This is a genomic window from Gordonia sp. 34D (assembly GCF_056682775.1).
This window is the reverse complement of the sequence record NZ_CM155293.1, coordinates 2,872,346-2,930,016: the sequence shown is the minus strand read 5'-3', so window position 1 is coordinate 2,930,016 and position 57,671 is coordinate 2,872,346. Positions and strand designations below refer to the sequence as shown.

Here is a 57,671-nt window from a genome sequence, read left to right as displayed (position 1 = left end):
ATCGGCTCTTTCCCGGATTTTAGTTCGATGACCAGGCGAATCCCTGCGCTAACTACCGGGTCGTCGACCAGGAGGCGACCCATTTCGCGACACAGCATCCCGATTTGGCGCATCGCATAGTCGCCCGTCTCCGCTACGGCGGCGACGGCCTCCAGGGAGCTTGCCGCAAGCTCGTCGACCACGACGTCGGCAATCTCGTCTTTCGACTTGAAGTGAAAGTAGATGGCGCCGCGGGTGAGGCCGGATTCCTCGACGATGTCGTTGAGCCGCGTGCGGTCGAAGCCGACGCGCCGGAAGACGTGTGCTGCGGTGATGAGGATCTGGCGCCGTGTTTCGAGCGCTCTTGCCTGCTGTGCCATTCGGGTCACCTCCTCACGGGACGTTACGGGCTAATCGCCAAAAAAGCTTGCAGGCGGTTAACTGACAGGATAGCGTTACATACCGGTGAACCGGTTTATCCGGATAGATCGCCGAAGGCCTTCAGTATTGGTTGGAATCACTGGGAGGGAGTTCCAACCGACGGGCCGAGGGTGTGTCAGGGTAGCGTTCTCATCCCGGCACCAACGCCAGTGCGCGACCCCCGCGCCATAACTATTCGCGAGGGTGGCGCACTGGCGTTTTCCTTTTCCCGATCCCCGACTCCTGTCCCGAAACAGCATGTTTCGTGTCCCGTAGCGGTAAGAATCGTTCTGCTCGGCTTCATAGCATGAGAGGCATCACATCGAGCGGTTGGGTGTGGCACACACCTCCCTTGATCTCGATTCCCCTCGGCAAGGAGTTCCACAATGCATTTCCACGACGACGCCCTGTTCCCTGAGCTTCAGGACAAGTTGGTCATCACCGCTGCCCCGTATGGTCCGGAGTGGGAGCTTGATGACTTCCGCGAAGATCTTCCGTTGACGATGGAAGAGCACATCCAGAAGGCTGTGGACTGCTACGAGGCCGGCGCTACCGTCCTGCACATTCACGTGCGTGAGGAAGATGGTCACGGTTCCAAGCGGATCTCGAAGTTCAACGAGCTTCTGGCCGGTCTGCGTGAGGCTGTGCCGGATATGATTTTGCAGGTCGGCGGCTCGATCTCCTTCGCTCCGGAGGGTGAGGGTGCAGACGCGAAGTGGCTCTCTGACGATGTGCGCCACATGCTGGCCGAGCTCGATCCGAAGCCGGACCAGGTGACGATCGCGATCAACACCTCGCAGATGAACATCATGGAGTTGATGACCGCTGACGATATCGCCGGTACCTCGCTGGAGCGTCCGGAGTTGTCGGAGACCTACCGTGAGATGACTGTTCCGGCTGGTCCGGAGTGGGTGGAGGAGCACCTGCGTCGTCTGCAGGCTGCGGGTATTCAGCCGCACTTCCAGCTTTCGTCGATCCCGCAGTTGGAGACCGTGGAGCGGTTGATCCGTCGCGGTAAGTACACCGGTCCGTTGAACCTGACCTGGGTTGGTATCGGTGGTGGCTTTGATGGCCCGAACCCGTACAACATCATGAACTTCATCCAGCGGGTTCCCGATGGTGCGTGCTTGACGTTGGAGACGCTGATGCGTTCGGTCGCTCCGGTCAATGCGCTGGCGATCGCGTTGGGTCTGCACAGCCGTTGCGGCAACGAGGACACCATTTGGGGTGCCAAGGGCGAGAAGATGGGCTCGGTCGATCAGATCAAGCAGCTCGTGCGTCTGGCTAACGAGTTGGGCCGTGAGGTTGCCACCGGCAAGGAAGCTCGCGATATCTACCGCATCGGTGAGTGGTACGCCGACGCTGATGAGACGCTGGCCAAGCTCGGTTACGCACCGAACCGTCAGCCCGGCCAGGTCGGCTTCACCGGCCACGCCTAAGCGGAACTCTTTCTAAGACGTTCTTCGACCGCCGCCTTCACCGATTCCATCGGTGGAGGCGGCGGTTTGCTGTTCGGGTGCTGCCTGTTCCGGGCTGCGCTGCTGGGATGCCCACTGCCGCGGACTCACGCCGAACCGCTGGCGGAACCACCGCGAGAAGGCGCTCAGCTCGGAGAACCCCATCTCGGTTGCGATCTCGGTCAGCGTGCTGCGCTCCTTCAGGATGGCCGCCGTCGCCTGCTCGCTTCGGACCTGATCGAGGATCGACGAGTACGAGTCGCCCGTAGCCGATAGGCGGCGATGCATTGTGCGCCGATCCAAGTTGAGGGTGTGGGCGACGCGGTCGACCGAGCAGTGAGCCTCCGGGAGGAGGGTCGCGATCAGTTCGTGGACTTGCTGCGCGAGCGTGAGGCCGGCGGCGGGGGCTAGGAGGCCCAAATATTCCTGGGCAAAGGGGCGGAGTAGCGGGTCGGCAAGAAGGTTTGGCTGGTCTAGGTCGCTGGTCGGGGTAACGATGCCATTGAAATCATGATCGAAGATCACGCGGTCGCCGAGCAGTCGGCGATGGGTCGACACGTCGGCGGGTGCGCTGTGGGAAAAGTAGATTGCCGACGGCGCCCAGTCCGCGGGCATCAGATCGGACAAAATTCGGTACATGGAACCGACTGCAAACTCGACGGACTGCCGATGAAATGTGTCCGGCGAAGGGACAGACTCAAAAATTGTCAATCCCTGCGCCTCCGACAAGCGGAGTTCGACCGCCTCATTGTGCAGGTTCAGGTGTCGCAAGATGATGTTGACGGCACTGCGGAGATCGGGTTCCTCGCGGGCGACGAGGCCGATCGCACCCAGATGGGAGACTCCGCGGTCGGCTGACATGCGAATGCCAAAGTCGGCGTGACCCGACTGTTCCGCTGAGATCTCGAGCAGATGGTCCACGGCTCGGGCGGGGATCCATCCGGTCGGGGAAGCGTACCGGCTGGGGTCAATCCCTGACACGCGCAGGAGGGGGTGGGGGTTGAGTCCCACGGATTCCGCGAGCTCGATGTATCCGCTGAGGGCCGTGCTGCGAATCATCAACATGAGCCAATATTGACCCAGAATGTCAACTCTCGTGACCGAATTGGTCAAACTCTGGGGTGTGCTGGCTCATACGATGAGGTACATCACAGCAATCGCGGACGTGGCGATGCACGGAACTCAGAGGAGATCGTCGATGACCATTACCGAAGTACGCCAGGCTGCAGGCCATCCCGCCACCGAGCAACCCACCCAGCAACCCGCCACCGAGCATCCCGTAGTAGACGCGATGAAATCGGGAGGCGGCTGGAACCACCTCTGGGATGGTCTGTACGAGATGGATCCGGACTGGACCGAGCAGTACATGGCGATGGCGATGGCGACCTTCCAAAGCGGCATCATCGATCCCAAGGTGGTTCAGATGCTTTGTATCGCCGTCGACGCCTCAGCCACGCACATGTATGCGCCAGGAACTCGGCGGCATATCCAAGCCGCACTCGATATGGGCGTCACGCCCGAGGAAGTCCTCGAAGTGCTCAAACTGGCAACCACGGTCGGCATCCACTCCTGCAATATCGGGGTCCCAATCCTCACCGAAGAAATGGCCGCACGCGGGCTGTTGCCGCAGGCAGCAGCAGCGCAATCAGCGCCGCGAGCAGCGAGCTGACCCACAGCGCGAACGCGATGATCGCCGCCGTCCACGCTGGCATCCCCGGCGTGGGCGGCGGTTCGGCGCTGTCGATCCGGTACAGGGTCAGGTGTTGGCCCCGATAGACGGGCTCGACCGCAGCAAGGTCGGCGGGTGGGGTGGACTCTTCGACGACGACCCAACCGATGCCGAGGTGGGCGAGTTCCCGGGTGTCGCCCCCATCGCGAAGAGTTTCAACCACCTCGAACGTTCTGCCGGTCGGGGAGTCCACCGGTTCGCCATCGACGAACAACTCACCGGAGACGACGACGGGGGCGTCGAGCATCCGCGGCAGCGGCGACAGCGACTGGCCCCCCACCCACGACAGTCGTCGCACATTGTCGGCGGGCCACAGTGCGACGGCCCCGCTACGACCGTCCGCGTTTGCCCCGATGAGGCCGGTGACGCGGCCGTAGTCGGCGGGGTAGGCGACGGGCTTGATGTTGCCGCCGACGCCCCACGCGAGGTCGGGTAGCGGTGCCACAACCAGCGCCAACATCGCGGCGACCGCAAAGCCAGCGGGAATCAGTCGGCGGAGGGCGGCCACCGCTGCCGCGGCGGCAAGAGACACGAACGGGACCGCGAGGGCCAGATACTTGTGGGTGTCGCGCACGAGTCCGGCGCCGGGCACGTGGGCAAGCAGCATGTCCATGAGCGCAATCCCCGGCGACGTCGCGGCCAGCACCACCACCAGCACGACCACCGCGGCTAACATCCCGAGGGCCCCGACCGTGCGCGCAGAATCCAGTCGTAGGCGAACCATGGACCACGTACCCAGGGCGACGACGCTTACCAGCATGACTGTCGCGACCAGCGCCCATGGCCCGGTCCGACTGGCCGGTACGGCATCGGCATTCCAGATTCCGCCGAGTCCAAGCGCCGTACCGAAGGTCCCCAACCACGGCTCGGCGCGCAGGGCAAAGGCAGTGGCACCACCCGACCAGCCCACATTCGACGAGACGACCGCGCCAACCAGCCACGGGGAAGCGGTGACAACCCAACAGCCGACCAACCCCGTCAGCATTCGGCCGGGCAGTCGGGCCGCGACCGCGGTCACGACCGCCACCAGCAGCACCAGAATTGAGCCCGTCGGGGTCAACCCGCCAGCGGCGAATGCTCCGGCGAGCATCGCCCATCGTCGCCACGATGGCTCGCGATGCAGTGACAGCACCGCGAGCACGGTCCATCCCAGGGCGGCGTAGCCAGCGAGCAAACTCCAATGGCCCTGCAGCAGTCGTTCGGCGACGAAGGGATTCCAGATGGCCACGGCCGCGGCAGCGACGGTTCCGGCCCGCCCGGTTACCGGAATCAGCTGCGCGGCGAGTTTCCCGTACCCGACACCGGCGGCGAACAGTGCGAGCGCCGTGAACCCGGCAACCAGCCAGCCGCCGTCGACCAGGCGTGAAGCCAACGCCAGTGCGGTGTCTTGCGGGACCGCCCTCGGTGCGCTCCCGTCGATCCCCAAGGCACTGGCCGTCATCGGGAATTGCGGCGTCGCCACCGCGTCGCGGTACAGCAGGTACTTCCCAAAAATGGGGCCGCAGATCAGGGCGGTGAGCAGCGCACTGAACGCGTACAGCACCGCGACAACCGAGCTAGTAGTGGTAGGTGTCGGTGGGAGCAGGCATGTGGTCGTTGATCCCGTAGTCGCTCGGGACGATCTTGTAGGCGCGAGCCAGTTCCAAGATCTTGGTGCCACGGGCAATACGAGGCAGGTCAGAGCCATTGCGGATCTCGCCGCCATCGGCCTCGAATTCGGCGAAAAATTCCCGCGCCCACTTGATCTCGTCCTGCGACGGCGACAAGCCCTCGTTCACGGCGGCGCACTGGTCGGGGGTCAGGCAGATCTTGCCGGTCATCCCGTACTCGGCGCTAACAGCGGTCGCCTCCGACAGCTTCAACGCGCTGGAACCGACGGTCGGACCGTCGATCGCCGACGGTAGGTTCGCGGCTTTCGCGGCGATGGTGAAGCGGGCGCGGGCGTAGGCGAGGGTGGCTGGCTGATCACCGAAGCCGGTGTCGCGTCGGAAGTCACCGATACCGAATGCCAATCGGAAGCAGCCCTTTGCGGAGGCGATCTCGGCGATGCGCTCGAGGCCGCGGGCGGTTTCGACGAGAGCGACGATCGGCACGCCCGGGACCCGCTGCGCGGTCTCGGTCACGTGGTCAACGGATTCGACCATCGCCAGCATGATGCCACCGATGGACGTGCCCGCCAGAGCGGCGAGGTCGGCGGCCCACCACGGCGTGCCAAAGCCATTGATGCGGACCCAGTCCGAGTGGCCGTCGGCCAGCCAGCGGACCACATTGTCGCGGGCGGCGTCTTTGTCCTTGGGGGCGACGGCATCCTCGATATCAAGAATGACGATGTCGGCCCGCGACCGCGAAGCGGTCTCGAAACGCTCATATTGAGCGCCGTTGACCAACAGCCAGCTGCGGGCCAGAACGGGGTCGATGCGGGAACCGACGACAGATGGGTCGGTCTCAGTGAAGGAATCTGTGTCGTACATCGACTGTTAGCGCTCGTCTCAAATCCGGTGGGGATGCTGCCGATGCAGTCTATCGCGAGTGCGGCAGGCACACTGGTCAGCATGGTCGAGCCTGTTGCCGCACCCCCCGCATCCGCGGGTCGAATGGGTGGCCTTGTGCGCTCCCTCGGCTGGGTCACCGTTGGCACACTTCTCGCGAACCTGCTCGCCTATGCCGTGCAAGTCCCGGCGAGTCGGGTCCTCGGGCCCGACGGGTTCGGCGAATTCTCAGTGCTCAACGCGGCCATGCTGATTGCGTCAGTACCCGCGTTGGCCTTGCAGTCAGTGGTGGCGCGCGAAGTGGTTCGCGGCACCGATCGTCGACGACTCTGGCGGCTTATCGGGATGGTCTTCCTGGCGGTTGCCGGGCTATCGGTGCTCGGCGTGGCCGCGATGCGCGAGATCGCGCACACCGGAACCGCGTCGACGGTCGCGGCGCTCGCGAGTGCGGCACCGCTCGCGGTGATCGCTGGAGGGCAAGGATTTCTGCAGGGTTTCGGCCGCTTCGGCCTGCTCGGCGGAGTCCTTGCCGGGGTCGGCGTCTTGCGGTCGATGCCGGTGGTTGCGGCCGTGTACGCCGGAGCCGATGCGACGGGCGCGCTCGTCGCCGGGACGGCAGGCACGATGGTCGCCGCGGTTGTCGTCGCCGCGGTGGTCGGGGGCGTCACTGCGGCAGAGCAACGCAGCGGAGCGGGCTTCGGACATGGGCGACCCGCCGTGTCATTGCTCGACGTCCTCGCCGCTTCGGGTGTGCAGTTCGTGATGATCGTCGCGGTGTCGGTAGACCTGCTGCTGTCGCGGTCGGTGCTGTCGCACGAGGAAGCGGGGGTTTACGCGCTCGGTGCGGTCGCGACGAAGGCGGCGTTCTGGCTGCCGCAAGCCGTGGGGGTGGTGGTGTATCCGCGACTGGCCGATCCGACAGCGTCGTCGAATGCCTTGCGGAAGGCGATTGGCGTGCTGGCGGCGATCGGTGCGGCCACCACGCTGGTTGCCGGGATCGCCGGTCCGCTGGTTCCCATCGTGATCTCGAACGACTACCGACCGGTCGCCGGGCTAATGTGGCTCTTCGCGCTGGCCGGGGCGCTGCTGGCAGTTCTACAGGTGATGCTCTTGGCGGCAATCGCACAGAATCGGGCACGCGGTGCGTTGCCCGCCCTTGTCATTCTCATCGGCGAGGTCATCATCATCGTGACCGTCGTCAACACGGTGGTCGAGTTGGCAGCGGTTGCTGCCGTGTCGGCGGCGTGCGCCGTCGTCGCTACGGGGCTGTTCGGTGTGCGGATTTTCGGCTGGACCGGACAACGAGCACCAGACCGCAAAGCAGCAGAAGCACCCCAAGCGTCCCGCTAGCGACAGGCAGGACGCGCGTCGCGAGCAAAACCGGGCGGGCCCGATCGCGGGCCTCGTTGGCACCGTCGATCCGACTTTGTCGATCCCCGGTCAATACCGTCCGCAGATTAGTCAGCGCGAAGTCGCGCAGCGCCGGATACTTGGCGACCTCGTCAGCGGTGAACCGGTAGCTCTCGGTGATGTCGACGCGCTGATCGATAACGACGCCGGTCCGCTCGTCGACGTAGAGGTCCCTGGTGGACTGATAATGCAGGACTGCCGTCAACTCGGTGTTCGGGGCGACACCGGGAAACTGCCCGAACCACGACGCCGGGCGCCGAATCACCCCGCGCGGATCGGTACCCGCCGACCCGAGATCGGTCTCGGGGACCTGCGCCTGCAGTCGTCGAACGTCCCGGCCGTCGATCGACATACCACCCAGGTCGTGGAGGGGGACGGTGGTCCGAGTCGGCACATCGAAGTAGTCGCCGGGTGCGGCCCATCCGTACGGCAACACGTACGTGCGGCCCGTCCGGTTAGGGACGTCGACGGCCGCGCGCTTGTCGTCGTACTGGATGCTCGATTGACCGGTCGGCGAGGCGGACTGGCGGCCAAGCGTGACGCGGTCGATGGTTGCCACCAGGGTCGGCTCGGCACAAACGTCTTTAGCGTCCACGGACTTCCCGCCCAGCACATAGGTGTCGACGCCGAGGGCTGTGCCCGCCTGCACCGTCACCACGTTCGAGTCGGCCGGTCGCACGGCCACGCTGCGTTGCCGCTGCTGCACGTCGGCTTCCAGGACCTGCGCCGTGGGTCGCTCAAGGGAACAGCGGTCTAAGACCAGCGTGCCGTCGGAACCGTCGGCCACCCACGTGCGATCGATCGTCAACGGCAGCTTCTTGAGACCCGACCCGACGATCGGCCCCATCGCGAATGCTGCCGCCAAGAGCAGCGCACCGAGGAAGAACAAAGTGGGCACGATTAGGTCCCGCGTCGAGAATCGGGGACTTTCACCGGGCGCATCGGTCATGGAAGCAACACTAGTAGCCCATTACCCTGGGGCAGGACATGACTGACTCGCAGCGCTCTCCCGTGCCGCCGCCTCCGGCTAGACGGTTCTATCCGCAGCTCGAAGGGCTGCGCGCGGTCGCCTCGCTCGGGGTTCTGACCACCCATGTCGCGTTCCAGACCGCAGCCACCACCTGGCCGGTAGTCGGCGAAGTACTCGGCCGCCTCGACTTGGCCGTCGCACTATTCTTCGCGTTGAGCGGTTTCCTTCTCTGGCGGCCATACGCGTCCGCGGCTCGCGGTGACCGTACTCGCGCCGATGCCCAGCCGCCGAATGTGCGCCGCTACCTGCGGCACCGTTTCGTCCGCATTTGGCCGGCCTATGCGCTGGTCGTGGTGGTGGTCCTGCTGTTGCTGCCGCAAGCGCGGGGAGCGTCGGCGACCGTGTGGCTGGCAAACCTGACGTTGACCCAAGTTTTTGTCCCGCTCACCCTGGCCCCCGGGCTCACCCAAATGTGGAGCCTGTCGGTGGAGGTGGCGTTCTATCTGTTGCTGCCGCTTATTGGGCTTGCACTCCGGAAAGTCTGCGGGGCGCGAGCGCATCGTCGGATCCCGATCATCATCGCCGTTGCCGTCGTGAGCCTCGGATGGACGTGGGTCACTCGCCTGATGGTGTTGCCTGCGGGCGTCGAGGCGCGCAACTGGGTGCCCGGCTACCTGTCGTGGTTCGCGGTGGGGCTCGTGTTGGCGGAGGTAATGGCTGCGTTGTCGGCCGGTGCGATCAGCACCGGATCGCAGGCGGTCCGAATCGCGGCAAACCGACCATTGATGTTCGCGGTGTTCGTAGCCGCCTACGCCCTCGCATGCACCCCGATTGCCGGGCCTGTCGGACTCGGTGACATGACGCATATGACCTACCTCGTGAAGATGCTGCTCGGGGCAATCGCATCCGCTGCGGTGCTGGCACCGCTGGTGTTGGCACCGGTCACCGATGAGCGCGCGCGTTTCCGTTTTCTCGACTCCCGGCCGATGAACGCGTTGGGGCGGTGGTCGTACGGGATTTTCATTTGGCATCTCGCCGTCCTGTCGGTCGTGTTCGGACTGTTCGGGATCCCGATGTTCAGCGGACACTTTTGGCAGGTCTGGCTGCTGACGGTGGTCTTGACGGTTGCAGTGTCGGCCGCGAGCTATGCCTTCGTTGAAGAGCCACTGCGCGCGGCACTCAAGCGGTCGGAGGGCAAGATCCCCGACCAGACCGCCACCGCCACCGCGACGAGCGCGAACGCCTGAGCCCACCCGCTGTAACCGGCATACGGTGCACCGGAATGCCACGGACCGGTCGCCAGCACGACCGCCGCGGTGAGCAGCGACGCAAACACCAGCGGCGGTCGTGCGTGAGGGGGGATTCGCCAGGCCACGACACCGGCGATGCCCGCGATCAGTAGACCGGGCCACCCGGTCAGGAGCGATGCGGCCGCGAGGAAGGCGAGCGCTGGCAGATAGGGCGAGCCGGGCCGCGCGGCCACCAGTTCAGCCGGCCCGGCGACGCCGCGGCGAGGCCAGAACGCGACGACGAACAGCAGGGCCATCAGTGCCAGACCCACCCCCATCGCCCACCGATACGGGGAATCGAAATCGAAGGTCAGGGCCACGGTGCCCGCGACGCCCGCGGGTACCAGCCACCCCTGCTGCCATCCGTCGACCACGATCGGCGTCAACTCCCGGTCCCCAACGCGTGCATGCCAGCCCGGGTTGGTGCTTTCGGGGACAAACAGCACCCGCTCAGTTGTTGCGGGGTCGATGCGGACGGCTCGATCGGTGGCGTCCCACCGTTCCACTTGCGGCCGAGTCACCGAGGTCGGGGTCGGCTCGTTGGGAGTGTGCAAGCTGTCGGGAGTGCGCAAGCTGTCGGGGGTACGCAGGGTGACGGCGTCGACCGAAAACGCCTTTCCCGGATTCACCGACAACTCCTGCTCGCCAGCGGCCAACACCAGGGCTGGCCCGGGACACGGGGTTGCCGACACTGGTTCGCCACGGCGGAGGGCACCGGCGGTGGTGCTGACCTGCAGGCGAACGACCTGCCCGGAGACGGTGGCTCCCAGCCCGTACGGGCCGAAAGGGTCCGCATCGCACCGGATCTCGATCGGCCGATTGTCGTCGAATACCGGTTCCGGCCCTAGCGGCAGTACCTGTACCTCGCTGATTCCGGCGGGTGCGTCGGTCGCGAAACCCAGGTCGTTGACGTTGATCAGATCGCTGCGATTGTTGACCGTGATGACGATGGAGTCGGCGCGGGCGGTAGCGACCCTAACGGTGCCGTCGGCACTGACCTTTGCCTGCTGCTTGCTGACCGTCCGATCGCCGTCGCGCAGTTCGACGGTCACCGTGGTCGGCTTTGCCGGGTAGTCGGGTGCGGTGTGCAGGCGCACCCCGGAGACCTCGCGGACCGCCGGGAGGTGCAAGGTCAGTTGAGGTTTAGGGGACTTTTTGCCGGTGCTTTCCGGTGCTGTCCACGAGGTGTTCTGGTCACCGTCGACGGCGGCCGAAGCATTGCCGAGCGGATCGGCCACGGCCGAGGGGCCCTCGGCGGTGATAGTGCCCGGTTGGCGCAGCAAATCCGACAGTTCGCCGCCCGGGCGGGGCCTCAGGGTCACTTCCGGTGTCGCTTCGGTACCTGTCGGAACCGACAGGACTCGGCCGAAGATGCCGGGGGTTTCCGAACTCAAGCCGAGCGCGGGGGAGCAGCGGACTCGGCCGCCCGACGGTGACCGGTCCGCGGCGGTCACACAGTCGCTGCGCGCGCCGAACTCGGGCCCCAACACCCATTCGCTCACGCGGTCGGAGGCATCGCGGGTCGGCAATACCGTGCGATGCCGAATGGTTAGTGGCACATCAGTATTCGCGTCCGCGAGAGCCAGCGAAGAGATGGCGAATTGGTTGCCCGCCGAACCGTTCTCGGTGTCGATGGCGCGGATCTCGAGGTGCGATGTCTGGCCGGGCGGTGCCAGGATGCGCACCGGTTCGCCCGGTGTAATTCCTTGTGCCACGGTGCTGCCGTTGTTGGTCGTCAGGAGCAAGCTGGTGACGTCGGGACCAAGAGCTTTTGCTGTGGTGACGGTGACTGCGAGGTTGCTGCGGGGTTGCGTGAGGTCGATCGACATCCACTGCCCCACCGCAGACTCCAAACCGCGGGAAATCCACGCGGTAGCGGGGTCGCCGTCGAAGGCGGCGGCGGTGGAATTCGCCGGCGACGTCCGGCCCGGCTGTGTCGCGTCGGCCGCCGATCCGGAACTGCCCACTCGTACTTGGTCGCTGTGGCCATCCAGGAGCCACTGGCCCTGCACCAGTTGCTGGTTGCCGACCGCATAGTCGGGTGCGGCATTTTTCGTCAGCCGCGGATCGGCGGGCGACCGGATCGCCGACGAATGGTCGTCGACCCGACCAAAGTCGGTCTCGCGGTCGACGGGGGTATCAGTCACGACGATGTTGTTGGTGCTGAGACCGGCGCGTTTGGCGTCGCCGGTGAGAAGAGCCGGACCCAATGCGGGCAGACCCGCCCGACTTCGCGAATCCTGCACCGCCAGTACGCTTTCGGGACCGCCACTGATGCGCGGCATGGTCGTCGCGTCGACCAAGCCGGGACCGCCGACCGCAGATCCTTGGTCGCTGGTGGCGTTGACGCGATAGACGGTGACCGCTGGCATGCGGGGCCGCAGGCCGTCGTCGACGACGATCCCATCAATCGTTGCCGGTGCCACGAGCGGGCCAAACGTGACGGCCTGCGACAGTCCCGGTGAGTTTTCGATTGCCTGCGCGACGGTCAACGGTCGTGCCGAGCGGGACGTATTCGGATCCAAGTCGGCACGCAGCACGAGGTACCCGATGCCTTGCCCGGCGAGGGTCGCGGCCAATCCCGGCGACCCGCGACCGGAGTTCACGGCCCGCTGCACGGCATCCATGGCCCGAATCGCGCCCGGGGGGACCAGTGGAATCGCATCGCGCACGGCCCAGGGTGTCTGAGCCAGAGGCTGTAGCGGTTCGTCGCGTGTGAGGCCCCACAGTTGATCGGCGAAGGGGGCACCCGGCACCACCAGCGCTCGGCGCGGCGTCGGCGAGTCTTGCTCCTGAGCCTTCAGCCAGTCGGCGGTCTGCTGCCAGTAGCCGGGGATGCCAGCGAAACTCTTTGCCGGTGCCAGGCCTCCCGTCCACAGCAGGGAACCGGCGCCAAACGCCGCGATCACTACGACCATCGCCGCTGCTAACCCGCGTTCGCGGCCGGGAAGCGAACTCGGGGCCCGCACGCGAACTTTCCCGAGAAGATGCGCGACACCCAGAGCCAGCGGCAGTCGTAGGAGGGGATCGAACTTGTGAATATTGCGCAGGGCCGCGCCGGGGCCGTCGAGAAATGCAATGACGGTCTCGCGGATCGGGGACCCCAGCGCACCGGGATAGCCCAGGCACAATGCCAGCAAGCCAACGGTCAGGATGGCCAGCAGTCGTCGCCGAAAAGGCATGGCCCGCATGGTCAGGCCGGCGAGTCCGGCCGCGGCGACGATGGCGGTCGCGATCACCGCGGCCGGTTCGGACACCAGGACCGCGCCCACGGCGCGCTCCGGCGAGACGAACGGTGTCCACGAGTCAGTTCCGCGCAGCACTTCGGTCAGCGAGGTCCACTCGGTGGTGACACTCGCGGACTCGATGTAGTCCAGGAACGGTGGCGACACCCGCGACAGGATGAGGAGCGCGGCAATCCACCACAGGCAGGCCGCAGCGAGGGCGAGAGCCCACCAACAACCGAAGGTGAGTCCTCGACGGAGGCGGTCACGGTCGCGTCCGAGGGTCGCGAGCAACCACCAAATCACCGCCACCAGCACGGCGGCCCCGGTGGCGACGGCATTTACCGCACCCATGAGTGCGACAGCGCAGGCAGAGCGGGCGGCGTCGCGCCACAGCGGTCCGCGATCGGCATCGGGCGTCGTGTCGAGGGCGCGGATCACCGGGATCAGGACCCAGGGGGCCAGCATCATCGGCAGCGTCTCCGACGAGATGGTGCCCAGCGTCGTCATCACGCGCGGGGCCAACACAAACACCCATCCGGCGATGAGGCGAGACGTGAACGACCCAATGCGGAGGGTTTCGGCCAGGCGGACGATGCCGACAAAACCGATGGTCAGCAGTAGTGCCCACCAGAAACGCTGGACAATCCACGGCGGGAGGTGCAGCAGATCTCCGACGGCAAAGAATGCCCCGTGTGGAAAGAAGTAGCCGTACGCCTGATTCTGCACCTGGCCCATGGGCGCATCCGGAGACCACAGGTGCGCCGCCCGCGCTAGAAAGCCGCGGGGGTCGGTGGTCAGGTCGAGTTTGGTGTCGGGCGAAATCTGGCCCGGACGCTGCAGAAAGGAAATCAGCAGGGCGACGGCGGCAACCACAGCCACGCCGCGTTTAGTCACAGCGGGCGTCAGTTGTTGGAGTCGGTGCCGCCGCGGGAGCCGTAGTCGACCGATCCTTGAACGAAGCCATTCTCAGCGTTAAAGCTGTTGACGTCCGTTGACGGCTTGGTCTCGGAGGCAAGTTGCCCACCGAGGAACACCGCGCCGACCCCGACGACCACGCCAGCAATCGCGGCGACGGCTCCATATATCAGGCGTTGACGCATGGACCCCAAACTACCATCCTCGCCGTCTCCGGCCACTCGATGCGCTTTTGACGAATACGGCGGGACGAGGGGCATGAAACACTGGGGGAATGCGTCTGCGTTCACCAGAGTTCTATCGCCGCCCTTCCCGCCGTCGTGGAACGAACCTCCCGCGCCTTGGCCGCACGGTTGCGGTGCTGGTCGCCACCGTCGGACTGTTTGCGACCGCGGCGTGCTCGGATGCGCCGGTTGATAACGCCGCCTCCTCGAGTCTTTCCGCCTCTGCCAGCACTCCTGCGCCAAACTCGGCAGCGTCGTCGAGCAGCGTTGCGCCCGTGCCCCCCGCGTGCGGGGCCAAGCAGTTGAAGGAGCTGACTCTCCGCCAGAAGTTGGCGCAACTGCTGGTGGTCGGCGTGCAAAATACGGCCGACGCGCAGCAGGTGGTGAAACGCGAACACATCGGTGGCGTGTTCGTCGGCAGTTGGACGGACCTGGCTTTCCTCAAGGACGGTTCGGCAAAGAAGCTGTCGCAGAGCCAAAAGATTCCGCTGATGGTGACCGTCGACCAAGAGGGCGGTCGGGTGAGCCGCCTCAAGTCTCTTGGAATCGACCTGCCGTCGGCCCGCCAAATGGCGAAGGACAACACGCCCGAGCAAGTTCGGGCACTCGCTAAGGAAGCCGGAAAAAAGATGGCGGACCTGGGCATCACCGTCGACTTTGCGCCGTCGGCCGACGTGAGTGACCAACCCGACGACACCGTGATCGGCGACCGTTCCTTCTCAAGTGATCCCGACACGGTGACCGCCTATGCGGGTGCCTTCGCTCAAGGCTTGGCCGACGCGGGGATCATGCCGGTCTACAAGCATTTCCCCGGACACGGTCACGGCTCGGGCGATTCGCACACCGGCGCCGTGACGACGCCGCCGCTGGCGCAGATGCAGAACACCGACCTGGTTCCGTTCCGGAACCTGCTGAAAGATCCCGGCACGGCGGGGGTGATGGTTGGGCATTTGATTGTTCCGGGCCTCACCGGTCCGTCGACGCCAGCCAGCATTAGCCCGGCAGCGATCGGCATGCTGCGCAGCGGCAAGAAGTACAACGCTCCCGCGTTCAACGGTGTCGTGTTCACCGACGACCTGTCGGGAATGCAGGCGATCACCGACAAGTACACGATCGAGCAGGCCGTGCTGAAAGCCATCATCGCGGGCAGTGACATCGGTTTGTGGTTGACGACCGACCGCGTGACGTCGGTTCTCGATTCGCTGGAGAAGGCAGTTTCGACGGGTCGACTGTCCGAGAAGCGGGTAGATCGTTCGGTGGTGCGGATTTTGAAGGCGAAGGGCGTCGTCGACTGCGCCTGAGCTTCTTACTCGATGGTAAGTTGGTCTCATGGCGAGCGGAACAAAGCGACTGCCGCGTGCAGTTCGCGAACAGCAAATGCTGGACGCCGCAGTGACTGCATTTTCGGCGAACGGCTTCGCTGACACCTCGATGGATGCGATTGCCGCCGAGGCGAAGATCTCGAAGCCGATGTTGTACCTGTACTACGGGTCGAAGGACGAGTTGTTCAGTGCCTGCGTGGCGCGTGAGTCGGGCCGTTTCATGGAGGCCGTGTCTTCCGGATTCGACCTGTCGATGCGTCAGCGCGACCAAGCACGAACGCTGGTCCGTGAGTTCCTCCGCTACGTCTACGAGAACTCAGACTCGTGGCGCGTCCTGTACCGGGTGGCGGTCGGTAGTGCCTCATTCGCACACATCGTCACCGAGAGCCGCAACGGTGTAACCGCGATGATCACCGACTTGATTCGCCGCGGCACCACCACCGAGGGAGCCAGCGACGTCGACTTCGAACTGACCGCTGTGGCGCTGGTTGGTGCGGGCGAAGCTGTGGCCGATCGCGTCTCCGACGGCGGCATCGATCTTGAACGCGCCACCGACCTCCTACTGTCGATCACGTGGCGCGGTCTCCGCGGTGTCAACGTCCACGACGACGATCACTGACATCCAGGCGTATCGCTACTGCCACTCGTCAGTCGTCAGGATACTGCGCCGGTACCGGTGCTGAGGAGATCGTCGGGGACCGTCTGGCCGCGGGCGATGGCACCAAAGAAGGCGGAAGTCTTGTCGTCCGGGATCAACGAGTCGCCGTCATCGGTGTACTGGTCGCCGCCGCTCGGTGCGGTCGTCGTGACCGTGTTGCCGCTGATTTTGAACGCCAGCCAGGCGAGATCCCACAGATGATCGCCATTGTCGACGGTGACCGCGTCGGCACCTGCGTTCACGAACGGAATCAGCTTGAACGGATTCAGCAGGACCGAGGGGCTGGTTGCCTTCGCCATCAGGGCGGCGAGGAACTTGCGCTGATTCACCACGCGTTCCAAGTCGGCATTGGGGAAGGCACGGGTGCGGACCAGGCCGAGAGCTTGCTGACCATTCAGCGTTTGGCATCCGGCGGGCAGTCGGAGCCCGGCTTTCGGGTCGCGGAGGGGTTGATCCAAGCACATTTCGACGCCGCCGACAGAGTCGACGAGCTGGTCGAAACCGCCGAAGCCAATCTCGACGTAGTGATCAATGTGGACGCCGGTGAACTCCTCGACGGTCCGGACGAGCAATTGGGGCCCACCGTTATTGAAGGCGGCGTTGATCTTGTGGCTCCCCATGCCGGGAATCGGTACGTAGAGGTCGCGGGGAATGCTGATCAGCATCGGCTTCCCGGACAGCGGCAGGTGCGCCATCATGATCGTGTCAGTGCGGGCACCGTCGGCGTCGCCCGTCGCCAGGTTCTCCTTCTGTTGCGTCGAGAGGCCAGCGCGCGAATCCGTGCCGACGATCAGCCAGTTTGATCCAGGCGTGTCGCCGATTCGACCGGCGTACGACGACAGCGCGTCGACCCGGTGGAGCTTGCCGTCGTAGAAGAAGAGTAAGCCGACCGGGATGACGACGATCAGAAGCAGCAGGACCAGCAGGATTCGGCCGACTCGGAACTTGCGGCGCTTCCGCTGCTTTCGATGTCGGGTCGGCGAGGCGACGGCGGGTTTCCGGGGCGGCCCGCCAGGCGAGGTTCGATCGCGAGACGGGGTTCGATCGCCAGACGGGGTTCGATTCCCGGGTGGGGGCCGATTGCCAGGTGTGGCCGATTGTTGCCTCGCCGGGATCGGCTGGGGATCCTGGCGCGGGGCGTAGCCGGGTGCTGGCGGGCGGGTACCGGCGGCACGCGGCTGCTGGCTGGGACGGGGACTTTGATTCGGGGCGGGACGGGGATTTGGGGCGGGAGGAGGACTCTGGGTGGGACGGTAGCGCGGATCGGGCTCAGCCGACCAGGCCAACGGTGGCTGATACGGCGACTCCTGCGGCGGAGTGACGCGCCGGGTGGGCGACTCAGGAGCGCGCTGATCGCGCGGTCGCCGCTGGTGCGGCGGCTCGGGTCGCTGACGGTTCATTCCGATAACGCTACCGGCGAAATCTACAAGAAGCCTGAGGGAGATGCGCCAATTGGCCGACCGAATGACACTAACCTGCGGCCTTGACGCCGTCCGACATGGCGACCGTCACAGCACCGACAATCGCGGCGACGAACGCAATGGCGGTAACCGGAGCCCATCCCGATTGCGTCGAATCACCGAGGACGACGGCTCCGATCACTCCCGGGACCACTGTTTCGCCAACCGCGAGGGCCGCCGCTGCGGCCGCGACGCTACCTGCCTGCAAGGCGACAGTGAACAGGTAGAAGCCGCCGGGCCCGCAAACCAGGACTGCCCAGGCCGCTGGATCGGAGGCGAGTGCCGTCAGAGAGAACGGCGAGATCCCGTCAACCACGCGCACGCTCACCGCCATCAGCCCGAACAGGACCCCCGAGGCCATTCCGGCAATCAATGCCTTCCACCGGTTGGCGCCCGTGGTTACGCCCAGGCCGATCGTCAACAGTGCCGCGCCGACAATCAGCAAACCCCAGTGCAAGGGGGCACCGGGGTCGTCGTGGCCCTCGTGTCCCGCGGTGAGACTCAAGACCACGAGTGCCGCCATGACCACCGCAATACCCATGATGTCGCGCCTGTTCAAAGCTACTTTCAGCACGACTGCCGCGAGCACGGCCGTGACGATCAGATTGGCGCTGACGATCGGTTGAGCCAGAAACAGCGGCAGGGTGCGGGCGGCAACGGCGCTGGTCACAAAGCCGAGGCCGTCAAGGGCCATCCCCGCGAGAAACAGCGGTTGGATCATCGCGGAGAGTGCCGTCGACGCGGTGTCCGCTGCCCGTGCCTGAAGTACCGATGCGGTACCAAAAGCGAGGGCCGCGGCGATCGCCGCCGATAGTCCAATCGTCACAGGTCCGCCCCCGCTCGTAAGTGATGGTCAGCCTACTGGTGGCTGAGAGCAGCGGTACCCGATCGCCTCGGCATCGAGAGCCAGGTCGGTGGCGGCGTCGGACACGCGGATCCCGCCCGGTCGCTCAAGCGGTACCGCTAAATCTCGGAGTCCGCTCCACGTCAAGAACCCCGGGAAGCTATCCCCAGCCGTTTTCGTGAAGCCAGTCGTCGCTGATGCCGAAGTGGTGCCCGACCTCGTGCAGCACCGTGATGGCAACTTCGCGGCGCAGGTGTTCGTACGTGTGCGTCATCTGCATGAGCGGATCGCGGTAAATCTCGATCGTGTCGGGCAGAAAGCCGCTGTACTCGGTGGTCCGCTCGGTGAGTGCCACACCCGTGTACAGGCCGAGGATGTTGGGATCTTCGTCGTTGTGCGGGCGCACCAGAATCACCACGTTGCTCATCGCGTCCATTAATTCGGGCGGCAACAGGTCGAGAGCCTCGCCGACAAGATTCTCAAAATCCCTGTCGGACAGTTGCATCGGCACGACTATCCGCCTGCCGGAGCGGGAAGTTCCGCGTCGTTCGGGGTGTAGCCGGGCGGCAGTGGAACAGGTTCGCCGACGGCGCGACCGGGATTGTCGTTCTTGGGCGGCATCGGCACCCGACCATTAATCAGCAGAGCCTCACCACGCGCGTCGCCGACCAAGGTCGCGAAACCGCCGCGGTCCGGCAGCGCCGCGTAGCAGGCCACGCGACGGCTACCGGTCATCCAACTGACCTCGGAAATCACCGACCACTGGACGTTGAGGGTGGTCGCCTTGAACTGCTGGGCACCCCCAAAGAACTTGTTGGTCTGCGTCGGACAGATTCCGCGCAGATACTCGTTCTGGTCGTTTGCGCTAGGCCACGGCTTGCCGGAGCGGCTGCCACCGAAGCGCTGGGACAGGTCGACAGTGCCCGTCACTTGGAAGGCGTGCGGTTCGGCACAGTTGACGACATCGCTGGTGGCCGACCGATCGGCGCGATTAATGCCGATGCAAGTGCCATCGGGCCAGTTGAAGGACTGATCGACATCGGCGACAGGGCCCTTGAACTCCTCCATCGAACCGGCCGCGCCGCGCTCCTCAATGCCGCACCGGAGGCCGCGGATACCGCTGTCCCATTCGGCCTGCAACGGATACATCAAACCGACAGCAAACCGGCCTGCCGGATCGAGGAGGCCACCCAGGTAGCGGTCGACAATGACCGGGCAGTTCTCGTCACGGATCTCGGCGAATCGTTCCGTGCTCGGCCGCGGCGCGGTCGCGGAAAACTCCGCTGTCGGGAACCGTGCGGTATCAAGTACGCCCGCCACCTCGAAGCGGTGTGGTTCGGCGCAGTTGACGCTGGTCGGTGAGCCCTGGGGGTTCACAGTCCAGGTCAAGCAATCGCCTGCCGCCGAACGGGTGAAGTCCGTTTCGACCAAGTTTTCGCCGATCACGGAGTTCGCGACGTCGCCGACGTCGCGGAAGCTACCGTTCGCGAACATTACGCCGGCCGCAACGACTGCTCCGATGAGGATGGCGCTCAGCATCAACCGAACTGGCCGAGACGAGACCCGCGCCGTGGCCTCTGCGTCTTCCTCGACGGGGGCGGCAGCTACCGGGGCGTCCTCGTCAGAATCGGCGTCATCCCAGTACGCCTCTTCCGGTTCGACGCCCCACTCTTCAACGTCGTCCTCAACATCATCGTCGGCATTCCACCCTGAAACTGGCTCGGTGGCGTCGCCAGCGGTCGACGCCTCCTCATCGCGGCGGCCGCCGCGGTGCGGGTGATCGTTCTTCGAAGTCATCGCAATCCATCATGCCTGGTCGCCCGCAAAAGTGTGTTCCTAGTACGCTTCAAGATGTGATCGACATGAAGATTGTGCGCGAGCACCCCGACCTTGTTCGCACTTCCCAGCGTGTCCGCGGCGAGGATCCCACTCTCGTCGACCAACTGCTTGAGGCGGATGCGACGCGCCGTGCGTCCATCGTCGAAGCGGATACTTTGCGCGCTGAGCAGAAGACGCTCGGCAAACTCGTCGGCAAGGCTTCCGGCGACGAGAAGGCCGAACTACTTGCGCGCGGCAAAGAACTGGCCGAGAAAGTCAAAGCGGCCGTCGCCGCGCAAAACGCCGCCGACGAAACAGCCGGGATCGCCCACCGGGCCATCTCGAACATTGTCACCGGCGCACCCGCGGGCGGCGAAGACGACTACATCGTCCTTGAGCACGTCGGGGAACCGCGCCAGATCGAGAACCCCAAGGACCACCTGGAACTCGGTGAGAGCCTGGGCATCATCGACATGGCGCGTGGCGTCAAGGTGTCGGGGTCGCGCTTCTACTTCTTGACCGGTCTCGGCGCGATGCTGCAGCTCGGCCTGCTCAACATGGCGGCGGCCAAGGCCACCGCCAATGGATTCACCCTGATGATTCCGCCCGTCCTGGTTAAACCCGAGATTATGGCGGGCACCGGCTTCCTCGGCGCACACAGCGATGAGATTTACCACCTCGATGACGACGACATGTATCTCGTCGGTACTTCGGAGGTGCCCCTCGCCGGCTACCACAAGGACGAGATTCTCGACCTTGACAAAGGCCCCAAACGGTACGCTGGCTGGTCCACTTGCTTCCGCCGCGAAGCCGGGTCGTATGGCAAAGACACGCGAGGCATCATCCGTGTTCACCAGTTCGACAAGGTGGAGGGCTTCATCTACTGCAAGCCCGAAGACGCCGAGGTGGAACACCAGCGCATCCTCGGCTGGGAGAAGGACATGCTCGCGGCCATTGACGTTCCCTACCGCGTCATCGACGTGGCGGGCGGCGACCTCGGGAGCTCGGCGGCCCGCAAATTCGACTGCGAAGCCTGGGTTCCCACCCAGAACACCTACCGCGAACTGACGTCAACCTCGAACTGCACCACTTTCCAGGCCCGTCGTCTGCAGGTCCGTTACCGCGACGAGAACGGTAAGCCGCAGACCGCAGCCACCCTGAATGGCACCCTGGCGACGACCCGCTGGCTCGTGGCCATCTTGGAGAACCACCAGCAGCCCGACGGCTCAGTCAAGTTGCCGCCGGAACTGGCGCGGTTCGTCGGGGTTGAACACATCACCGCGCCCGAGGCATAAGCGCGCTCGCTAACCCATCGGGTCGGTGATGTTCTCACCGTCGAGGGGGAGAACCGAATCGCCCCACAGGTGCGCCACCCAAAGGCCGTCGTCGCGGAGTTCCAACTCCACTGACCCGGTGTTGGGCAAGTAGTTCTTCATGGCGAATTCGGGATCGATTTTCGCCAAGTGCGCCGCAATCAGCCGGATCGCTGCGCCGTGGGATACGAGGTAGACGTCTTGCTGGTTTTCCCCGATCAAGTACTTAGTGGCCAGCTCGTCGATCACCGGCAGATAGCGGTTGTGGAGCATCTCGAGGGACTCGCCGCCAGGGATCCGGGCATCGAGATCGCCGTTGTGCCAGCGTGTCACGACCTCGTGGAACTGGTCGTGGGCTTCCCTGTCGCTTCGACCTTCGAGGTCGCCCACCTGGATTTCGTGAACACCTTCGACGGTGTCTGTCGATGATTCCCACGCCGAACCAATCAGGTCTGCGGTTTGCCTTGCGCGGTTTGCCACGGAATTAACCAGGACTGCATCGGAGGTGAGTGGATGTTCGAGCCCAAAACGGACGCCCTGCCGGGCACCGAAATCGGTGAGGGAGGCGCCGGGGAGCGCGGTGTCGAGCTTGCGGAGAACGTTGGATGTCGTCTCGCCGTGCCGAACTAGATGTAGGCGGGCCATCGGCTAGCTCCCTCCCTGAAGAAGTTGATCAAACCATTCGCATGATTCGGCGTGGTCGGGCGGAAGCGAAGCCGAGGGGACCGGGAGGTGGGGGTCCACCGCCCAGGATCCCAGAAACACCACGCGCTCGGCCATTCGGTACAAGGCGCGCAGGGCCTCGCCGACGGCGGCATCGCGGATGTGGCCTCGTGCGTCGAGATAGAAGCGGTACTGGGCGCCAGCAGATCCGGACGAATCGGCGGCGCGTGGCCGCGACTCGATGCGGGTCAGGTCGATCCCGCGCATAGCGAATTCATTCATCGCCGAGACCAGGCTGCCGGGCTGGTTTCGCAGATCGAGGATGACGGACGTGCGGTCTGCGCCGGTCGGAACTGAGGGTTCACCGGGGAGGCCGAGGAGCAGGAACCGGGTGACGGCGTCGTCGGAGTCGGCGATCCCGTCGGCGATCGCGACGAGTCCGTACATGCGTGCGGCCACCGCGGTGGTTACGGCTGCGTCTGCCAGTCCCTTGGAAACATCTTGCGCAGCACCGGAATTCGAGGTGGCAACGACAAACGTGGCGTTGGGGTACAGCTTTTCGATGCTGCGTCGGACCTGGCCCGCGGCCACCGGGTACGCGGCGATCGTCCGTACTTGTTCGGGTGCGAGCGGGGTTGCGGCGGCAATCGTGAACGCGATGTCGAGTGCCACCTCGGCATATGCCTGTACGCGGCTTTGGCCAGCCTTTGGGGGCAAGGCGTCCATGGTGGCCGGGACTGCGCCTTCCAGAGAGCTTTCGATGGGCACGCAACCGAAGTCGGCGTCGCCGTTGCGGACAGAGTCGATAACGGCCAGCGGACTGCTCACGGCGAGTTTGGTCGCGGTGGTCTCCTCGCCGCGGCGCTGAAGTAGCGCGTCGAGCGCCATCTCGGTGAACGTGCCGGCGGGACCGAAGTAAGCGTAGACGGGCACGTCACCACCCTAGTCGAGAGTCTCCGGCCACGTCATTTACCTCGATTCCTTACGAAGGAACGTTGACAGGAAAACTCTCCGGCGCTTAAGTTAGGTTCGGCTAAGTTAGGGTGTACTAATTTGAGTTGCTATCACCGTTGGAGGTTGCCGTGAACACGATCGTCGCGCCATACGATGCCGAACTGATCCAAACGGCGTGCCGCCGCGCCCAGGCCGGGACACTATCGGCGGGTGGGTCGCGCGAGTCCGACTTCGGCGGCACTGTAAGCGACACCGTCACCATGGTCCATCTGTTCGAAGGGGACGCATTTCTCCTGGTCCCGAGTTCGTCGACGGCTCTGAGTCTCGCCGACGGACTCGCGGACGGGATTACTGCGATGGTGGAAGTGGTCGACATGGCACCGGTCGATATGCGCGAGCGAGTCCGGGCCCTTGTGTGGCTCTCGGGAACCTTGCACCCGGTTCCCGACCAACTCGAACGCGAACTGGCAGCCGAGATCGCTGGCGAGCACCCGAATGAGCAACTGCTAGATATTGGGCGTGGCCTGTCGTTAATGCGATTGGCAGTGAACTCTGCCGTCCTCGCCACCATGGGCGGTGCCGGCAGCGTCGACGTCGAAGCAATTGCCTCGGCTAAGCCCGACCCCTTCTGGGAGTACGAACAAGACTGGCTGGTCCATCTGGAATCGCACCACGGTGACCTCCTCGACCACTTGACCTTTCGCCTGCCCGCCCATCTCCGCGAGGGTCGTGCCCGGCCGCTGCGCCTCGACCGATTCGGAATCACCCTCCGCGTTGAGCAAGGCGGGGGACAAGAGGATGTGCGGATCGCATTTGCCCGGCCCGTCTCGCGCATCGCCGATCTGTCGGCGGCGTTCGGCGCTTTGGCATTGGACGCCGCGTTCGGGCACGACTGCTAGGCGCGAACACCGCGTACTACGGTGGTGCGGTGGCCGGGAAGCGGGGGGTTCAACAGTCGGGGATTCGACAGTCGCGGATTCTTCGGGGCTGGCGCGCGCTATTGCATCCACCGCCCGGTCCCGTTGACCGGGTCGACGACCCGCGCGAGCGTCGGGCGATCGTGGTCGAACTCGTCATCGTGGGGGTGCTGACCTTCGGGTTCCTAGGTCTCGATGCCGTGCTGCGGTTGATTGAACACGAACTGACGACGGGCCTTTCCGACGCTACCGTGGCCCTCAACCCTAAACAGTCCTCGCTCCAAATCCTCGACATGATTCGCCAGATTATGTCGGTCGTGAGGCTGGTCGCCATCGGCGCATTGGGTGCATACCTGTTGTGGCGCAGTGGAATTGGAACTAAGCGCGTCGGTTTGGGGCGCCCCGGTTGGGGCGACGTGCCGCCCGCGGCGATCTTGGCGGCGGTGATCGGCCTCCCGGGCTTGGCGTTGGTGGCCCTGGCGCAGGTGATGGGGTGGAACGCGAACCTCGTCGTCGCGCCGACCGACGACCTCTGGTGGCGCATTCCGCTCCTGACGGTGAAATCCTTCGCCAATGGTTTCGCCGAAGAAGTGGTGGTCGTCGGGTATTTCATGACCAGGCTCCGGCAGCTCGGCGTTGGCGCAAACGGCGCACTCGCATCGTCGGCGTTACTACGCGGGAGCTATCACCTCTACCAAGGGGTTGGTGCCGGCATCGGCAACGTGATCATGGGGCTGGTGTACGGCCGCTGGTACCAAGCGACCAACCGGCTGTGGCCGCTCGTGATCGCTCATGGACTCATCGACGCCGTCGCGTTCGTCGGCTATGCGGTCCTCGCGGAAACCGGATGGCTCGGCTGGGTGTAGATACCTAGCGCACTCCCAGCAACCAACGCGGAGCGGTGCAGAACTCCGGAAAGGGGAAAGCGCGGCGCAGGTTTGAGGGGGGATGTAGATCCTCAAATCTGCGCCGCGCTTAAGGCGACCCGAGTAGCTCCCTCCCAAGAGCCCCGATTCCACCCGGATCGAGCGTGCGGTGTGAGACTGCTGCGTCTCAGACCTAACAAAAAATCTAGCACGTCAACGCTCATGAGTGCAGTCTCAGCTCAGTCGAGGGCGAGATGAACCAGCATGCCGGTCAGCAAATCGACGACTTCTGAGCGATCTGGCCGCGGATCTGAGGTTCCCCAACGATGAACCACCGAGGTCAGCGCGCCAATGTAGGCAGTGGCCTCGTAGTCGATCTTTCGAGCCGTCGTTCCTGGCACCGACGAAATCGTGTCAGCGATAAATCCGGCCCATGTCTCACGACCGGCGAGACGGTGGTGCTCGACCTCATCGGAAACCCCGCCGACTTCAATGAACGAGCATCGAATGTTTCGGGGATCAGTCGTGATGGTGTCGATATAGGCCGTCACCGCAGCCCGAGCTACCGTCGCGATATCGAACTCCGCATCGGTGACCGATGACGTGACCGCCGCGATAACGGCGTCGCGCGTCTGCAACTGGATCGAATCGTAGATCTCGGCCAGGAGGGACTCCCGACCCGTGTACTCCTCATAAAACTGACGGCGGGACAGGCCCGCCTCGGTGCAGATCGCCGAAACTGTTACCTGCGAAAAGCCGAGAGTGCCAAACAGTTCCAAACCGGCTTCGCGAAAGCGTCCACGACGCTCGATCTTGCGGTCGGCGAGGCTGCGGCCCGCATACGAGCGTTCGCCAGCGGGTTGCTCCCCGGCGGTTTGCTCCCCGGTGGCGTGCGTTCCGGTATCAGTGGAGGCGGAACTACTGCTGGGCACGCTCGGCTCGCAGTTCGTGGCCCTTCGACGTCAGGCACCGTCCGGTCGACAGATCCCACTGCCATCCGTGCAAGTTGCACGTCAGCTTTTCGCCCTCGATGACGCCGAACTTACTCAAGTCGGCCTTCAGGTGGGGGCAGCGGCGCTGAATCTCCCAGCCGTCCAGCTCGATGGTCGCAGTATCGTCGTGCGCCTCGGCGAACCAGCCGTCGGCGTAGGCGATCCGCTCGTCGGTAAGGCACTTGAAGAACGTGTACAGGTACTCGTTGTAGCCGCCAATGCGCCACGTGGTGAATCGGGTCGACAGGAAGATGGTGTTGACCCAGTCGGGTTCGTCGTCGCGCAAGACCGTCCGCACGATCTCCGGGGCAATCCGGAAGCCATAGCGGTACTTGCCGTCGCCGTCCTGCGCCATTCGGACCGTGCGAGCCGGGAAATCGAGGACGTAGGTGTCGTCGCCGATCACGAGGCCCACCGGGTAGCCGATACCGTCGCAAATCAGGTCGGATTGCTTCATGATTGGCTCGAACTTCTCGCGAAGCGGCTCCAACAGTGAGGGGCCGTCCGCGGAGGCCCACGTGGCCTTCTGTGCGGCGATGATGGGAGCGAACTTCTCCTTCATCGAATCCAGGTAGGCCTTCTTGTTCTCGCCAAATACGTTCTCCGGCGGGTACGGGTGCTCAATCTCGCGCAGTTCGGCTCCGGCGAAATCGGCGACCGACCCCGACACCATCATCAATCCGCGGTGGCGTTCGCCGTCGTCGGTGCCGTGCTCGCGCATCTGCTCCAGGAACTCCGCCTGGTCGGGGAAGATGCTCGCTTTGTCGGCGTCGCTGCCGGTGTTGAAATCGTTGAGACCGTACAGCTCATCGTCCAAGAACATCGGCGGGCCAGCGGACGGGACCACCCAGGTCGCGCCGATCTGCTCGATGAACGACCGTGCCCGGTCCATTCCCCGCTGGCGCTTCTGGATCGCGAAGTTGGCCTTCGACTTACGGGGAATGTCGTAGACCATGGGGTACCAAATGGCGCCCGAGTACTGAAGCAGGTGCACGTCGACCCGACCGAATTCCTCGGCTACGACATCCAAATCGATCGGACGGCAGTCGTTCATGTTGAAGCAAACTGTCTCGCCGTCGTCGACGATGAGTCCCGAGTCGCCAATGGGGCCGTCGGCGGGAGCGCGCATCGCGATGATCATGATGTCGAGGTCGCCCTTGGGGCCCGACACGGTGTGCTTCTGAGAATCGACAGTTTCGACGAACTTGGTGAAGCCGATCCGTTCCAGGTCGCCGCGCAGGTCCGGCACCGGGTAGTCGGGGAGCAGGACGGTGGCGTCTTTGTTGACGTAGTCGATGAGGTGCTGCTCGTCGTAGTGGTCGCGGTGCAGGTGCGAAACGTACAGGTAATCGCAGTTGCCCAGCGCTTTCCAATCCAACTCGGAGTTGTCCGGGAACGGGACCCACGAGGCGAAATAGGCGGGATTGACCCAGGGATCGCAGAGGATGGATCCGGCCGCGGTCTGAATGTGGAATCCGGCGTGGCCGACGCTGGTGATCTGCACGGGTACTGACCTTCCGATAGCGATGAGCTGTCGCCTCAAGGGTATCGCTCCCGCGGACCAAAGCCGCGCCTAGGCGGTGATCCCTGCGGTGAGGATGCCGGTGGTCAGGATGGCGGCGAGTTCGCGGTATGCGGCGGCATCGTCGAGTCCGGTGGCCGCCCGGACCTGTCCCTGCTGAATTCGGACCATGGTGGTCGCCGCCAGGTCGGCGGCGAAGGTGGCGTGCACATCGCGGAACGCGCCAGCTTCGACGCCGTCGTCGATGAGTTCTTTGACTCGCTGCGCGGCGATCGCCGTGTTTTGCTCGTACACCTCACGGGCCGGGGCAAACGCGGCCAGGTCTGTCAAGAACCGGGGTGAAGCTTCGGCGAGCGCATCACCGACCGCGGACAGATACGCGGTGATCTTGGCTGCTGGCGACGGCGTCTGGGCCACGGCGTGCTCGACGGCGTCAGTGGATTGACGGAAGAAGCGGACCGTCGCCGCTCGCACCAGCTCGCCCTTGCTGGGAGCCAAGGTGTAGAGCGTCGACTTGGAACAGTGCAGTCGGGCGACGAGGGCGTCGAGGGTGAAGTGGGCGAAACCCTCGGTCAGAAACAGGGCGAGTAGGTCGTCGAACAGGTCCGACCGTCGCTGCGTCGCAAAGTCGGAGACGGTCGCGGGGTCGGGGATACCTGTCGGGCGCACTTCGGGGGCCATAACTCCGTCATAGTACTGCTGCCGCTCTTGTAGTACTGATCGCCTGGCAGTACTGTGAGAGGGATTCCAGTACTGTTCCCCGGAGGTTTCCGTGCCCGTCAACCGTTTGCTCCCCACCCAGGAAGCCCACGACCTCATCGACCTGACCCGTGACATCGCCGACAAGGTCCTGGCTCCGATCGTCGACGAGTACGAGAAGGCAGAGAAGTACCCGGACGGCGTCTTTGCCCAACTCGGCGAGGCGGGTTTGCTCAGCCTTCCGTACCCCGAGGAATGGGGCGGCGGCGGCCAGCCGTACGAGGTTTACCTGCAGGTTCTGGAAGAAATCGCGTCGCGATGGGCGGCAGTCGGGGTTGCTGTCAGCGTCCACAGCCTGGCGTGCCACCCGCTATTCGCGTTCGGAACCCAGGAGCAGAAGCAACGTTGGCTACCCGAGATGCTCGGCGGCAGCACCATCGGTGCCTACAGTCTGTCCGAGCCGCAAGCCGGTTCGGACGCGGCGGCCTTGAACTGTCGAGCCAACGCGGTAGACGGCGGATACGCAATCACCGGTGAGAAAGCGTGGATTACGCACGGCGGCATCGCTGACTTCTACAACCTCTTTGCCCGCACGGGTGATGGATCCAAGGGGATCTCCTGCTTCCTCGTGCCCGACGGCACCGAAGGCCTCAGCTTCGGTCGGCCCGAAGAAAAGATGGGCTTGGCGGCAGTCCCAACCACAGCGGCTCGCTACGACGGGGCCTTCGTGGAAGCGGACCGTCGAATCGGCACCGAAGGCCAGGGCCTGCAGATTGCCTTCAGCGCCCTCGACTCGGGTCGACTCGGCATCGCGGCAGTCGCCACCGGGATCGCGCAGGCCGCGCTCGACAACGCCGTGGCCTACGCCAAAGAACGGGAAACCTTCGGCCGCAAAATCATCGACCACCAGGGCCTCGGCTTCCTACTCGCCGATATGGCCGCGGCCGTCGACTCCGCCCGCGCCACCTACCTCGATGCGGCACGACGACGTGACGCCGGACTGTCGTACTCGCGCAATGCCTCCGTCTCCAAGCTGATCGCGACCGACGCCGCCATGAAGGTGACCACCGACGCCGTCCAAGTGTTTGGTGGCAACGGCTACACCCGTGACTTCCCGGTGGAACGACTTATGCGCGAAGCGAAGATCACCCAGATCTTCGAGGGCACCAACCAGATCCAACGACTGGTGATCAGTCGGTCGCTGGCCTAGGCGGGGTTGGCCGTCCCTAGAAAGCAGGGACGGCGGTCGGACAGGTTCGCGTGTCAGACGCAATGACTAAGCTTTCGGATATGGAACCCGTGTACGCCGGAGTCGTGTCCGCTGCCCGTACGCTCTGGTTAGCCCAGGGCCTCAAGTTCGACATCTCCGGCGTGGAGCACATGCCGACGTCTGGCCCAGGCGTGGTGGCCATTAACCACACCGGCTACCTCGACTTCACCTTCGCGGGCATCCCGGCCTACCTGCACAAGCCGAGGCGGTACGTGCGCTTCATGGCGAAGAAGGAAGTCTTCGACAATGCTCTCGGCGGCCCAATCATGCGTTCGCTCAAGCACATTCCCGTCGACCGGGCCGATGGTGCACAGAGCTATCGCGACGCCGTCGACTACCTGAAGCGCGGCGAACTCGTCGGCGTGTACCCGGAAGCCACCATCAGCCGCAGCTTCGAAATCAAAGCCCTAAAGTCCGGTGCCGCGCGGATGGCGCTGGAAGCCGATGCGCCGATCATCCCGACCATTATTTGGGGTGCACAGCGGATTTGGACCAAGGGACATCCGCGCAACATGGGCCGCAACGGCTTCAAGATCATGGTCGGAGTGGCCGAACCGCTGAAGCCCGAGGGAACTCCGGAGCAGCTCACCGCGCAACTCTACGACTCAATGCGCACCAAGCTGACCGAACTTCAGGACGCCTACGGCGACTACCCGGCCGGCGAATTCTGGGTACCTGCAGCCCGCGGGGGAGGGGCACCGACGCTGGAAGAAGCGAATGCGCTCGACGCCGCCGACGCAGAAGCAAAAGCCGCGAAGCGGGCCGCACGCGAGAGTCCCGAGGTCACGGACTGACCATGGAACCGGTGTATCGCGTCCTCGAAACCATCGCCGGGTCAATCCTGGCGGTGCAGGGGGTGCGACGCCGCTACTTCGGGCTCGACAACATTCCGCGGTCGGGTGGCGGCGTGGTGGTGATTAACCACACCAGCTACACCGACTTCATGCCCTCGGGATTGGGGCTCGCGCGCAAGCATCGTCGCGGCCGCTACATGGTGAAATCCGAGATCATGGACTTCGCCATCATGCGGTTCCTGGTGAAGCACGCCAAAGCCGTTCCGGTGGATCGGTCGGCGGGCGGCACCGCGTACCACGCGGCGGTCAATGCCCTTCAAGCTGGCGAATTGATTGTCGTCTACCCGGAATCGACCATCAGCCGCAGCTTTGAACTCAAAGAATTCAAACCTGGCGCGGTTCGGATGGCCATTGAGGCGGGGGTCCCAATCATCCCGGTGATCGTCTGGGGCGCGCAACGCCAATGGACCAAGGGGGCCAAGCGACAGCTCGGACGCGCGCGGATCCCGATCGATATCGAATTTGGCGAGCCCATGCACTTCGGACCCGACGACGCCGACGACGGCACCCGACGGCTGCGCGAGGTGATGACCGCGTTATTGCACCGCGTCCAAGAGCGCTACCCCGATGCCCCAGAGGGGGCGGACTGGCTGCCAGCCCGGCTCGGCGGCAGTGCCCCGACGCCGGAGGAGGCGCTCGTGATTGAAGAGGCCGAAGCCGCGGAAAAAGCACGTAAGCGGGCCGAAAAACACGGCCCACCCGACCAGCACGACCCATCCGACCAGCATGGACGGCCAGAGAAGTAGGAAGTAGGTGCCGATGAGCGACGAAGCTCTCGCCCCGCCATTGAATGCTCCAACATTGATCGCTTCCGACGTCGACGGCACGTTGATCGACGACGACAACCAGATCACCCGTCGCACGAGGGAGGTCCTCGAGCGGGCGCGCGAGCAAGGCGTAGAGCTGGTCCTCGCGACCGGTCGACCTCCGAGGTGGGTTCCAGAAATCACCGACCAATTGGCGCAATCACCTGCGGCCATTCGGTACGCGGTCTGTGCCAACGGTGCCATCGTCTACGACGTTCTCACCGATCGGGTGCTGCACGTATCGGCGCTGGCCCCGGACGCCCTCGCCGAGATCGCGGCGATCTGTGCCGAAGCGTTACCCGGCTGCGGTCTTGCTGCCGAACGGATCGGAGATTCGGCCTTCGACGCGGCGACACCGCCCTTTGTGGCGACGCCCGGCTACCAGCACGCCTGGCTTAATCCCGACCACGTGTACGTCGGTCAGGATGAAGTCACGGAGATGCCCGCGGTGAAACTGCTCGCGCGCGTGCCCGAGATGTCGTCGCGCGCCATGGCCGAGGCCGTTGCCTCGCGGGTGGGCGACTTGGCGGAGATCACCTTCTCCATCGATACCGGGCTCGTCGAGTTCTCGTTACCCGGAACGCATAAAGCGTCGGGGCTGTCGTGGCTTGCGGAGCACACTGATGTCGATTCGGTCTCGACGATTGCCTTCGGAGACATGCCCAATGACGTCGAAATGCTCCGCTGGGCGACGCGTGGGGTCGCGATGGGGCACAGCGATCCCGCAGCTATTGCCGCTGCCAACGAGGTGACAGGCACCAATCTCGACGATGGCGTCGCCAAGGTACTCGAACGCTGGTTCTAACGGTGTGACTGTGTTGTGACCGTGTTGACTTGTCGTGCCTGCCATTGAGTCACTACTGTCACAGAAGTCCCACTAGTCACACAGGCCACAGGGGTCATGCGTTGTCCTGACCCTGGTCTTTGCCCAAAGGGGTATGCAGTGCCGAATGTTCGACCGAGCCGAGCCAAGAAGCGAACCGTTACCTTCGCCGCACTGGGGCTGGCACCTGCGCTCTTAGCGGGTGGACTCATTGCAGGCGGCACCGGTGTGTTCTCGTCCGACGATGTTGCGTTGGCCGCGAGTTCGCCGATCGTCCTGGACGGGCATGGGCACGGACATGGCCGTGGCCTAGGCCAGTGGGGTGCTTACGGCTACGCAAAGCAGGGATGGTCCGCCGACCGGATCCTGAAGCACTATTACGGCAATACAGTTGCGGGGAAGGTGGGCACTCCCGACGTTACGGTCTCGCTTAGCGAGAAGTCGTCGGTCAGTGTTCATGCGACTGCCGGAATGCGCGTAGGCCCGGAGAAGGTCGCTCCCGGACAGGCGGTTAGCCTGTCCGGGACCACGGCCACCATCACGAGCGGTTGCGGTGGCGCGGTCGTCAAGACGGTGCAGGCCTCGATGGTTGACCCGATCAATCCGGGCACCAATCGGCCAGCCGAAGAACTTCTGACGTTCTGCGGCGGCAACGATCAGTACCGCGGTTCCATCGGCGTGGGACCTGATGGCGTCATCAACAAACTGCACGTCGACGACTACGTCAAGGGCGTCATCCCCAAGGAATCCATGCCGTCGTGGGCGGATTCGGGTGGTTTTGAGGCGCTGAAGGCGCAGGCTGTGGCGGCACGGTCGTACGTGGTCGCGGGCCTGGCAAACGGCCGCAAGATGGACAACACGCAGCAGTCGCAGATGTACCACGGCGCGTCGGGCGAAGACCCACGCACCAACCGGGCCGCAGATGCGACGGCAGGGCAGATCCGCACCTTGGGCGGCAAGCCCGCTTTGACTGAGTTCTCGGCGTCGACCGGCGGTTACACCGCAGGTGGGTTGTTCCCGGCCGTCCGCGACGCCGGTGACTCCATTTCGCCGACCCACAATTGGACCGCGACCGTCAGCGCGTCGAGCATCGCTTCCGCGTTCGGCGTCGGAGCGCTGAAGAGCTTTGAGGTGATCGAGGCCAATGGTCTCGGTGAAGGCAGCGGCCGCGTGGTGAAGGTGCGCGTCGTCGGAACCGGTGGCACCGTCGAAGCGACCGGCGACCAAGCCCGCACCAAACTGCAGCTGAAGTCGGACTGGTTTGCCGTGAAGGGCCAGAAGACGATGCCCAAGATCGTCAAACCGCAGATCGGTCCGGACGCCCCGTCTGGCGGCGACTTCCTCGACCTGAGCCCGCTCAACACGATGCTCAGCCAGTTGGTTCCCGGCCTGCCGGTGATTGCCCTCCCGGATGCGGCGGGCTTACTCGCGCAGGCTCAGCCGCTGGTGGAACAGCTGCTGAAGCAGGGAATGCCGGCGTTGGCCGCCAAGCAAGTGGCGCTCGAAAAGAGTGACAACTCGCAGGGCTCGACGGGCACCGTCGCCAGTCCGCAGATGCTGACGGACGGCAAGGGCATGCCCGGTCTGGTTCAGGTGCTGCAGAACGGCATGCTGTACTTCAGCCCGACCACCGGTGCCCACGCCCTGATGGGGCAGGCGCTGACCGACTTCCTGAATGCCGGCGGCCTAGCCAAGCTCGGCTTCCCGACCGCCGACGGCCTGCGCTAGCCCGTTCACCTGTTCCCGCATGATGCGTTCGTTCCCGCTCCACGTCTGACGTGGAGCGGGAATCGACGCATCATGCGGGAACGCACAAGGGGCGGGCAACAAGGGGTGACGCTGGACCCAACGGCCACGCGCTGCGGAAACTATCAGGTTGGGTCCGATAGGCTGAACAGCCGTGACGGACAACAACACGTATGACTTAATCGTGGTCGGTTCAGGCTTCTACGGCCTGACCGTCGCTGAACGGGCGGCAACGCAGCTCGGTAAGCGTGTGCTCGTCGTCGAACGGCGCGATCACATCGGTGGAAACGCCTACTCGGAGGCCGAGCCCGAGACCGGAATTGAAGTCCACAAGTACGGTGCCCACCTGTTCCACACCTCCAACGAGCGCGTGTGGGAGTACGTCAACAACTTCACCTCGTTCACCGGCTACCAGCACCGCGTTTTCGCCATGCACGACGGCCAGGCCTACCAATTCCCGATGGGCCTCGGCTTGGTGTCCCAGTTCTTCGGCCGCTACTTCACGCCCGACGAAGCGCGCGCATTGATCGCCGAGCAGGCGTCCGAGGTGGAGACCGGTTCGGCCGCGAACTTTGAAGAAAAGGCCATCAGCCTGATCGGCCGCCCCCTCTACGAGGCGTTCATCAAGCACTACACCGCAAAGCAGTGGGAGACCGATCCCAAGAACCTGCCCGCGGGCAACATCACGCGACTGCCGGTCCGGTACAACTTCGACAACCGGTACTTCAGCGACACATACGAAGGTCTGCCCGTCGACGGCTACACCGCGTGGCTGGAGAACATGGCCGCCGACGACCGCATCGAGGTACGACTGTCGACCGACTGGTTCGACGTCCGCGACGAGATTGTCGCCGCGAGCCCCGACGCGCCGATCGTTTACACCGGTCCGCTCGACCGTTACTTCGATTACTCGGCTGGCCGCCTCGGCTGGCGCACCCTCGACTTTGAGCTCGAAGTGCTGCCGACCGGCGACTTCCAGGGCACCCCGGTGATGAACTACAACGACGCCGACGTTCCGTTCACCCGCATCCACGAGTTCCGCCACTTCCACCCGGAACGCAAGAACTACCCGTCCGACAAAACGGTCATCATGCGGGAATTTGGTCGGTTCGCCAAGGACGAAGACGAGCCGTACTACCCGATCAACACCCCCGACGACCGCGAGATGCTGGCCGCCTACCGCGAGTTGGCGAAGGCCGAGGTCGCCGCATCGAAGGTGTTGTTCGGCGGTCGCCTCGGCACCTACCAGTACTTGGACATGCACATGGCGATCGCGAGTGCGCTGACCATGTTCGACAACACCCTGGCCCCGCACCTGCGCGACGGTGCGCCGCTGGCCGAAGAGGAGAACTGAATGCCGGACACGCCAACGCAAGCCGTGAGCCTGCTGCAGCGAGTGATCTTTCCGCGCCAGGGCGAGCCCCTCGACGTGCGGTCGTTGTACCTGGAGGAGTCGGCGAGCAACAGCTCCCGCGCGCACGCCCCGAATCGGACGAGCGTTCGCCTGGCCGCCGATTCCGAGGTCAGCTTCGCGACTTACTTCAACGCGTTCGCGGCGTCGTACTGGCGCCACTGGACCGTCCTGGATTCGGTGATCTTGCACGTGGAGGTCAAGGGCACCGCCCGCGTTGACCTGTACCGCTCCAAGATCGACGGTGCGCGCATCGCCATCGGCGGCGACCTCGTGTCCTCGACCGACGACGGTGTCGGCGTCTTCGAGTTCCAAACCGATCTCGGCCCATTCGAGGACGGCGGCTGGATTTGGTTCGACATCACGACCGCCTCCGACGCCGAAGTGGTGTCCGCTGGCTGGTATGCGCCGATTGAGGCGCCGACCGACAACGACAATCGCGTCACCGTCGGCATCCCGACGTTCAACCGCCCGGGCGACGCCGTTGCCGCTTTGGCCGCATTGACCTCGGACCCGATGGTCGACGCCGTTATCGACGCCGTCCTGATGCCCGACCAAGGCACCAAGAACGTGGTCGACGAACCCGGCTACGCGGAAGCGGCAGCGGGCCTCGGTGACCGCCTGCACATCTTCGACCAGGGCAACCTTGGCGGTTCGGGCGGCTACGCCCGCATCCTGTACGAGGCGCTGCGCCTGACCGACAGCCCGTACATCCTGTACATGGACGACGACATCATGATCGAGCCCGACTCGATCCTGCGAGCGCTGGCCATGTCGAGGTTCGCGAAGTCGCCGATGCTCGTCGGCGGCCAGATGTTGAACCTGCAGGACCGCAGCCACTTGCATTCCATGGGCGAGGTCATCGACTGGGGCAAGTTCATGTGGACGGCTGCCCCGTTCGTCGAATACGATCACGACTTCTCCAAGTATCCGCTGAGCGACCGCGACAACTCGAAGAACCTGCACCGCCGCATCGACGTTGAAGGCAACGGCTGGTGGATGTGCATGTTCCCGCGCGAGGTCGCCGAAACCATCGGACTGCCGCTCCCGCTGTTCATTAAGTGGGATGACTGGGAATTCGCCCTCCGTGCCGAGCGTGCGGGCTATCCGACGGTCACCGTTCCCGGCATCGCGATCTGGCATATGGCCTGGAGCGATAAGGACGACGCCATCGACTGGCAGGCGTACTTCCACCTCCGGAACCGCCTGGTGGTGGCGTCGATGTACACCGACGGCGCCATCGACGGAATTTTGAAGTCGATGGCGAAGGCCACGGCCAAGCACCTGCTGTGCCTGGAGTACTCGACGGTCGCCATCCAGAATGAGGCGATCCGCGACTTCCTCGCCGGCCCCGACCACATTCGGGAGATTCTGCCGACCGCGCTCGGGAAGGTCGCGGCCATCCGCAAGGGCTACCCGGACGCCGTGGTTTTGCCATCGGCAACCGAATTGCCGACCGCCACCGGTGAGGCCACCGCGCTCGGCGCGAACGAGCCCAAGGGACCGATCGCCAAGGTGAAGGCCCTGGCCGCCGCGGTCGTCAATAACGCACGCCCGGCCGACCCGCGACACCACAGTGTTCCGCAGGCCAACTACCCGCCAATCGAGGCCCGCTGGTTCTCGCTCGGTCGCGTCGACGGTGTCACCGTCACCACCGCGGACGGCCGTGGCGTGGTGTACCGCCAGCGCGACCGCGACAAGATGATCGCCCTCGGTAAGGAGTCGGCGGCTCTGGTGAAGCAACTGCGCGACGAGTTCGATGCCAAACGTGTCGAATACCGTGCCGCACACGACGACCTCGTCAGCAAGGAAAGTTGGGCACGTGTCTTCGGTATCTAAGGAAACAGCATCGCTTAACCAGGGCCCCGCCACCGGTGAGGCCGCGATGCTCGTCGGCATCCAGGACGCGATCGCCGATCGACCGGGGGTGCTTCCTGCCGCGCGCGGACTGTCGCACTTCGGCGAGCATTCCCTCGGCTGGCTGGCGCTCGCCGGTGCCGGTGCCTACTCAGCGCACCGCCGTGGCGATACCGTCGCTCGTCGCCGGTACATCGAGGCAGGCGCGGGTGCCTTTGTCGCTCACGCGGCGTCGGTGGTCATTAAGCGAGTGGTCCGACGCAAGCGGCCGAACCACCCCGACATCCGCATCGGTGTGGGGACCCCGAGCAAGCTCAGCTTCCCGTCAAGCCACGCAACGTCGACAACCGCGGCCGCTATCCTTTTGGGCCGGGCGACCGGCAAACCGGGCGCGCAAATTTTGGTGCCGGCGGCCATCGTCCCGCCCATGCTGCTTTCGCGTCTTGTTCTAGGTGTCCATTACCCTTCCGATGTGGCCGGTGGCGCGCTTGTTGGCGCGCTGACTGCGGCTGCGGTGATCGCCGCAGAGGCAAAGTGCGCAGAGGTAAAGAGCGCAGAGGCAAAGAGCACAGATGCAAGAAACCGAGACTCGAGCAAGTGAGGAACCACCGATGAGCGAGGAGCCGATCGAGCACGGCGTCCCTAAACCGCCAAAGAATTTGGCGGCGGGCCTGATCAAGGCCATGCGCCCCCGTCAGTGGGTCAAGAACGTATTGGTGCTGGCCGCACCGATGGCGGCCGGTACGGCAACGCTGACCGACGGTCACCGCATGCTCAATGTCGGTATCGCATTTGTGGCGTTCTGCCTGGTCGCGTCGGCGGTGTACCTCGTCAACGATGCACTCGACGTGGAAGCCGATCGCCAGCATCCGACGAAGCGGTTCCGGCCGATCGCGGCTGGCGTGGTCCCGGTCAATCTCGCCTACACCCTCGCGGTAGTCCTGTCTGTGGCGTCGATCGCCATCGCGTACCTCGCGAACTGGCAGACTGCCGTCACGATTGCCGTCTACCTGGTGATTCAGCTCGGCTACTGCTTCGGGCTCAAGCACCAACCGGTCATCGACATCTGCATCGTGTCGTCCGGCTTCCTGCTGCGGGCGATCGCCGGTGGCGTGGCTGCGGAACTTCCCGAGGGCCTGTCGAAGTGGTTCCTGCTGGTCATGGCCTTCGGTTCGCTGTTCATGGCGGCCGGTAAGCGCTATGCCGAACTGCAGTTGGCGCAGCGAACCGGTGCCAAGATCCGCAAGTCGCTCGAGTACTACACGACCACCTACCTGCGGTTCGTGTGGACGCTGGCGGCGACCGCCGTTGTCCTTTGCTACGGCATGTGGGCGTTCGACGACACCCGCAGCGACAACGTCTTCTACGCAATCTCGATGGTGCCGTTCACGATCGCGATCCTGCGGTACGCGGTCGACGTCGACGGTGGCGAAGCTGGCGAACCCGAAGAGGTGGCCCTCGGCGACCGCGCACTCCAGTTACTGGCCCTGGCCTGGGTCGTGCTCGTAGGTATCGCGGTATATGTCCCACTCTGAAGTCTTGGCGACCTCTGATGTTCCAGAGACTCAGAGCCGCCGTCGACTGATTGCGCCGATCGCGAGTTTCTCGATCGGCGCGATCGTCGTTACGGTGCTGTTTGCGATTGGTGCCTGGCAGCGACGGTGGATCGCTGACGACGGCCTGATCGTCCTACGAACAGTCCGGAACTTGCTGGCCGGTAACGGTCCGGTCTTTAACGCGGGCGAACGCGTCGAGGCCAATACTTCGACCGCCTGGACGTACCTGATCTGGTTCTGGAGCTGGGTGACCGGTGCCGAGCAGACCGAGTATGTGGTGCTGTGGGTGGCGCTGGTCCTGTCGATTGCCGCCGTGCCGCTGGCGATGTACGGGACGGCACGACTGTACGGTCGCCGGGCAATGAGCCCCGGCCTCACCTTGATTCTTCCGCTCGGTGCGATTGTCTACATCGTGGTGCCGCCAGCGCGCGACTTCGCGACCTCGGGACTGGAGAACGGCCTGACGATCTTCTGGATCGCCGCCCTCTGGTGCCAGTTCTTGGCTTGGGGACGTCGTGATCCGGCGAATCCGACCCGTCGCTCGCGCGCAGCGTTCCTTGCCTTGACCTTCACTGCCGGTCTGGCGCCGCTGGTGCGACCGGAGATCACGATTCTGGGCGGACTGGTGCTGTTGGTGCTGTTTGCCTCGCGGATCGGCTGGCGGATGCGCGTGGCTATGGTCGTCGTCGCGGGCGCGCTCCCGATCGGCTATCAAATCTTCCGCATGGGCTACTACGCCGTGCTGGTTCCCAACCCGGCCATCGCCAAGGATGCCAGCGGCTCCAAATGGCAGCAGGGTTTCGCCTACTTGGGCAACCTGTTCAGTCCGTATACGTTGCTGCTGCCGGTGATCGTCGCGGTGATAGCGGGCATCCTGCTGGCCGTCGGCTCGTACCTGTCGCGCCGCACGTCGCAGAGTGAGGCCACGACGGCTGAGCCAGTCAAGGCCAGCACGTCCGGCGTACCGGACATCCTCGGCGACGAGATTGACGCACCGAGCCCGACGGCCCGGCTACAAAACCGATGGTCGTGGATCGTCGATCGCCTGCAGACACAAAACACCGTCGTGGTGACGGTCTTGGTCGCCGGACTGATTCTGGGCCTGTACTGGCTGCGTCAGGGCGGCGACTTCATGCACGGCCGTGTGCTCTTGGCACCGCTGTTTATTCTGCTGCTCCCGGTCATGGTGATTCCGGTGTCGCTTCCGGCGTCGCTGTCGACGAAGCGTTCGCGGATCCAACTCGGTACGGGATTGGTCCTGCTGGGCGGAGTCATTACTACCGTCTGGTGGGGAGTGGCCGTCAACCAGACGGTGCTGTCCGGCGCGGGGATGGACATCAGCCGCGACGGCATCGTCGACGAACGCCGGTTCTACGTCACCAATATGGGTAACGAGAATCCGGTAACGGCACAGGACTATCTGGACTATCCGCGCATGCGAGCCATGGTCAGGATGATCGATGAGTCGGAAGCGCGCGGTGGCGGTGTGCTGCTGTCGTCGGCGAACTTCGACGAGTGGTACTACTCGCCGTTGCCAGCGAAGATGCCGCCGGGAATCCCCCGCGAGACCACGGTGTACTTCCTTAACTTGGGTATGACGAGCATGAACGCCCCGCTCGATGTCCGGGTCGTCGACCAGATGGGGCTGGCCTACCCGCTGGCGGCCCATACGGCGCGTTTGACGGACGGTCGCATCGGACATGACAAACGACTGCCCAGCGAGTGGGTTATCGCCGAGAGTGGCGTTATGGGCGGATTCCCGGGCTTCCTGGGTAGGGACGACGTGAAGATGGCGCGGGTGGCGTTGAGTTGCCCAATGACGCAGGCGCGGTTCGCGTCGTACAAGGACACATGGAGTTTTGCGCGATTCCGGCACAATTTGCGTCAGGCTGCGGAGTTCAACTCGTACCGGATTGCTCGTGAACCGAAGTACGAGATTGAGCGTTGCGGGCTGGTCATGCCGCCGGGATTGCAGGGAAAGTGACAGGGCGGCAGTGGGTTTCGGTCTGCGAACCTGAGCGTCAGCTTGGTCGTAGTTAAGCCGATCCTGTGTCGGATGTCTCTCAATGGCTTGCCTGCGGAGATATCGAAACGGTAACGTCCCTCATCGGTCGAGCGATAGTCATGGCGTGGTCGAAAGCGGAGGCATCTGGTGTCTCTAGCGCGACCTGCCGTGTATGGCCAGTACCGACACTGTGATTAGAGTCACAGCGTTTGGTGCGGGTTGGCGAGTCGAATAGGCTCGCACTATCGAGTTGCAGGTGTGACGTGAGTGACGAAGGTTGCCACGTCCGTCCATCGCAACCGTAATGCGCCAGCCTGAGGGCTGGGTATGAACTTTGGAAGCAAATGTTAGGGAGACAGCAGTCAATGCGCGAAGCTAAGAGCAAACCGCACGCTGGCCATCGGCGGTTCACAGCGGTCCTCGTCGCAGTGCTCACTGCCATGGGCCTGATGGGAACCGCACTGGGTGCGGGTCCGTCGAGTGGTGCCGCATACGCGGGCTTCACGATCGACGCCTGTGGAATGCCGACCAACGGTGCCTTCGGCAACAAGTCGATGAAGCCCGGTGTCGTCAGGGTTCAGGCATGGCGTAAGCCGGGTAACTCCCGCACCGTCATCCTGCTGGACGGCATGCGCGCCGGCTACGACCGCAGCGGCTGGGACATCGAGACCAACGCCAAGCGTCTGGCCGACCGGGGCGTCAACGTCGTCATGCCGGTGGGTGGCCCCAACAGCTTCTACACCGACTGGGATGCTCCCTCGAACTTCAACGGTCAGCGCAAGGCCTACAAGTGGGGCTGCGTGATCGATAAGCGCCTCGTGCCCGCACTGCGCTCCAGGGGCTTCGCCAGCAAGGGTGGCAAGTACGCGATCATGGGTCTGTCCATGGGTGGCGGTGCCGCTCTGGTGCACGCCGCGCAGCGTCGCGACCTGTACTACGCAGCCGGCTCGATGTCGGGCTACCTGACCCTGTCGGCACCGGGTATGCGCACCGCACTGCGTATGGCGATGCTCGACGTTGCTCCGGCACCGTGGAACATTGACGCCATGTGGGGACCTCCGTGGAGCCCGCGCTGGACCGCTAACGATCCGATGATGCTCATCAACCGCATGCATGGCCTCAAGGTCTTCGTTGGTTCGGGTAACGGCTTCTTCGGTCGCTACAACTACCCGGGCAACGTCGGCGACGACCTCCTGAAGGGCACCCCGCTGGAGCTGCTCGCCTTCGCTCAGGCCAAGGCCTTCGAGGCGGCGGCATTCCTCCAGGGTGTGCCGGTGATGTCCTACTCGGCCAACGGCACCCACGCGTGGGGCTACTGGCAGGACATGCTGTGGAACGCCTACAGCCGCGGATTCTTCCGCTAGGCCAGATCTAACGAGAGCTGGGCCGCGACATCGCTAACGCGAAGTCGCGGCCCAGCTTTTGTTTTGCCGTCTCACGCCGCAATCCCACCCCCCGATTGCCCCTTTTCTGTCACAAACCGTGGTCGCGCAGCGACCGGACCGTCGCCGATCACCGTGATCGGTGACGGTCTGGTCGAATCGTGACAGAAAAGGGAAACGGGCGAAGCGCGGGAAACGGTGGAAGCGAGAAACATTAGTCACACAATTCACATGCGTCACAGCGTGGCGCGCACAGTTCGGCCCGCTTCCCGTGTAGAAAACAGAACGAGGCGCTCGGTTTTGTGAACGGAGTGCGATAAGCGCAGTCGGGGGACTCGTGAGGAGCAGGCAGTGAAGAAGTGGACGGGCCGGACGATGAATGGCGGGGCGGTGCGCAGACGCCGCGCGGCGAGTATCGCCGTCGCTGTGACAATGGTGGCGGCACTAGTGCCGATGGGCGTAGGTTCGGCGACGGCCGAACCGGCACCCAAGCCGCCGACGCAGCAGGCCCCCGCTAAGCCGAAGCCCAAGCCAAAGCCGAAGGCTGACAAGCCCGCACCGCCAGCACGCCCGGCACCGGCCGCGAAGCCGGCGACGGTCACCAAGACCTTTTGGTACGACGCGCACCGCGTGGCGCTGTGGGTGCGTTCGCCCGCGATGGGCACCGACATCCAGGTGCAATTGCTGCTGGCGCGCGATTGGTTCTCGAACCCTGCCGCCAAGTTCCCGCAGTTGACCATGCTCGACGGCCTCCGCGCGCAGGACGACCAAAACGGTTGGTTGATCAACACCAACGTTGCGCAGTTCTACCAAGATAAGAACGTCAACGTGGTGCTGCCCGTCGGCGGCGAGTCCAGCTTCTACACCGACTGGAAAGAACCCGACCGCGGCAAGAACTACAAGTGGGAAACATTCCTCATTCGGGAACTGCCACCCATCCTGGAAGGTCAGTGGCGGTCGACGAATGTTCGCGCCATCCAGGGCCTGTCCATGGGTGGCACGGCGGCCATGATGCTGGCCGCCCGTAACCCGGGCTTCTACAAGTTCGCGGGATCGTTCTCCGGCATTCTGCAGATGTCGTCGTACGGCATGCCGCAAGCCATTCAGTTCGCCCTGCGCGACGGTGGCGGCTACGACTCATCGAAGATGTTCGGACCGCCGTCTGATCCCGCGTGGAAGGAGCACGACCCCTACTTGCTGGCCGAGAAGCTCAAGGGAACCAGTCTGTACATCTCCTCGGGCAACGGTGTGGTCGGCCCGCACGACAAGCCGTCCGACATTCCACTGCTGGCAACGAACTACTCCGGTGTTGGCCTCGAGGTGCTCTCGCGCGTCACCAGCCAGCAGTTTGCTGCGCAACTGAACAAGCTCGGTATTCCTGGGCAGGCGGTGTACCGCCCGTCGGGTACCCACACCTGGCCGTACTGGCAGTTCGAAATGATGCAGGCGTGGCCGCAGGCCGCCGGAGCCCTCGGCTTGGGCAATGATGCGGTGGCTTGCCAGGTTGGGGATGCCTTCAAGAAGGCTCCGCAGGTTAAGGGGCTGGGCGGCTGCCTGACTCCCGAATACGCCGTTCCCGGTGGCCGGGCGCAAGACTTCCGCAACGGTCGGATCTTCACCGGGCCGAAGGGGCCCAGGGTGGTTGCCGGTGCGATTGGTGGTGCCTATGTGCCCGCCTTCGACCGTCTCGGGCTTCCGACCAGTGACGAGATGACCGGTCGCGACGGCGTCAAATTCAATACCGTCGAACGCGGAAAAATCACGTGGACTCCCCAGGGTGGCGCTCGCGTCGAATGACGTGGGTCACCGCCAGCGGGTCTACCGCGGCCCGCTGGCGGGGTTATCTGAATTTCCTCTGAGGGTTTACCGTGTCTTCGCAGGTAAAGCCCTTTGCGGGACCGAACTAGGCCGAAAGCGACGGTAGGCTGTCAGACATGACTGTCAAGTACATGCGCATCGCCGCTGCGGCCGGTGCACTCGCTGTTGCAGTGGGGACATTGACCGCGTGCAACGACTCGTCGACGGCGAGCGCGCCGATCGGCACCGCACCAGTCACCACCACCACGATGCCGGGATCGAATCCTTCCTCGGCGTCGGCAGAGGTTTCGAAGGCATCGCAGGAAGCATCGCGGGAAGCTGCTGCTGGCGCGTCGAAGGCTTCGGTCTCGCCGCCCGATACCGCGCCCAATAACTCGACGTCGGTCCCGAAGAATTTCCCCGGTGGCGCGCCGCCGCCCAGTGGCATCAAGCTGAGCGACAAGGACAAGGCTTACCTCGCAGATTTGAAGCGACAGAACGTCTCGTTCATGGGCGACACGGACAACAATGTCGCGCTGACCATGGGGCACTACGTGTGCGACGCGCAAGCGCAGAAAGCCGACCCCATGCTGGTTAAGGCCTATGTGCGGGCAGCGATCGGCCCCATGACCAAGACCGAGGCGGAAGCGAACGATAAGTCCGCGAAGGTAATCACCGCGGCAGAGAAGAATCTGTGCTGAGAAAGCGTAAGTGGGGCAAGCTGCTGCTGATTGTGCTGGCGCTCGGCCTGGTTGCGCTTCTTCTCATTGGCTTTCTCATCTTCCAATGGCTTAAGCCGACCCCCGCGCCCCCAGGCCTCGGTCCGGAAACTACGACCACCGCGCCACCGAGCCGGCCCAATGCGCAACCGGCCGACTGCCCGGATGTGTTGACGCTGGTGTTCCCCGGTACCTGGGAGTCAAGTCCCAACGACGACCCGTATGCGCCGCATGCGAACAAGAATTCGTTGATGCTGAAAGTGTCGTCGCAGCTGCAGGAGAAGTTCCCGCGTTCGCGCACCGAGGTTTACACGGTGCCGTACAAGGCGCAGTTCCGTAATCCCACCAATCTCGCGGATCGGCAGGCCGACTACAACGACTCGCGGAAGCAAGGCACGGCCCGCGGGTCGATCAAGCTGAAGAAGACCTACGAGCACTGCCCGCTGACCCGGTACCTTCTGTTGGGCTTCTCGCAGGGTGCCGTCATCGCTGGCGACCTCGCCAGCAATATGGCGAATGACCGCGGCCCCATCCCGGCGGCCGACCAAGATTTGATCATCGGAGTCGGGCTCATTGCCGACGGCCGACGCGAACCTGGCCAGGAGTCCGACGTCATGCCCAGTCCTCCCGGTGTGGGGGCCGAAATCGCTCTCGCGGGGTTCGGCAGCCTGGTTCCCGGAATCCGCATGTCCGGTCCCCGGGTGGGCGGCTTCGCCGAGATCTCCAACCGCGTCCGGTCGATCTGTGCCCCAGGTGACCTGATCTGCGATTCTCCGACGATCCGGGATCCGCTGAAGGCCATCGGCCAATTGGCCAATGCGGCAGGCAATCCCGTGCACGCCATGTACGCAACACCGCGCTATTGGAAGACCAAGGGCGGCCGGACAGCCGTTCAGTGGATGACTGATTGGGCGTCGACAACAATCAAGGGTGCTCCCCATCCCGCTCACAATTAGCGGTGGTCGTGGGCAGGTGTCGACCGCGGCACAGTTGCGTCGTATCGCTGCCGCTGAGCTTGGGGAACACGGCCGCCTGAGATAACCTTCTCGGGTTGGGGCCCGCTACGCGGCGGCCGCAGACCATTGAGGAGAGATACTTCGTGACGACTGCCCAAGACTCGTCGACGCATAACGTTGACGGACTTCGGAAGTTCCGCTTCGGTGCGGGCGGCGAAGGCAATAAAGACGAGGGTGGCGCCCGTAAATTCGTCAAGCTCGCCCAAACTGCCGAAGAATACGGATACGACACTTTCGCGATCCCGGATCACCTGGGCAACCAGGTGGGGCCGCTCGCGGCGCTCGGTGCCCTGTCTCAGGCCACCAGCACGATTCGCCTGGCGACGTCGGTGCTCGCAAACGGTTTCCGGCATCCGGCGCTGCTGGCGAAGGAAGCCACCACCATCGACGTGCTGTCGAAGGGTCGGCTTGAACTAGGCATCGGCGCTGGCTGGATGAAAGAAGAGTTCGACAAGGCCGGTATCGAATTCGGTACCCCCGGCGAACGCATCCGCAAGCTCGACGAAGCGTTGACCATCCTCGACCAACTGATGCGCGGCCAGACGGTCGACTTCGACGGCGAGTTCTACACCATCAAGGGCCTGGAAGGTTCCCCCCGTCCGCGGCAGGGACCTCGCCCGCCAATCGCCGTTGGCGGCGGTGGCCCCAAAATGCTTGCGCTGGCCGCAAAGCACGCAGACATTATCTCCGTGGCCACCGGCACCACCGTCGATGGCCGACTGCGACTGTCGGACATGACAATGGAAAAGACCATTGAGCGCGTCGACCGGATTCGACAGGCCGCAGGCGACCGGTTCGACGAAATCGAACTGAACTGGACCATCGCGACCATCGTCATCACCGACGACCGTGTCGCGACCGCCGAGATGGCGTTGAAGGCACTGGAAAGCGGATACCCGCCCAACATTGCCCGCGATGTGGAGCTGACGGTCGACGACATTTTGTCGTCCCCGTACCTGGCGTTCGGTAGCTTTGAGGAAATCGCTGATCAGATCCGTGAGGTTCGTCGGCAGACCACCATGAGTTACGTCGGGATCTTCCCGACACAGATGGACGCCTTTGCGCCCGTCATCCCGCTTCTGCGGGGAGAGTAAACTAATCGAGGTTTTCGTACGTTCGGGGGGACGACACGGGCGTGTCGGAAAAGGAACGCGTGCGGAAGTAGTGACGCAGACCGTGCAGAGAGTGCGGATACAGGAGTTTTTGGATGCTGAATACCGAGTTCGAGCAGTTCCTTGACGAGACCGGCAATCTTCGCTTTAGCGAGGACGCAACGCTGGTCGACTACGTCGAGCGCAACGTGCGTGAGCAGGCGGATACCCTCGCCTACCGGTTTCTTGATTTCAGCCGCGAACGCGACGGCGAACGTATCGACCTGACCTGGTCGCAGTTCGGCAAGCGCTTGCGCGCTGTCGCGGCTCGCCTGCAGCAGGTGACCAAGCCGGGCGACCGCGTCGCTATCTTGGCGCCGCAGTCGCTGGAGTACGTGATCGGCTTCTTCGCGTCGCTGTACGCCAGCAACATTGCGGTGCCGCTGTTCAGCCCCGACGAGCCCGGCCACACCGACCGGTTGATCGCCGTCCTGGCCGACTGCCAGCCCGCCGCGATCCTGACGTCGACCAAGTCGGCCGAAGCCGTCCGCGACTTCTTCGCTGATCGTCCCGCCAAGGACCGCCCGCGCGTTATCGCCGTCGACGCCGTCCCGGACTCGGTTGGATCGAGCTGGGTTCCGCCCGTCGCCGACTACAACAACCTCCACTCGGTTGCCTACCTGCAGTACACCTCGGGTTCGACCCGTGTGCCCGCCGGCGTCGAGATCACCTACGAGGCGGTCGCCGCGAACTGCCTGCAGATTTACGACACGATTGAAATCGACCGCAATGCTCGCGGCGTCACCTGGTTGCCGATGTTCCACGACATGGGTTTGCTGACGGTGATCCTCCCGGCGCTCGGCGGCCGCTACGTCACCATCATGAGCCCGCTCGCCTTTGTCCGCCGCCCCGGTCGTTGGATCCGCGAACTCGCCGCGGACGACGACCATGCGCCGACCTACGCCGCCGCCCCCAACTTCGCTTACGAGCACGCTGCTCTCCGCGGCCTGCCGCGCGAAGGCGAAGACCTCGACCTGTCGAACGTCATCGGCCTGATCAACGGTTCCGAGCCGGTCACGGTGAGCTCGATGCGCAAGTTCAACGAGGCATTCGGCCCGTACGGGCTGTCGCCGAAGGCCATCAAGCCCTGCTATGGCATGGCCGAAGCCACGCTGTTCGTGTCGGCCACCCAGCGCGACAACGAAGCACTCGTCAACTATGTCGACCGTGACCGGTTGAACGCTGGCGAATTTGTGCCCGTTGATCCCGAAGCCGAGGGCGCTGTTGCCCAGGTTTCGTGCGGTCAGGTCGCACTGAGCCAGTGGGCCGCCATCGTCGACCCAGAGACCGGTGCTGAGATGCCCGACGGTCGCGTCGGCGAGATCTGGCTCAACGGCCTGAACATCGGCGAAGGCTACTGGAACAAGGACGAAGAGACTGCCGAAACGTTCCACAACGTCATCTCCAAGCCGCTCGATGAGGGCAGCCACACCATCGGTGCCAGCAAGCCGGACCGGTGGATGCGCACCGGCGACTTCGGTGTCTGGTACGAGAACGAGTTGTACATCACCGGTCGCGTCAAGGACCTGGTGATCGTCGACGGCCGCAATCACTACCCGCAGGACCTCGAGTACAGCGCGCAGGAGTCGAGCACGGCCCTGCGTCCGGGCTTCGTCGCAGCGTTTGCGGTGCCCGCCAACCAGCTCCCGAAGGAAGTTTTCGAGAGCGGTCACAGCGGTTTGAGCTACGACCCCGACGACGCTTCTGAGCAGTTGGTGATCGTTGCTGAGCGCGGCTCGGGTCGCAAAACCGACGCTCAGGAGGTCGCCGATACGGTGCGCGCCGCCGTCGCCGGCCGCCACGGTGTCATGGTTCGGGACCTGCTGTTGGCTCCCGCTGGATCGATCCCGCGCACGTCAAGCGGCAAAATTGCCCGACGCGCCACCAAGGCTGCCTACATTGATGGCACCTTGCGCGGTGGGTACCAGCAGACGGCGTTCCCCGACGCGGGCGCATGAACATAGCAGTGAGCCCGGTACGTCACGAGGTGGCGTACCGGGCTCGTTTGCTAATAACAAGTAACGCGATCGGTAGGCTGGTTAGTAATGTCTGAAATTGAGAACAACGGTTCAAACGGCGAGACCGTCGGCGACCTCACGGTGGAAGATTTGCGCGACTGGCTGCGCAATTGGGTCTCGAAGGCGACGGGCGTGCCCGCCGACCAGATTTCCGATGACCGTCCGATGGAAGAATTTGGGCTGTCGTCCCGCGATGCGGTGGCCTTGGCTGCCGACGTTGAGGACTACAGCGGCGTCGTCCTGACCGCCACCGCCGCGTACAACCACCCGACTATCGGTTCGCTCGCCAAGCGCATCATCGAGGGTGACCCCGACGAAGGCCTGGACGCCGACGACGACCGTTTCTGGGAGCGGGAGCGCTCGGCAGACAACGACATCGCCATCGTCGGCCTCGCGACCCGCTTCCCGGCTTCCGGCGACACCCCGGAATCTACGTGGGAGACGCTGATCACCGGCGTCGACGGCATCTCCGATTTGCCGGACGACCGCTGGCTCGAGTTCAAGGCCGACCCGCGCATCGCCGAAGCCATCGAGAACGGCAACGTGCATGGCGGCTACCTTGATGACGTCAAGGGATTCGACGCCGACTTCTTCCAAATGAGCCCGCGCGAAGTTGAGAACGTCGACCCGCAGCAGCGGCTCGCGCTGGAACTGACGTGGGAAGCCCTCGAGCACGCCCACATTCCGCCAAGCGATCTGCGAGGTGGCCAGGTCGGTGTCTTCATGGGCACGTCAACCAACGACTACCAGATGCTCGCGACCCTCGGCCTCAGTGAAGGCGCGTCGGAAACGGCGGCCTACGCGCTGACCGGTACGGCGACGTCGATCATCGCCAACCGAGTGTCGTACTTCTTCGACTTCCACGGCCCGTCACTCGCGATCGACACCGCGTGCTCGTCGTCGCTGGTTGCCGTGCACGAGGGTGTTCGCAGCCTCCGCAACGGCGATTCCGATGTGGTTATTGCCGGCGGCGTCAACATGCTGCTGACTCCGGCCGCCACGTTGGGCTTCGACCAAATCGGCGCGCAAGCCGAGGACGGTCGCATCAAGGCTTTCTCGTCCGACGCCAACGGCATGATCCGTGCCGAGGGTGGCGGCGTATTTGTTCTCAAGCGGATGGCCGACGCCCGCCGCGACGGTGACACGGTCCTCGCCGTGGTGGCGGGTTCGGCGGTGAACTCCGACGGTCGCTCGAACGGCATCTTTGCCCCCAACCCCGAAGCTCAGGTCCAGGTGCTGCGTTCGGCTTACGCCGACGCCGCCATTGACCCGCGCACGGTGGACTACGTGGAAGCCCACGGCACGGGCACCGTCCTCGGCGACCCCATCGAGGCCGATGCGCTCGGCCGCGTGGTTGGCCGCGGTCGTCGCCCGGAAGCCCCGATGCTGCTCGGTTCGGCCAAAACCAACTTCGGCCACATGGAGTCCGCAGCCGGTGCCGGTGCGCTCGCCAAGGTGGTGCTGTCGATGCAGCACGACCGTCTGCCTGCGTCGCTGAACTATGTCGGACCCAATCCGTACATTCAGTTCGAGGCCACCAACCTGCGCGTCATCACCGAGGCCACCGATTGGCCTCGTTACTCGGGTCATGCCATCTCGGGTGTTTCCGGATTCGGCTTCGGCGGCACCAACGCGCACCTCGTCATCCGCGAGGCACTGCCGTCCGACTTTGTGGAGCCGTCAGCGGCCGAGGCCGTCGAGCCGGTCGCCGTCCATACCGGCGACGACTACGACGATGACGACGAGTACTTGACCGAGGCCGAGCGTGCCGTCCTGGCCGCGCAGGCCAGCAAGGTGCCGGCCGAGGTGGTAGCCGCCGAGGTCGATCCCGCAGCGGGATTTGCCCCCGCCGCCGTCGAAGGTGCCGTGGTGCCGCTGGTGATCTCCGGATTCCTCGCCTCGCGGCGCCGCAAGGCCGCCGCAGATCTGCTGGAGTGGCTCGAGTCCGACGAAGGTCAGGCCACTCCGCTCGTGGAGATCGGTCGCGCCCTGGCACATCGCAACCACGGTCGTACCCGGTCGGTCGTCATGGCCCGCACTATGGAAGATGCCGTCAAGGGTGTCCGTGCCGTCGCCGAGGGCAAGGCACTGCCGTTCGTTTACACCTGCGATGCGCCGGATGCCGCATCGGCCGCGTGGCTCCTGTCGGGCTTCGGTTCGCAGCACCGCAAGATGGCCAAGCAGCTGTACCTGGAGAACCCGGTCTTCGCCAAGCACGCCGATCGCGTCGACGCGATTATTCAGCGCGAACTCGGCTACTCGATGGTCGATATCTTCCTCGACGACGAGAAAACCTACGAGATCGAGACCGCCCAGATCGGCATTTACACGATCCAGGTGGCGCTCGCCGACACCATGCGCCACTTCGGTGCCGAGCCGGGTGTGCTGGTTCCGCACTCGATGGGTGAGGCCTCGGCGGCCTACATCAGCGGTGGTCTGTCGCTGGAAGACGCCACCCGCGTGATCTGCCAGCGTTCCCGCCTGATGGGCGAGGGCGAAGCCATGCTGACCGGCGATGCCGTCCGTTACATGGCCCTCGTCGAATACAGCGCCGACGACATCACCGGCGTCCTCACTGATTTCCCGGATCTGGAAATCTGCGTCTACGCGGCACCGACACACACCGTCATCGGCGGACCCGTCGACCAGGTCGACGCGATCGTCGCGCGCGCGGAAGCCGACGGCAAACTCGGTCGCAAGCTGCAGACCAAGGGCGCTAGCCATACGTCGCAGATGGATCCGCTGCTCGGCGAACTCTCGTACGAGATCACCGGTATCGAACCGCAAAAGCTCAAGTACGGCGTCTACAGTTCGGTGGACCGCGAGACCTACTACCGGCCGGGCACCCCCGACGTCTTCACGATCGATTACTACCTGAAGGGCCTGCGCCACAGCGTGTGGTTCGCGCAGGCCATCGCGAAGTCGGTGGAGGCTGGTCACCGGACGTTCGTTGAACTCTCACCGAACCCGGCAGTGCTGATCTCGGTTGCCGCCACCACCTTCGGTGCTGGCGTGCATAACGCCGAGCTCATCGAGACGCTGCGCCGCAAGGAAGACGAAAGCTACGGCCTCGTCAACGCGCTGATGAAGCTGTACGTGCATGGCCATCCGGTTAACGTCGCGTCGCTCTTCGGCACCGGCCCGGACCAGCGCTACGCGAACATCCCGCGCACCCGCTTTGAACGCAAGCCGTACTGGATCGATGCGGCTATCGCCAGCGGCACCGGTGCCAGCACAGTCCCCGGCTCGCACGTTGGGCTGCCCGATGGTCGCCACGCCTGGGAAGTGAACATCTCCGCCGTTCGTGACCCGCGCGAACTGGTCCTGGCTGCGGCCAAGCAGATTCTCGGCTCGTCCGCCGCGGTTGCCGCGGTGGAACAGGCCGCCGAGTTCCCGAAGGCCGGCACTGTCACCACCACGTTGACGCGACACCCGGGCGGTGCGGCAATCGCCGTTCACGCTGACGCCGCTGGCAACTACGCACTGCTGTACGAAGCTGCCGTCACCGGCGCTGCCGTGGCACCGGCGCAGACCGCCGTGGCCGCTGCGCCGACAGCCGCCGAGGCGGCAAAGGCTTCCGGGTTCGTCGACGAGAAGGTCATCGTCGAAGACGAGATCGTCGAAGACATCGGCAATCGGTGGGATCCGGAGTCGAGCGAGACCGTCGGTGATCGCCTCGCCGTGATCGTCGGTGAGTCCATGGGGTACGACCCCGAGGACCTCCCTCGTGAAGTTCCGCTGATCGAGCTGGGCTTGGATTCGCTGATGGCGGTCCGCATCAAGAACCGTGTGGAGTATGAGTTCGACATCCCGCAACTCCAGCTGCAGGCCATGCGGCAAGCCAACCTGGCAGATGTGGAAAAGTTTGTTGCGTTCGCCGTGACGCACCGCGACCAGCTCGACGAGCTAGAAGAGATGACCGGCGGCGGCGAACTCGATACCGCGGCGCTGAACGCCTACATCGACGAGGAACTGGCAAAGGATGCGGCAGCGCCCGCACCGGAACCAGTTGCCGCGCCGGTGGTCGAAACTGCACCCGAAACAGCACCTGCACTCGAGCCCAAGCCCGAGCCGGAACCGGAACCCGCACCGACGGCAGCTCCGGCAGCCGCCGCGGCACCGGCCCAGCCGACCGACATGATGGATCAGGCGTCCGTCGCCGAAGCCGCCGGTAGCGATGTGCCGCCGCGCGACGCGGCCGAGCGTCTCACCTACGGCGTGTACGCGGTTGTCACCGGCAAGTCGGCGGGCGGCGTGTTCAACAAGCTTCCCGTCCTCAGCGAGGACGATGCCGAGAAGCTCACCGAACGCCTTAACGAGCGCACCGGTGGTGACCTCGACATCGAAGATGTCCTCGACTCGGAGACCATCGAGGAACTGTCGAACTATGTGCGCCAGCACATGGAGGCCTCGGCCGATGTCGACGGGTTCCTCCGATTCCTGCGCGTCCCGAAGGGTGCCGACGGCAAGCCGAAGCACAGCTTCGACACCACCGCGGGTGACCCGATCCCGATGCTGGTGTTCCACCCCGCCGGTGGCAACACCTCCGCATACGAGGCGCTCCTGAAGCGTCTGCCCGAGGATCAGCCCGTGATCGGCTTCGACCGCGTTGAAGGTTCCATTGAGGAGCGCGTCCGTCAGTACATGCCGCGCCTGCGTGAAGTGCAGCCGCACGGACCGTATGTCCTGGTCGGCTGGTCGCTGGGCGGTGCGCTCGCCTACGGTGCCGCGCAGTTGCTCCGCGCGGAAGGCGACGAGATCGCGTTTGTTGGCCTCATTGACGTCGTCCGTCCCAGCAAGGACGTGCCCGACACCGAAGAGAACAAGCGGGCTCGCCTCGAACGCTGGAAGGCGTTCGCGATCAAGACCTACGGGCTTGACGAAGACGTGCCGATCCCGATGGATCGCCTCGTCGCCGCCGACGACAACGAACAGTTCGCGATCATCGCCGAAATGATGGCGATGTCGGGAACCAAGATCCCCGGCGGCATCATCGAGCACCAGCGGACGTCGTTCCTCGACAACCGTGCGCTCACCGAGATCAATCCGACGTCGTACGACGGCAAGGTGATCCTGTACCGCGCGGACAAAATGCACGACGGCGCTATCGAGCTTGAGCCGCAGTGGGCCGAGATCGACGAGGACGGTCGTTGGGGCGAAGTAGTGGACGATCTTGAGATCATCCACATTGGCGGCGACCACCTGGCCATCGTCGACGAGCCGTACGTTGCGAAGGTCGGAGCCGACCTGACTCGTCGTATGGCCGAAATCAAGACGCAGAAGTGACGGAAAGACTGTAGACGAGTGACTGAAACGACTGCTGCGGATGGGACTGCTGTGACTGAAACTGCTCGGATCGAGACAACTGCTGCCAAGCTGGCGGACCTGCGCGAGAAGCTCGAACTCGCCAAGGAGCCCGGAGGTGACGCGGCCGTCGCCAAGCGCGCAAAGAAGGGCATCCTTTCGCCGCGCGCACGGCTGGAGTTGCTGTTCGATCCCGGCACGTTCGTCGAGGTCGGTGCGCTGGCGAAGATGCCCGGCGCGGGCGACACCGGCTACGGCGACGGCGTCGTCACCGGGCACGGCATGGTTAATGGGCGTCCCGTGGCGGCCTTCAGCCACGACCAGACCGTCATGGGCGGCACCGTCGGCGAAATGTTTGGCCGCAAGGTGTCGGCGCTGATGGAGTGGGCGGGCAAGCTCGGCTGCCCGATGGTCGGCATCAACGACTCGGCAGGCGCCCGCATCCAAGATGCCGTCACCTCACTCGCCTGGTACGCGGAGATGGGACGACGCAACGACCTGCTGTCGGGTCTGTCGCCGCAGGTCTCCGTGATCCTGGGTAAATGTGCAGGCGGCGCCGTCTACACCCCGGCCAACACGGACATCCTGGTTGCGGTCGAGGACAAGAGCTACATGTTTGTCACCGGGCCCGACGTCATCAAGCAGACCACCGGTGAAGAGATTTCCGCCGAAGATTTGGGTAGCGCCCACAACCAGGCGCTCTGGGGCAACATCCACCACGTGGCAGCCGATGAAGCCGCCGCGTTCGCGTGGGTGCGCGAGTACCTCGAGTACATGCCGTCGAGTGCCCACGAACAGCCGCCGGTCATCAACCCGGGTCTCGAACCCGAGGTCACCGAGTCGGACCTGGAACTCAACACGTTCATGCCCGACAACGACAATGCCGGCTACGACATGCGCGACATCATCATCCGACTCTTCGACGATGGTGCATTCCACGAGGTATCCGAACTGTTCGCGCCGAACATCCTGACCGGGTACGCGCGCATTGACGGCCGCAGCGTCGGCGTTGTCGCGAATCAACCGAACGTCATGGCGGGCACGATTGACACCGACTCGTCAGAGAAGGCGACTCGCTTCGTCCGCACCTGCAATGCATACAACATTCCGCTCGTCTTCCTCGTCGATACACCCGGCATCCTTCCCGGCCTGGTGGAGGAACAGAAAGGCACGATTCGACGGTCGGGCAAGTTCCTGTTCGCCTACGTCGAAGCGACCGTCCCGAAAATCACCGTCGTCCTGCGTAAGGCTTACGGTGGCGCGTACGCGGTGATGGGTTCCAAGCAGCTCGGTGCCGACATCAACTTTGCCTGGCCCACCGCCAAGATTGCGGTGATGGGTGCGGAGTCGGCTGCCGCCGTCCTGACCCGCCGCCAGACCGAAGGCATGTCCGCGAACGATGCCGACAAGGTGCGTCAAGACTTCATCGCGTTCTACAACGCGATGATGGCGACGCCCTACCTGGCTGCCGAGCGCGGCTACATTGACGCCGTCATCGAACCAGCCGAAACCCGCCTGCAGTTGCGGAAGGCGCTCGCGCAACTGCGCGACAAGGAAGTGCTGCGCAACCCGCGCAAGCACTTCCTGATGCCGATCTAACTCAGGGACTAGCCCCAGACTGATTTCGCTCCGCTATCGCCGGCCAAGACCACCATGATGAGGGCGGCGATAGCGGCGGCGACGGTTGCTACGCGCACCGTCACGTCGAGCCACTTGAGGGCCGATTCGGACAGCGGTAGTCGTGCTGTCACGGCAGGTAGCTGCAGCAGGTACAGCAGTGCGACGAGACCGAACAGCGGCCCGACGGCCAGGATCAGTTCGTCACCCAACTCGGCGTGACGCTGCAACTGCGGCGTTTCCGGAAGGGTCTTCTCGAGCGATTCGCCCGCGCTAGTGGTAATCGGTACGGCAATCAGCGTGACGAGAGCGAGCAGAGACGGGAAGGCTCCCAAAGCTTGCCGTGCTCGCGGCCAAGCGGCGATAGCAATTGCCACGAGTGCCGCGACAGGCACAGCGACCACGACGAAGTGCACGAGCAGCGGGTGGGCAGGCAACCCGTTGATGGTATCCATTCGCAAGACTTTACGGTCGCTCGCGCGTCACGGCTGCGTCCGAAACGACCTGCCCGCAAATTCCCAGCGACTTCCCAGTTAGACGCTTGCCGGGCCATTGGGCCTTCGGCAACACTGGGCGAGTGACTACTGACGACGCAGTGCATGGCCATGAACCGCACGCCAATAATCTTGCTGGTCGGCTGAACTGGTTGAGGGCCGGAGTGCTCGGTGCCAACGACGGGATCGTGTCGACGGCGGGCATCGTCGTCGGGGTTGCCGCGACCACCGCGGCACGCGGGCCGGTCTTCACTGCGGGTATCGCCGGATTGGCTGCTGGCGCGGTATCGATGGCGCTCGGCGAGTATGTCTCTGTCAGCACTCAGCGCGACACGGAGGCAGCTCTCCTTGCCAAGGAGCGGTGGGAACTCGACAACGAGCCCGTCGCCGAACTGGCCGAACTCGCCGACATTTACGAGTCGAAGGGCATGAGCCGGGCCACGGCAGAGCAGGCCGCCGCCGAAGTGTCGGCAAAGGATGCCTTTGCCGCCCACAGTGAGTCCGAACTCGGTATCGACCCCCACGACCTCGCGAACCCGTGGCAGGCGGCCTTTTCCTCGGCGGTCTCGTTTACGGTTGGCGCGCTGCTGCCGCTGGCAGCGATCCTGCTGCCACCCGAATCGTGGCGTATCCCGGTCACTTTCGTGACGGTGGTCGTCGCACTGGCACTCACCGGGGCAATGGGTGCCTACCTGGGGCAGTCGTCCCCGTGGCGTCCGACCATCCGCATGGTGATCGGTGGCAGCCTCGCGATGGCGGTCACCTACGGTATCGGTCTATTGGTCGGTACCGCGGTCGGCTGATTGCCACAATGATGAACTGAGCGGACGCTACCGTTGTCGAAGGGAAAATTCATGTACTTCATCGTCGTCAAATTCCAGGTCAAGCCCGAGAGCGCGGAGACGTGGCCAGCCATCGTCGCCGACTTCACGGCCGCGACCCGGGCCGAGCCCGGGAACCTGTGGTTCGACTGGTCGCGCAGCGTCGAAGACCCGAACGAGTACGTCTTGGTTGAAGCGTTCACCGACGACGGTGCCGGCCCGCACGTCTCCAGCGACCACTTCGCGAAAGGCCTCGAAGCGATGCGCCCCCACCTGGTGTCGACCCCGAAGATCGTTTCCCGCCAGGTCGACGGCGACGGTTGGGGCGAGATGGGCGAACTTCAGATCTAGGAGTGCGTTCGCGTCTCGATCAGTAGCCGATCGACCGCATAGGGGCGGGGTTGTACAGGCCGCTGACCGTGTGGGTGCCGTGCACCATCTCGGCGGGCTGTGCATCTACGACCATCGTGTAGCGCTCCAAGCCACCCCAGTCGCGGCCCCAATTGTTGCGCAGGTAAGTCGGAACCAGGGTGCCGTGAAGGAGTCCGTCGGTGATGCCGAGCGGGCCACCGTTCACGCCGTCCGACCACGTCTGTGAATTGCGCTTCGTCGCGTCAGCGTCGGGCATGATGCGCCAGTCGGGCACCTCAAGGATGCCGTAGCTGACAGCCATCGGCCGCTGGCACGGGAACACGAGCCCGGGCATCCAGTCGATAAACACCGGATCGGTACTGCCGACAACACTCTGCAAAGTCTGCAATGACGGCACACGCGGCGGCGTAAACGCCACCCACTCGCTGACGGCAGCCGCATCGTCGACCACCTTGAGCTGCACCACGTTCGCGCGGGGCGGCGCATCCTTCAGCGCGAAACGCATGTTGCGCCAG

At 64.4% G+C, this 57,671-nt stretch carries 47 protein-coding genes (2 of these 47 running past the window's edge); 29 read left to right on the top strand and 18 right to left on the bottom strand.

The window, feature by feature from the left end; all coding sequences use genetic code 11:
* Positions 1–359 carry the 5' portion of a ScbR family autoregulator-binding transcription factor gene (locus AC1L34_RS13625; RefSeq protein WP_424293790.1) on the bottom strand. The gene continues 271 nt to the left of window position 1, outside the view, so the window shows 359 of its 630 coding nt (coding positions 1–359); it begins with the start codon at positions 357–359; its stop codon lies beyond the left edge, outside the window.
* 426 nt (positions 360–785) lie between these two features.
* On the opposite strand from AC1L34_RS13625, the gene AC1L34_RS13620 reads away from it, so the two are divergent.
* Positions 786–1,838, top strand: coding sequence for a beta-keto acid cleavage family enzyme (locus AC1L34_RS13620; RefSeq protein ID WP_424323976.1), 1,053 nt, complete (start codon positions 786–788; stop codon positions 1,836–1,838).
* A gap of 12 nt (positions 1,839–1,850) precedes the next feature.
* Here AC1L34_RS13620 and AC1L34_RS13615 read toward each other — a convergent pair whose 3' ends face one another.
* On the bottom strand, positions 1,851–2,915 hold the full coding sequence (locus tag AC1L34_RS13615; RefSeq protein ID WP_424295537.1) for an AraC family transcriptional regulator: 1,065 nt from the start codon (positions 2,913–2,915) through the stop codon (positions 1,851–1,853).
* A gap of 232 nt (positions 2,916–3,147) precedes the next feature.
* Between AC1L34_RS13615 and AC1L34_RS13610 the strand changes: the two genes are divergently transcribed.
* Positions 3,148–3,525, top strand: coding sequence for a carboxymuconolactone decarboxylase family protein (locus tag AC1L34_RS13610; protein WP_424295539.1), 378 nt, complete (start codon positions 3,148–3,150; stop codon positions 3,523–3,525).
* On the opposite strand, the gene AC1L34_RS13605 is transcribed toward AC1L34_RS13610, so the two are convergent.
* Entirely contained in the window at positions 3,449–5,128 is a 1,680-nt protein-coding gene (locus AC1L34_RS13605; RefSeq protein WP_424295535.1) for an MmpA family trehalose lipid delivery protein, read from the bottom strand. The genes AC1L34_RS13610 and AC1L34_RS13605 overlap by 77 nt on opposite strands.
* Before the next feature lie 13 nt (positions 5,129–5,141).
* Entirely contained in the window at positions 5,142–6,056 is a 915-nt protein-coding gene (locus tag AC1L34_RS13600; protein ID WP_424295533.1) for an HpcH/HpaI aldolase/citrate lyase family protein, read from the bottom strand.
* 81 nt (positions 6,057–6,137) lie between these two features.
* On the opposite strand from AC1L34_RS13600, the gene AC1L34_RS13595 reads away from it, so the two are divergent.
* Positions 6,138–7,424, top strand: coding sequence for a polysaccharide biosynthesis protein (locus tag AC1L34_RS13595; protein WP_424295531.1), 1,287 nt, complete (start codon positions 6,138–6,140; stop codon positions 7,422–7,424).
* On the opposite strand, the gene AC1L34_RS13590 is transcribed toward AC1L34_RS13595, so the two are convergent.
* Positions 7,333–8,433, bottom strand: a complete 1,101-nt coding sequence (locus AC1L34_RS13590; RefSeq protein ID WP_424295530.1) for a porin PorA family protein — start codon at positions 8,431–8,433, stop codon at positions 7,333–7,335. The two genes, AC1L34_RS13595 and AC1L34_RS13590, sit on opposite strands and share 92 nt — an antisense overlap.
* Positions 8,434–8,471: 38 nt before the next feature.
* Between AC1L34_RS13590 and AC1L34_RS13585 the strand changes: the two genes are divergently transcribed.
* Positions 8,472–9,701, top strand: a complete 1,230-nt coding sequence (locus tag AC1L34_RS13585) for an acyltransferase family protein (RefSeq protein ID WP_424321954.1) — start codon at positions 8,472–8,474, stop codon at positions 9,699–9,701.
* On the opposite strand, the gene AC1L34_RS13580 is transcribed toward AC1L34_RS13585, so the two are convergent.
* Positions 9,599–13,849, bottom strand: a complete 4,251-nt coding sequence (locus AC1L34_RS13580) for an alpha-(1->3)-arabinofuranosyltransferase domain-containing protein (RefSeq protein WP_424321953.1) — start codon at positions 13,847–13,849, stop codon at positions 9,599–9,601. The two genes, AC1L34_RS13585 and AC1L34_RS13580, sit on opposite strands and share 103 nt — an antisense overlap.
* A 23-nt stretch (positions 13,850–13,872) precedes the next feature.
* A complete protein-coding gene (locus AC1L34_RS13575) occupies positions 13,873–14,070 on the bottom strand; it encodes a DUF2613 family protein (RefSeq protein WP_424296775.1) in 198 nt (65 codons plus the stop codon).
* Between the two features lie 89 nt (positions 14,071–14,159).
* Here AC1L34_RS13575 and AC1L34_RS13570 point away from each other — a divergent pair, with 89 nt between their 5' ends.
* Together AC1L34_RS13570 and AC1L34_RS13565 are read left to right on the top strand one after the other, a co-directional pair.
* Positions 14,160–15,410 carry a glycoside hydrolase family 3 N-terminal domain-containing protein gene (locus AC1L34_RS13570; protein ID WP_424321952.1) on the top strand — a complete coding sequence of 417 codons (1,251 nt, stop codon included), beginning with the start codon at positions 14,160–14,162 and terminating at the stop codon, positions 15,408–15,410.
* A 28-nt stretch (positions 15,411–15,438) separates the two neighbouring features.
* Positions 15,439–16,050, top strand: coding sequence for a TetR/AcrR family transcriptional regulator (locus AC1L34_RS13565; protein WP_424296771.1), 612 nt, complete (start codon positions 15,439–15,441; stop codon positions 16,048–16,050).
* Between the two features lie 35 nt (positions 16,051–16,085).
* Here AC1L34_RS13565 and AC1L34_RS13560 read toward each other — a convergent pair whose 3' ends face one another.
* From AC1L34_RS13560 to AC1L34_RS13545, 4 genes are all read right to left on the bottom strand, one after another.
* On the bottom strand, positions 16,086–17,489 hold the full coding sequence (locus AC1L34_RS13560; RefSeq protein ID WP_424321951.1) for an LCP family protein: 1,404 nt from the start codon (positions 17,487–17,489) through the stop codon (positions 16,086–16,088).
* 70 nt (positions 17,490–17,559) lie between these two features.
* Positions 17,560–18,375, bottom strand: coding sequence for a DMT family protein (locus AC1L34_RS13555; RefSeq protein ID WP_424293390.1), 816 nt, complete (start codon positions 18,373–18,375; stop codon positions 17,560–17,562).
* 178 nt (positions 18,376–18,553) lie between these two features.
* Entirely contained in the window at positions 18,554–18,898 is a 345-nt protein-coding gene (locus tag AC1L34_RS13550; protein WP_424293391.1) for a metallopeptidase family protein, read from the bottom strand.
* 8 nt (positions 18,899–18,906) lie between these two features.
* A complete protein-coding gene (locus AC1L34_RS13545) occupies positions 18,907–20,190 on the bottom strand; it encodes a septum formation family protein (protein ID WP_424321950.1) in 1,284 nt (427 codons plus the stop codon).
* A gap of 56 nt (positions 20,191–20,246) precedes the next feature.
* Here AC1L34_RS13545 and serS point away from each other — a divergent pair, with 56 nt between their 5' ends.
* Entirely contained in the window at positions 20,247–21,506 is a 1,260-nt protein-coding gene (gene serS, locus AC1L34_RS13540) for a serine--tRNA ligase (protein ID WP_424297006.1), read from the top strand.
* 9 nt (positions 21,507–21,515) lie between these two features.
* Here the strand turns inward: serS and AC1L34_RS13535 are convergent, their stop codons facing one another.
* Positions 21,516–22,169 (bottom strand): histidine phosphatase family protein, encoded by a 654-nt coding sequence (locus tag AC1L34_RS13535; protein ID WP_424297007.1) that lies wholly within the window; start codon positions 22,167–22,169, stop codon positions 21,516–21,518.
* A 3-nt stretch (positions 22,170–22,172) separates the two neighbouring features.
* Positions 22,173–23,075, bottom strand: coding sequence for a prephenate dehydratase (gene pheA, locus AC1L34_RS13530; protein WP_480035334.1), 903 nt, complete (start codon positions 23,073–23,075; stop codon positions 22,173–22,175).
* A gap of 194 nt (positions 23,076–23,269) precedes the next feature.
* On the opposite strand from pheA, the gene AC1L34_RS13525 reads away from it, so the two are divergent.
* Together AC1L34_RS13525 and AC1L34_RS13520 are read left to right on the top strand one after the other, a co-directional pair.
* On the top strand, positions 23,270–24,040 hold the full coding sequence (locus AC1L34_RS13525; RefSeq protein WP_424297010.1) for a DUF2470 domain-containing protein: 771 nt from the start codon (positions 23,270–23,272) through the stop codon (positions 24,038–24,040).
* A 77-nt stretch (positions 24,041–24,117) separates the two neighbouring features.
* Positions 24,118–24,924, top strand: a complete 807-nt coding sequence (locus AC1L34_RS13520) for a CPBP family intramembrane glutamic endopeptidase (protein ID WP_424321958.1) — start codon at positions 24,118–24,120, stop codon at positions 24,922–24,924.
* Positions 24,925–25,163: 239 nt separating this feature from the next.
* On the opposite strand, the gene AC1L34_RS13515 is transcribed toward AC1L34_RS13520, so the two are convergent.
* From AC1L34_RS13515 to AC1L34_RS13505, 3 genes are all read right to left on the bottom strand, one after another.
* Positions 25,164–25,856, bottom strand: a complete 693-nt coding sequence (locus AC1L34_RS13515; RefSeq protein ID WP_424297014.1) for a TetR/AcrR family transcriptional regulator — start codon at positions 25,854–25,856, stop codon at positions 25,164–25,166.
* The gene (locus AC1L34_RS13510) at positions 25,843–27,420 is read right to left on the bottom strand and encodes a Rieske 2Fe-2S domain-containing protein (protein WP_424297016.1); all 1,578 of its coding nucleotides are present in this window, start codon (positions 27,418–27,420) and stop codon (positions 25,843–25,845) included. The genes AC1L34_RS13515 and AC1L34_RS13510 overlap by 14 nt, the downstream gene beginning before the upstream one ends.
* A 69-nt stretch (positions 27,421–27,489) precedes the next feature.
* Positions 27,490–28,119, bottom strand: coding sequence for a TetR/AcrR family transcriptional regulator (locus tag AC1L34_RS13505; protein ID WP_424297018.1), 630 nt, complete (start codon positions 28,117–28,119; stop codon positions 27,490–27,492).
* Positions 28,120–28,210: 91 nt separating this feature from the next.
* Here AC1L34_RS13505 and AC1L34_RS13500 point away from each other — a divergent pair, with 91 nt between their 5' ends.
* The 18 genes from AC1L34_RS13500 (at position 28,211) to AC1L34_RS13415 (ending at position 55,451) form a co-directional block, all read left to right on the top strand.
* Positions 28,211–29,347 (top strand): acyl-CoA dehydrogenase family protein, encoded by a 1,137-nt coding sequence (locus AC1L34_RS13500; protein ID WP_424321949.1) that lies wholly within the window; start codon positions 28,211–28,213, stop codon positions 29,345–29,347.
* An 80-nt stretch (positions 29,348–29,427) separates the two neighbouring features.
* Positions 29,428–30,201: a lysophospholipid acyltransferase family protein gene (locus AC1L34_RS13495; protein WP_424297024.1), complete on the top strand. Its 774-nt coding sequence runs from the start codon at positions 29,428–29,430 to the stop codon at positions 30,199–30,201.
* 2 nt (positions 30,202–30,203) lie between these two features.
* The gene (locus AC1L34_RS13490; RefSeq protein ID WP_424321948.1) at positions 30,204–31,007 is read left to right on the top strand and encodes a lysophospholipid acyltransferase family protein; all 804 of its coding nucleotides are present in this window, start codon (positions 30,204–30,206) and stop codon (positions 31,005–31,007) included.
* Between the two features lie 13 nt (positions 31,008–31,020).
* Positions 31,021–31,872 carry an HAD family hydrolase gene (locus tag AC1L34_RS13485; protein WP_424297023.1) on the top strand — a complete coding sequence of 284 codons (852 nt, stop codon included), beginning with the start codon at positions 31,021–31,023 and terminating at the stop codon, positions 31,870–31,872.
* 138 nt (positions 31,873–32,010) lie between these two features.
* Positions 32,011–33,618 (top strand): SpoIID/LytB domain-containing protein, encoded by a 1,608-nt coding sequence (locus AC1L34_RS13480; protein ID WP_424321947.1) that lies wholly within the window; start codon positions 32,011–32,013, stop codon positions 33,616–33,618.
* A gap of 172 nt (positions 33,619–33,790) precedes the next feature.
* Positions 33,791–34,990, top strand: coding sequence for a UDP-galactopyranose mutase (gene glf / locus AC1L34_RS13475; RefSeq protein ID WP_424321946.1), 1,200 nt, complete (start codon positions 33,791–33,793; stop codon positions 34,988–34,990).
* A complete protein-coding gene (locus AC1L34_RS13470; RefSeq protein WP_424321945.1) occupies positions 34,991–36,886 on the top strand; it encodes a glycosyltransferase in 1,896 nt (631 codons plus the stop codon). It begins immediately after the preceding gene.
* A gap of 46 nt (positions 36,887–36,932) precedes the next feature.
* Positions 36,933–37,505, top strand: coding sequence for a phosphatase PAP2 family protein (locus AC1L34_RS13465; RefSeq protein ID WP_424321957.1), 573 nt, complete (start codon positions 36,933–36,935; stop codon positions 37,503–37,505).
* A gap of 10 nt (positions 37,506–37,515) precedes the next feature.
* On the top strand, positions 37,516–38,439 hold the full coding sequence (locus AC1L34_RS13460; protein ID WP_424296594.1) for a decaprenyl-phosphate phosphoribosyltransferase: 924 nt from the start codon (positions 37,516–37,518) through the stop codon (positions 38,437–38,439).
* Positions 38,426–40,444, top strand: a complete 2,019-nt coding sequence (locus AC1L34_RS13455; protein WP_424296596.1) for an arabinofuranosyltransferase AftB family protein — start codon at positions 38,426–38,428, stop codon at positions 40,442–40,444. The genes AC1L34_RS13460 and AC1L34_RS13455 overlap by 14 nt, the downstream gene beginning before the upstream one ends.
* A 386-nt stretch (positions 40,445–40,830) precedes the next feature.
* Entirely contained in the window at positions 40,831–41,829 is a 999-nt protein-coding gene (locus AC1L34_RS13450) for an alpha/beta hydrolase (protein ID WP_424296598.1), read from the top strand.
* A 393-nt stretch (positions 41,830–42,222) separates the two neighbouring features.
* Entirely contained in the window at positions 42,223–43,644 is a 1,422-nt protein-coding gene (locus AC1L34_RS13445) for an alpha/beta hydrolase-fold protein (protein ID WP_424296609.1), read from the top strand.
* Positions 43,645–43,781: 137 nt separating this feature from the next.
* Complete coding sequence (locus AC1L34_RS13440) at positions 43,782–44,345, top strand: DUF732 domain-containing protein (RefSeq protein ID WP_424296600.1); 564 nt, start codon at positions 43,782–43,784, stop codon at positions 44,343–44,345.
* Positions 44,339–45,319, top strand: a complete 981-nt coding sequence (locus tag AC1L34_RS13435; protein WP_424321944.1) for a cutinase family protein — start codon at positions 44,339–44,341, stop codon at positions 45,317–45,319. The genes AC1L34_RS13440 and AC1L34_RS13435 overlap by 7 nt, the downstream gene beginning before the upstream one ends.
* Before the next feature lie 143 nt (positions 45,320–45,462).
* Positions 45,463–46,473 carry an LLM class F420-dependent oxidoreductase gene (locus AC1L34_RS13430; RefSeq protein WP_424296603.1) on the top strand — a complete coding sequence of 337 codons (1,011 nt, stop codon included), beginning with the start codon at positions 45,463–45,465 and terminating at the stop codon, positions 46,471–46,473.
* Between the two features lie 113 nt (positions 46,474–46,586).
* Positions 46,587–48,488, top strand: coding sequence for a long-chain-fatty-acid--AMP ligase FadD32 (fadD32, locus tag AC1L34_RS13425; RefSeq protein WP_424296605.1), 1,902 nt, complete (start codon positions 46,587–46,589; stop codon positions 48,486–48,488).
* 87 nt (positions 48,489–48,575) lie between these two features.
* On the top strand, positions 48,576–53,834 hold the full coding sequence (gene pks13 / locus AC1L34_RS13420; protein ID WP_424321943.1) for a polyketide synthase Pks13: 5,259 nt from the start codon (positions 48,576–48,578) through the stop codon (positions 53,832–53,834).
* A gap of 69 nt (positions 53,835–53,903) precedes the next feature.
* Positions 53,904–55,451 carry an acyl-CoA carboxylase subunit beta gene (locus AC1L34_RS13415; protein WP_424321956.1) on the top strand — a complete coding sequence of 516 codons (1,548 nt, stop codon included), beginning with the start codon at positions 53,904–53,906 and terminating at the stop codon, positions 55,449–55,451.
* A gap of 8 nt (positions 55,452–55,459) precedes the next feature.
* Here the strand turns inward: AC1L34_RS13415 and AC1L34_RS13410 are convergent, their stop codons facing one another.
* Entirely contained in the window at positions 55,460–55,924 is a 465-nt protein-coding gene (locus AC1L34_RS13410) for a DUF2231 domain-containing protein (RefSeq protein WP_424293704.1), read from the bottom strand.
* A gap of 122 nt (positions 55,925–56,046) precedes the next feature.
* Here AC1L34_RS13410 and AC1L34_RS13405 point away from each other — a divergent pair, with 122 nt between their 5' ends.
* Complete coding sequence (locus AC1L34_RS13405) at positions 56,047–56,766, top strand: VIT1/CCC1 transporter family protein (RefSeq protein ID WP_424293703.1); 720 nt, start codon at positions 56,047–56,049, stop codon at positions 56,764–56,766.
* 51 nt (positions 56,767–56,817) lie between these two features.
* On the top strand, positions 56,818–57,135 hold the full coding sequence (locus AC1L34_RS13400) for a putative quinol monooxygenase (RefSeq protein WP_424293702.1): 318 nt from the start codon (positions 56,818–56,820) through the stop codon (positions 57,133–57,135).
* Between the two features lie 19 nt (positions 57,136–57,154).
* Here the strand turns inward: AC1L34_RS13400 and AC1L34_RS13395 are convergent, their stop codons facing one another.
* On the bottom strand, positions 57,155–57,671 hold the 3' portion of the coding sequence (locus AC1L34_RS13395) for an arabinosyltransferase domain-containing protein (RefSeq protein WP_424321942.1). The gene runs 2,861 nt beyond the window's last position; only the last 517 of its 3,378 coding nucleotides appear in the window; its start codon lies beyond the right edge, outside the window; its stop codon occupies positions 57,155–57,157.

Bases quoted from the DNA above. Each gene is read 5' to 3' on its own strand.
- fadD32 (WP_424296605.1), top strand. From the start codon at position 46,587: ATGCTGAATACCGAGTTCGAGCAGTTCCTTGACGAGACCGGCAATCTT.
- AC1L34_RS13545 (WP_424321950.1), bottom strand. From the start codon at position 20,190: ATGACTTCGAAGAACGATCACCCGCACCGCGGCGGCCGCCGCGATGAG.
- AC1L34_RS13585 (WP_424321954.1), top strand. From the start codon at position 8,472: ATGACTGACTCGCAGCGCTCTCCCGTGCCGCCGCCTCCGGCTAGACGG.
- AC1L34_RS13550 (WP_424293391.1), bottom strand. From the start codon at position 18,898: ATGCAACTGTCCGACAGGGATTTTGAGAATCTTGTCGGCGAGGCTCTC.
- AC1L34_RS13560 (WP_424321951.1), bottom strand. From the start codon at position 17,489: ATGAACCGTCAGCGACCCGAGCCGCCGCACCAGCGGCGACCGCGCGAT.
- AC1L34_RS13485 (WP_424297023.1), top strand. From the start codon at position 31,021: ATGAGCGACGAAGCTCTCGCCCCGCCATTGAATGCTCCAACATTGATC.
- AC1L34_RS13445 (WP_424296609.1), top strand. From the start codon at position 42,223: ATGAATGGCGGGGCGGTGCGCAGACGCCGCGCGGCGAGTATCGCCGTC.
- AC1L34_RS13600 (WP_424295533.1), bottom strand. From the start codon at position 6,056: ATGTACGACACAGATTCCTTCACTGAGACCGACCCATCTGTCGTCGGT.
- AC1L34_RS13490 (WP_424321948.1), top strand. From the start codon at position 30,204: ATGGAACCGGTGTATCGCGTCCTCGAAACCATCGCCGGGTCAATCCTG.
- AC1L34_RS13570 (WP_424321952.1), top strand. From the start codon at position 14,160: ATGCGTCTGCGTTCACCAGAGTTCTATCGCCGCCCTTCCCGCCGTCGT.
- pheA (WP_480035334.1), bottom strand. From the start codon at position 23,075: ATGGCGCTCGACGCGCTACTTCAGCGCCGCGGCGAGGAGACCACCGCG.
- AC1L34_RS13410 (WP_424293704.1), bottom strand. From the start codon at position 55,924: ATGGATACCATCAACGGGTTGCCTGCCCACCCGCTGCTCGTGCACTTC.
- AC1L34_RS13565 (WP_424296771.1), top strand. From the start codon at position 15,439: ATGGCGAGCGGAACAAAGCGACTGCCGCGTGCAGTTCGCGAACAGCAA.
- AC1L34_RS13615 (WP_424295537.1), bottom strand. From the start codon at position 2,915: ATGATTCGCAGCACGGCCCTCAGCGGATACATCGAGCTCGCGGAATCC.
- AC1L34_RS13610 (WP_424295539.1), top strand. From the start codon at position 3,148: ATGAAATCGGGAGGCGGCTGGAACCACCTCTGGGATGGTCTGTACGAG.
- AC1L34_RS13495 (WP_424297024.1), top strand. From the start codon at position 29,428: ATGGAACCCGTGTACGCCGGAGTCGTGTCCGCTGCCCGTACGCTCTGG.
- AC1L34_RS13590 (WP_424295530.1), bottom strand. From the start codon at position 8,433: ATGACCGATGCGCCCGGTGAAAGTCCCCGATTCTCGACGCGGGACCTA.
- AC1L34_RS13620 (WP_424323976.1), top strand. From the start codon at position 786: ATGCATTTCCACGACGACGCCCTGTTCCCTGAGCTTCAGGACAAGTTG.
- AC1L34_RS13470 (WP_424321945.1), top strand. From the start codon at position 34,991: ATGCCGGACACGCCAACGCAAGCCGTGAGCCTGCTGCAGCGAGTGATC.
- AC1L34_RS13465 (WP_424321957.1), top strand. From the start codon at position 36,933: ATGCTCGTCGGCATCCAGGACGCGATCGCCGATCGACCGGGGGTGCTT.
- pks13 (WP_424321943.1), top strand. From the start codon at position 48,576: ATGTCTGAAATTGAGAACAACGGTTCAAACGGCGAGACCGTCGGCGAC.
- AC1L34_RS13460 (WP_424296594.1), top strand. From the start codon at position 37,516: ATGAGCGAGGAGCCGATCGAGCACGGCGTCCCTAAACCGCCAAAGAAT.
- AC1L34_RS13535 (WP_424297007.1), bottom strand. From the start codon at position 22,169: ATGGCCCGCCTACATCTAGTTCGGCACGGCGAGACGACATCCAACGTT.
- AC1L34_RS13575 (WP_424296775.1), bottom strand. From the start codon at position 14,070: ATGCGTCAACGCCTGATATATGGAGCCGTCGCCGCGATTGCTGGCGTG.
- AC1L34_RS13450 (WP_424296598.1), top strand. From the start codon at position 40,831: ATGCGCGAAGCTAAGAGCAAACCGCACGCTGGCCATCGGCGGTTCACA.
- AC1L34_RS13440 (WP_424296600.1), top strand. From the start codon at position 43,782: ATGACTGTCAAGTACATGCGCATCGCCGCTGCGGCCGGTGCACTCGCT.
- AC1L34_RS13595 (WP_424295531.1), top strand. From the start codon at position 6,138: ATGGTCGAGCCTGTTGCCGCACCCCCCGCATCCGCGGGTCGAATGGGT.
- AC1L34_RS13505 (WP_424297018.1), bottom strand. From the start codon at position 28,119: ATGGCCCCCGAAGTGCGCCCGACAGGTATCCCCGACCCCGCGACCGTC.
- AC1L34_RS13455 (WP_424296596.1), top strand. From the start codon at position 38,426: ATGTCCCACTCTGAAGTCTTGGCGACCTCTGATGTTCCAGAGACTCAG.
- AC1L34_RS13400 (WP_424293702.1), top strand. From the start codon at position 56,818: ATGTACTTCATCGTCGTCAAATTCCAGGTCAAGCCCGAGAGCGCGGAG.